Genomic DNA, 57,671 nt, shown 5'->3' with positions numbered 1-57,671 from the left:
CGACGAAACGGCGTGTGAGGCGCTGCCCATTGCCTCGCTCATTGACCGGCTCACGAGCGGCGTGGAGATGGCCTTCGAGCTCCACCGCCTGCCGGCGCTGTTTGCCTCGCAGGGGGACTATGACGCTTTCTGCGCGCGCCACGCGCGGGCGGTGGTGGAGAAGGGAGACCTGGCGAGCTATACGGGCGGCTGCTTCCTCGGCGTGGACGCCGGCTCGACCACGACAAAGCTCGCGCTCATCGGCGAACGCGGCGAGCTGCTGTGGTCGTACTACGCGAACAATCAGGGCAGCCCCATCGAGACGGCGAAGCGCGCCGTCTCCGCGCTCGCGCGCGAGTTGCCGGAGGGTGCGCACATCCTGCGCGAGTGCTCGACCGGCTACGGCGAGGCGCTGCTGAAGGCAGCCTTCTCGCTCGACGAGGGCGAGGTCGAGACCATCGCTCACTGCACCGCCGCGGCCTTCTTCGATCCGCAGGTGGACTGTGTGCTGGACATTGGCGGGCAGGACATGAAATGCATCAAGCTGCACAACGGTAGCGTGGACAATGTGCTGCTCAACGAGGCGTGCTCGTCCGGCTGCGGCTCGTTCATCGAGAACTTTGCAGCCTCGCTCGGCTATAGCGCCGAGGGCTTTGCCAAGGAAGCGCTGTTCGCGCCGCACCCGGTCGATCTCGGCACGCGCTGCACGGTGTTCATGAACTCCAACGTCAAGCAGGCGCAGAAGGAGGGCGCGGGCGTGCCGGATATTTCGGCGGGTCTTGCCTATTCCGTCATCAAAAACGCGCTCTATAAGGTCATCAAGCTCGCCGACCCGAGCGAGCTTGGCGCGCACGTTGTCGTGCAGGGCGGCACCTTCTACAACAAGGCTGTGCTGCGCGCGTTTGAGAGGATCTCCGGCGCGGAGGCAGTCTGTCCCGATATTTCGGGACTCATGGGGGCGTTCGGCGCGGCGCTGATCGCCCGCAGCCACTACCATGGGAAGGAGACCGCGATGCTTCCGCTCACGGAGATCGAAACGCTGGAGTACAAGACGCAGACGCTGCGCTGCGGCGGATGCTCCAACCGCTGTATGCTGACGGTCACGCGCTTCCCCGGCGGGCGACGCTACACCACCGGCAACCGCTGCGAGAAGGGCGCGGGCAATACGGACGCGCACGAAAAGGGCGCGGACCTTTTCGCCTACAAGCGCGAGCGGCTGTTCCGCTATCCGCCGCTTGCGGCCGAGGCTGCGCCGCGCGGTGAGCTCGGCATCCCGCGTGTGCTGAATATGTACGAGAATTACCCCTTCTGGGCGACCTTCTTTAAGGCGCTCGGCTTCCGCGTGCTCCTCTCGCCGCTGAGTGACCGCAGGCTCTACGAGCGCGGCATGGAGTCCATTCCGTCCGAGTCCGAGTGCTATCCCGCGAAGCTCGCCCACGGCCATGTGCAATGGCTCATCGACGAGGGTGTGCATACCATCTTCCATCCCTGCGTGTTCTTCGAGCATCAGGAAACGCCGGACGCGCAGAATCATTTCAACTGCCCCATCGTGGTGTCCTACCCCGAGAATCTGAAGAACAACGTGGAGGCGGCCGCCGACGGCGAGGTGGAGTATCTCAAGCCCTTCCTTGCCTTCACGAGCGAGAAGACGGTCGCCGACCGCATGGCGCGCTTCTGCCGCGAGCAGTGTGGAATACCGGAGAAGGAAACGCGGCAGGCGGTTTCCCTTGCCTGGGCCGAGCAGCAAAGGGCCAAGGAGGATATTCGCGCCGAGGGCGCGCGGGTGCTCAAAAAAATGCGGCAGGAGGGACGCTGCGGCGTCGTTCTCGCGGGGCGGCCCTACCATCTTGATCCTGAGATCAACCACGGCATCCCTGAGCTGATCGCCTCCTACGGCCTTGACGTGCTGACCGAGGACAGCCTGCCCATCGACTTCACCCCCGAGCGCCCGCTGCGTGCGAACGACCAGTGGGTATACCACTCCCGCCTCTACACGGCGGCGGAATTCGTGCGCCGGTGCGACGATCTCGAGCTGATTCAGCTCAACTCGTTCGGCTGCGGTCTTGACGCGGTGACCACCGACCAGGTCTCCGAAATTCTCGAGGGCAGCAACAAGCTCTACACTGTTCTCAAGATCGACGAGGTCAACAACCTCGGCGCGGTGCGTATCCGCATCCGCAGCCTGCTCGCCGCCATGAGCATCCGGCGCGAGAAGGGCATTTACGCGCACCCGCAGAGCGCGGCCTACCACCGCGCGGCCTTCACGAAGAAAATGCGCGACGAGAAGTGGACGCTGCTCGCGCCCCAGATGAGCCCCATTCACTTTGATGTTCTCGAGCCGGTGTTCGCCAAGCACGGCTACAACGTGGTGCTGCTCAAGAACGACGACCGAAAGGCCATCGACATGGGGCTCAAGTACGTCAACAACGACGCCTGCTTCCCGTCCATCACGGTGGTCGGCCAGCTCATGGAGGCGGTGACCTCGGGCCGCTACGACACCGATCACCTTGCCCTCATGATGACGCAGACGGGCGGCTGCTGCCGCGCGAGCAACTACGTCGGCTTCATCCGCCGCGCGCTGGAAAAGGCGGGCTACGGCCACATTCCGGTCGTCTCCGTCAATCTCAACGGCATGGAGAAGAACGAGGGCTTCACGCTCTCCAAGGGCCTCATCATGGATGCGGTCCACGCGCTGGTCTACGGCGACCTCTTCATGCGCTGCCTCTATCATGTGCGCCCCTATGAGCTGGAAAAGGGCAGCGCCGAGGCGATCCATCAGGAGTGGAAGGAGATCTGCGTCGATTCGCTCGTGAACCCCAAAACGAAGTGGCGCTATGCCGACGTCTGCCGCGGCATCGTGGCGGACTTTGACGCGCTGCCCATCGACGAGACGCTGCACAAGCCGCGCGTCGGCATCGTGGGCGAGATCCTGGTGAAGTATATGCCGCTCGCGAACAACCATCTGGTCGAGCTGCTGGAGGCCGAGGGGGCCGAGGCCGTCGTGCCTGACCTGCTGGACTTCTTCAACTACAGCATTTACGGGCGCGACTTCCGCCATAAGAACCTCGGCACCTCGTGGAAGGATTCCGTGGTCGCCAAGGCCGGCGTGGAGATGCTCCGCCGTCTCCGTGCGCCCGCGCTCGAGGCGCTGGAGAAAAGCCGCCGCTTTGAGGCCCCCATGCCCATTGAGGATGTTGCCAAGCTCGCCGAGCCGTTCCTCGCCATCGGCAATCAGTACGGCGAGGGCTGGTTCCTCACCGGCGAAATGGCGGAGCTGCTCACCTCCGGCACGCCGAACATCGTCTGCATCCAGCCGTTCGCGTGCATGCCGAACCATGTGGTCGGCAAGGGCGTCATCAAGGCGCTGCGCAAGTCGTACCCGTGGGCGAACATCGTTGCCGTGGACTACGACCCCGGCGCGAGCGAGGTCAATCAGCTCAACCGCATCAAGCTGATGCTTTCCTCCGCACGCCGCGCGATGCAGGGCGGCGCAGCGCAGGACGCGGAAGCGCTGCCGATAGCCCGCTGAGTACCGGATGCAGCAGAAAAAATGACCGCTCTCCAACGGGAGAACGGTCATTTTTCACGCGGTGTACGAACCATGCGCCGTATTTCTTGCAATTCCCGTGTATGCGTGGTAGAATCAATGCACTAATCGAAACGGAGACTATTATGAGCATTCTTTTTGAAAACTGCGATCTTCTGCTGCGCGGGGAAGACGGCGTGTACTCGACGCTGCACGGCTTCCTCGGGGTGCGCGGCGATACCATCGACTACATCGGCACGGAAAAACCGACGGGGGAGTATGAGGAGCACAAAAGCATGGAGCATAAGCTGCTCATGCCTGGCCTCATCAACTGCCACAATCACTCGCCCATGGTGCTGCTGCGCGGCGTGGGCAGCGGCCTGCCCCTGCAGGAGTGGCTGTTCGACAAGGTCTTTCCCATCGAGGACCGGTTGGTGCCCGAGGACATCGCGGCGGGCAGCCGTCTTGCCATCCTCGAGATGCTGGCGAGCGGCACGACGAGCTTTTCGGATATGTATTTTTTCCCCGCCGAGACGGTCGCCGCCGTCGCGGAAGCGGGCATGAAGGCAAACATCAGCCGCTGCGTGCAGTGCTTTGATGAAAACCAGACCGTGGAGCAGAACACGCAGATCCCACAGTCGGTGGAGCTGTTTGAAAAGTACCACAACGCCGAAAATGGGCGCATCCGCATCGACTTTTCCATTCATGCGGAGTATACCTGCAAGCCGCACATCGTCCGCGCCTACAGCGAGCTCTGCAAGGCACACGGCGGGCGGATGCACATTCATCTTTCCGAAACGCAGCGTGAGGTGAATGAGTGCATCGCGCGCTATGGCAAGTCCCCTGTCGCGTGGTTCGAGGAGCTGGGGACGCTGGACAGTCCCACCGCCGCGGCGCATTGCGTCGCCGTGAGCGACGAGGATATTGCCATTCTGAAGCGCCACGGCGTGAATGTTATCCATAATCCCACGAGCAACCTCAAGCTCGGCAGCGGCTTCGCGCCGGTGCGGAAGCTGATGGATGCGGGCGTCAACCTCGCCCTCGGCACGGACGGCGCGGCGAGCAACAACAACCTGGATATGTTCGAGGAAATGCACCTGGCCGATATCATGCCCTGCGGATATCGCCACGACCCGACGGAGGTCAGCTCCGCCGAGGTGCTGGACATGGCAACGGTCAACGGTGCAAGACTACAGGGGCGCAGCGATACCGGCGTGTTGGCGGTGGGGAAGAAGGCGGATATTATTGCGCTCGATCTGGACAAGCCCCACCTCTATCCGAACTTTGATACCCCCGCGCTGCTGACCTGCGCGGCCCACTCATCCGACGTGGTGCTGACGATGGTGGATGGAAAAATTCTGTACGAAAACGGCGAATACAAGACGCTCGACCGCGAGAAGGTATTTTACGAGGCCCGCGCGGCGGTCAAGCGGCTTTATGCGTAAGGAGGAGAACGATGCAGAGAGCGGATCACGATTTAGCCTTTATGCTGCAATATGAAAACATCGCGTGGTACGAGGATGGTAAAGTGAAAATACTTGACCGCCGCATCTATCCCGCGAGGGTCGAATTTGTCACCTGCCATACCCATCAGGAGGTTGCGCAGGCCATCACCGACATGGTGACGCAGAGCGCGGGACCGTACACCGCCGTGCCGATGGGCATGGCGCTCGCGGCGCACGAGTGCCGCGATAAGACTGCCGCGGAGCAGATGGAATATCTGCGAAAGGCGGCGCACACCATTTCCCATGCGCGGCCCACGACGGTCAAGCGCATGGCGCTTTTGTGCGACCTCTGTCTTGCCGAGGCGGAGCGTGCCCTCGCCGCGGGCGAGGACACGGCGCAGGCCATCGTGAACAAAACGGTCGAGCTGAACAACACCCGCTACGAGCGCGTGGCGAAGATCGGTAAGTACCTTGTCGATCTGTTCCCCGAGAACGGCACGGTGATGACGCATTGCTTTGCCGAGACGATCGTCGGCATGATGCTGCGCGAATGCAGCGAGAGAGGGAAGCATATCCGCCTCTTCTGCCCCGAGACGCGCCCCTATTTTCAGGGTGCGCGCCTGACCGCGACGGTCTGCCGCGACATGGGCTTTGATGTAACGGTCATCTCCGACAATATGCCGGCCTTTGTCATGCAGCGCGAGGGCGTGGACGTGTTCACCACCGCCGCTGACGCTATCTGCTGCGACGGCCATGTGGTCAACAAGGTCGGCACGTTCCAGAACGCCATCGTCGCCAAGTACATGGGCATCCCGTACTTCGTCACCGGCGCGCCCGATCAGGGGCATCCGACCGTGGACACGGTACACATCGAGATGCGCGACCCGAACTTCACCCTGCAGGCAATGGGCGTGCGCACGGCGGCGGAGGGCGTGAAGGGCTATTATCCCGCCTTCGATATCACGCCGCCGCATCTGGTCTCCGGCGTGGTGACCGATCTCGGCATCTATTCGCCCTACGATCTGCACCGCTATTTCACCGACGGGCACATCGACGAGCACAACCTTGTGGTGTGAGGAGGAGACGATGAAAACGATCACAGAGCTGCGGCAGGAGATCGTGGACCGTTCCCTGCAGGCCTTTCATGAGGGACTGTTTTCCGGCACGAGCGGGAATATGAGCTGCTATCTGCGCGAGGAAGACCTCATGCTCATCACGCCGACCTCGGTGCGCTACGACGTGATGCGCGCGGAGGATATTGTGGTCCTGCGGCTTGACGGCACGGTGGTCGAGGGACATCTGAAGCCCTCGAGCGAGTGGCGGATGCACGCGGCGGTGTATGAGGGCTGTCCCGATGTGAACGCCGTGTTCCATACCCATTCGCCCTACGCCACGGCCTTCGCCGTGAACCACCGGACCATCCCCGCCGTGCTGATTGAGGCGCTGGTGTTCCTCGGCGGCGACATCCGCTGCGCGGACTACGCGACGCCCGGCACAAAGGAGGTCGGGCTGAACGCAGTTCCGGCGCTTGAGGGACGCAGGGGCTGCACGCTCGCAAACCACGGCGTGCTCGCCGTGGGCGGCGACCTCGCGCAGGCGTATCTCAACGCCGAGTATATCGAGGATGTGGCGAAGATCTACGCCATCGCCCGCTCCGTCGGCACACCGGTGGAGTTGAAAAGTCTATAAAAAGCAGGAGAGCCGTTCCGTTTGGAACGGCTCTCCTGACAGTCTGTCGGCGGGGAGAGGGATCCCGCCCTTTTGCTTTTTTGGGGCAGCGCTGCGCAGACGCAGTTGCGCGGTGCTGCCTTAGAGCTCAGGCCCCTGATTTCTCTTTACTGCCGCGACTGTCTCCTGCGGCGCAAAATAGCGGGATAACGGGCGGTAGAGCAGCGCGGTGATGACGAGGCAGAGCACCAGGTCGATCACCATGTAGCTGCCGTTGTAGACGGCGGAATAAAGGTAGGGGTTGGTGAAGGTCGTATTAAAGACCTCGGTCGGCTCATAGATGCGGTAGATGGTCACGCCACTGATGAAGTGGACGATGAAGCGGCACACACAGCCGACGACCGTGCCGACGAAGACGCCGCCCTTCTGCTTGCGGAACAGGCAGGCTACGCCCAGCACGCCGAAGGCGAGCACATAGTCGAGCAGCATCGAGGTCGGACCCCAGGCGTAAGCGCCGTCGAAAATGAGCTGCAGAAGGCCGTAGGCGAAGGAGGCGAGGAAGCTCTCCTTGCAGCCCCAGCGGGCACAGTAGAGGAAGATCGGCAGCATACCGATGCACACGCTGCCGCCCTGCGGCAGCTCAAGGAGCTTGACATAGCTCAGCGCGGTGGCGGCGGCCACCATCAGTGCGCCCTCGGTGAGGGCGCGGGTCTTGGTTTGGGTCATGGTTTTTCTCCTGCTTTCTGAAAAGATCAACCCCAATGGTCCGATGAAAAAATGCCGCATTGCGGCGATCGCAATGCGGCATACCTCATCAATATCCTTCGCATTCCTACGCCGGCATTACCCGGATCAGGTTCGAGGGACTGGGACGGCGTTACGCCCCGATCTCAGCCGGCTTGCGCCAGCGCCCCTTGGAATTGTCGAGTTTTATTATAGGTTTTTGAACGAGTTTGTCAAGGGGCAATCTGCACAATTTTTACGGCTTGCCATCGTGCGCGGCTTACGTTACAATAAGAACCATAAACCATCCCGGGGAGGGAAAACCATGAAACGCTGCTTTATCTACGCCGCGGGCACCTTTTACGGCCTGCGGGAGCCGCCGCGCGGGGGCGATCTTCAGATCGCCGCGGACGCGGGGCTTTTGCTCTGTGAGCGCCTTGGCGTCCGACCGGACGTTGTGCTCGGAGACTTCGACTCGATGGACGTCCGTCAAGCGCCGGCGGACTGCATCCGCGTGCCGGTCGAGAAGGACGACACCGACACCATGCTTGCGCTCCGCGAGGGGCTCAAGCGCGGCTGTGACACCTTCTATCTCTACGGCGCGACGGGCGGCGCGCGGCTCGACCACACGCTCGCCAACCTCCAGTCGCTCGCCTTTCTCCTGCGCCACCGGGCGCGGGGCTATCTCTACGACCAAAATTTCGTCTACACGGTGATCGAAAACGAAACGCTCGCACTCGAGCGTGAGGTGGACTGGGGCATTGTCTCGCTCTTCAGCATGGGCGACCGCGCCGAGCACATCACACTCGAGGGGCTGCAATATCCGCTCACGGACGGGACGATCGACTGCGGCTTCCCGCTCGGCGTGAGCAACCACATCGTCGCGCCGACGGCGCGCATCACCGTGGGGCGCGGGCCGCTGCTCGTCGGCTGGGAGCTGCCGAAATTGGCCGGGAAGGAGTAAAATTCTCGCACGGCGAGAGACAGTCCCGCTCCGTTGGGTGGCATTCTCTCTGACGCGGCGGTAGAATCGAGCCATCCAAAGACCAAAAGGAGGTCGCTTTTATGGAAAAGAAAACAATGGGCAGCTTCCTCGCGGCCCTGCGCCGCGCGAGCGGCATGACGCAGAAGGAGCTGGCGGAGCGGCTGAACGTGTCGGACAAGTCCGTCTCCCGCTGGGAACGCGACGACGGTGCGCCGGATCTTGCGCTTATTCCGGTCATCGCGGAGGTGTTCGGTGTGACCTGCGACGAGCTGCTGCGCGGCGAACGTGCCGCGGCGGGGGAGGAGCAGGGCGCACAGTCCACGCCAAAGGGCGAGCAGCAGAAAAAGCACCTGCTCGCGGCGAGCCTTTCGCGCTTTCGCTCGCGCTGCTGCATCGCGCTCGCGCTTGCCGCCGCGGGCTTCCTTGTGGCGATGGCGTGCAACAGTGCCCTTGACCGCGCGCTGCTCGGCTTCTTCCTCGGCGCGGTGTTCTTTGTCGCGGCGGCCGCCGTTGAGACCGTGCAGCTCAATGCCGCGCTCCTTGCCATACACGACGAGGAGGGGGAGGATGTGGACGCCTTCCGCCGCGCGGTCGTCCGCGGCGCGGAGCGGACCTACGGGGCCGCATGGGTGCTCTTTGCCTGCACGCTGCCGCTGCTGTGGGCGTTCCACCCTGTTACAATAAACGGCTTCACCGTCAGCCGCACGGGCGTCGGGATCTCACTTGATTTTTGGCAGGCAGCGCTGGTTCTGCTTACCGCTCTTGTCACAGGCGTACTTGCTGTGCGGCTCGTCGAGCGGCGGCTGGTGAAAAAGAGTTTCCTCCCGCCGGAGGAGAAAACGGAGGCGCAGCGCAAAAACGACAGGCTCCTGCGCACCACAGCGCTCACGCTCTGCGCGGCGCTGGCGCTGAGCGCCTTTATCAACCGCGCGCTCGTCGGCTTCGGCGACACAAGGCGGCTCGCCGAGGGCGTGGAGTTCACGGACTTTGACTCGTTCAAGCGTTATATGCGAAAGCCCGTCAAGCCGACCTATGACAGCGGCGGAGGGTTTGCGCCGGATACCGCCGTTGCCGAAAGCCCGCTCTACTACGAGAATGACACGCCGATCTATCGCTCGCAGACCGAGGGCGCGACCATTGAGGACGACAACGGAAATGTGCTCTGCTACTTCATCTGGCGCAACCGCTCGGTCGTTTTGTGGCGGACAGGGCCAAAGGCAGACGGCTATCTGCCCGTCACCGTCTACACGCAGGAGGCGATGTCGCTGGCGCGGCAGAAGGCAAAGCACATCAACATGGTGTTCTATGGCGTCTATGCTGTTGAGGTCGTCGCCGCGGCGGCATACTATCTCCGCAAGCGCGAAAAGTAAAAAAGGCAAAGAGAAAGCGCAGCCGCCGGCTGCGCTTTCCTTTTGCTGTTTTCAGATGTGAACGACCTTCAGCTCGCTCGCCTCAAAGAGGCCGAGACGCTTGCCGACGTTGACGTACACCTGCGGGTCGCCGCTGGTACAGATGGTGAAGGTGCCCTTCTTCTGCGGGTTCAGGGCATTCTGCTCGGCGAGGTACGCCTTGACGGCATTCGCCTGCTCGAGCGCGGGGTTGATAAGGTGCAGCTGCGGATAGCACTCGTGGAAGTTTTCCTCCACGATGGGGTAGTGCGTGCAGCCGAGAATCAGGTCGCTGACCTTCTCGCGGGAGAGAATGTTGTCGACCTGCGTGGTGATCTCAAGATTGATGTCGTGCTGGTTGAAGTCGCCGCGGTCCACGAGCGCCGCGAGCAGGGGAGAGCCCTTGCCGACCACATGGCAGTCGGGGTTGCCCTGATGGATGAGCTCGGCATACTTGCCGGAGGCGACGGTGAATTCCGTGCCGATCAGGCCGACGCTGGAGAGCTTCTCGCGGATGACGTACTTGGCGGCCTCCTCCACGATGCTGATGATGCGGAAGTCGAAGCAGGGACGAAGACGCTCCGCCATCGTGGAGATGGTGTTGCACGCCACGGCGGTACACTTCACACCGTTGGAGCCGAGGAACTGGAGCATATGGCAGCTCAGCTCAAAGATCTGATCTGCGGTCTTGTTGCCGTAGGGGCAGTTGGCGCTGTCACCGAAGTAGATGATGTCCTCACCGGGCAGGATGCGCTGCAGCTCGCGCACGACGGTCAGTCCGCCGATGCCGCTGTCCATCACGCCGATGGGATTGGACTTGTTGAGCATGGTAAAACCTCCTCAAAATGCAGTGGCATTTTCTTCCGTTATTGTACCACAGGAAAGTCAAATTGCAAGCAGAAAGATATGGACGGAAATTATATGGGACTTTTCTGCGAAAATCCTTGCAATTCTGTAAATTTCTGCTACCATAATATTTGGTGGAGTTTGGCGCAGTATGCCATCTCTGCCACGGGAACTGTAAAATACGGATCGGGAACACACAGAAGATTGGTGACGGTATGACGATTTTTAACTTTATTTCGCTCTTCGGCGGGCTGGCGCTGTTTCTCTACGGTATGCAGCTCATGGGCGACGGATTGAAGAAGGGCTCGTCCGGTGCGCTCAAGGCGGCGATGGAGAAGGTGACGAACAATCCGCTCGTCGGCTTCCTGCTCGGCCTTGCGGTCACGGCGGTCATTCAGAGCTCGACGGCGACCATCGTGCTCACCTCGGGCCTTGTCGGCGCGGGTGTGCTGACGCTGCACCAGTCCATCGGCATCATCCTCGGTGCGAACGTCGGCACGACCATCACGGGTCAGATCATCCGACTGCTCGACCTCAACGCCGACGGCGGCGCGTGGCTCAACATCTTCAAGCCCTCCACGCTTGCGCCCCTCGCCGCCATCGCGGGCATCCTCTTCATCATGGCCATCAAGACGCCGCACAGCGACACCGTCGGCAGCATCACGATGGGCTTCGGCATCCTCTTTACCGGCCTTCTGAACATGACAGCAGCGGTCAGCCCACTGGGTGAGTCGCCCGCGTTTGCACAGATGTTCTCCGGCCTTGCCGACGCGCCGGTGCTCGGCTTTCTCGCCGGTACGGGCGTTGCCTTCCTCATTCAAAGCTCGTCGGCGACCATCGGCATCCTGCAGGCGCTCTCCATGACGGGCGCGCTGACCTTCGGCTCGGTCTATGCCATCATCATCGGCGTGAACATCGGCGACTGCGTGACCACCGCCATCGTCTGCTCCATCGGCTCGAAGGCGGACGCCAAGCGCACGGGCGTCGTCCACATCATCTTCAACCTCTGCGCCTCCGTCATCATCATCACGGCGCTGACCGTCCTGCATCATGCGGGCGCGCTCGACGGCCTGTGGGGGCAGACGATGACCTCCGGCGCCATCGCGAACGTCCACACGATCTTCCGCCTTTCCACCGCGATCCTGCTCCTGCCGGTGTGCGGGCAGTTTGAAAAGCTCTCCCGCGTCCTCGTCAAGGACGATCAGCAGATCGGCGAGAACGTCGACCACGAGCTCTCCCAGCTCGACGAAAAATTCTTTGCCTCGCCCGCGCTGGCGCTCTCCGCCGCGTCGGACGCCATCGGCGCCATGGCGCGCCTTGCGCGTACGGGCGTGATGAGCGCGCTGGACGTTCTGCATCATTTCGACCGGCATACCATCGACGTGATCGACCGCAACGAGGACCACATCGACGCATTGGCCGACAGCGTGGACAATTATCTCATCAAGCTCTCCAGCCACGTTCCGCCGGGACACGGCAACGACCTGCTGAACTACTACATCCAATGCTTCTCCGAGTTTGAGCGCATCGGCGACTATGCCGTGAACCTCACGGAGAATGCCGAGGAGCTGCGCGGCAAGGGCATTGAATTTTCCGAGACCGCGCAGCAGGAGCTGCAGGTGCTCGGCGAGGCTCTGCGCGAGATCATGGACTACGCCTACCGCAGCTTCACCGCCGTGGACGCGCAGACCGCCCGCCGCATCGAGCCGGTGGAGGAGGTCGTGGACGACATGGTGGCGACGCTCCGCACCAACCACATCCGCCGCCTGCGCGACGGGCAGTGTACGGTCTACGCGGGACTCGTGTTCCTCGATATTCTCATCAACGCCGAGCGTATCGCCGACCAGTGCTCCAACCTCGGCGTCTACACCATCTCGCAGTTCGATCCCTCGGTTATGAACAGCCATCACGAGTATATCCACCGTCTGCATCAGGGCAACGACCCGGTGTTCAACCGCGAGTATCAGGAAAAGCACGAAAAATACTTCGGAATGCTCAGCACCATCAACGACTGAGCAAAGAAAGACAGAGAAAAAAGCGCCGCGGCTGCGGCGCTTTTTTGCGTCCTTATTTCAGCGTATCGCTGTTGTTGAGCACCGGCACGCTGTAGAGGAACAGCACGTCCGCGTCGGTGAAGTCCAGCAGCTTGCCCATCTGGGAGGAGGGAAGATAGCGGATATCCGCCAGCGTGATCTTTGCGTAGCCCTCGGCGAGCAGGGGAGCAAGGGAACTGCCGAAGGAGTCGCGGAAGACGATCAGCTCGCGGTCGGTTTCGGCGTTCGGTTTTTCGATCGACAGGAGGGAGACCGAGCCGGAGAGGAACAGCTCATAGGGGTCGTTCCCCGCGCCCTTTTCCATGTCGTACACCGCGCCGGGCCTGCCGGTCTCGTAGTTGTAGACCGTGCAGTCCTCCAGCGTTTTACTCGTGAGATAGCGCAGCTCGTCGGGCTGCATGGGCAGCGCCGCGTAGCCGTAGTACACGCCGTAGTAGGGGCGGTCGAGCACCTGCTCCGTGTATTCGTCCGTGAGCGTCACGCCCATCTCACGCGCGAGGTACGCTGCCACGGCGGGCAGCCTTTCCTGCCGCCAGTGGGAGTCCGTGCGGTAGTAATCGTCCAACGTCAGCTGACCGAAGAGGTCAATATACTGCGCGAAGTCCGTCTGCTCCAGCAGGGCCTCGACGAAGGCTTCGTAGTCAATGGCGGGATAGCCGTTCGTCTCCGCGAGAAAGTAGTTCTTATCGGGGATGACGGAGAGATAGACCCTTGCGCCAACGTCCGCCATGAAATTCTCGTAGAGGTAGCGGAAGCGCTCGGCGGCGTGGTCGATGGAGCTTTCGTTCATCGGATATTCGAGCTTTGCGGCATAGCCGTCCTTGATATAAACGCCGTTGTTGTCCTTCTGCCGGTAGACGTAGAGCCGGTTGAGCGCCTTGAGCGTGCGCCACTCGTCGCGCAGAGGGAACTGGTCGAGCGCATAGCCCTCAAAGTCGGACATGAATTTGCCACTGAGCACGGCGTCCATGCGGACGGCGGGAAGCTGCTTGAGCCTGCGCCGCTCGCTGAGCGAGAGACTGTCGGCGGGCTTGAGCGCCGCCCATGCCCCGAAGCCGAAAAGAAACGCGGCAAGGAGCACGACGGTCACAATATTTTTGATGCGTTTGTTCATCCTCGCACCCCCTTAGAAGCGGAAATACAGGAACGGATTGAATGAGCCGTCCACAAGGTAGCCGGTCGAGACCGCGAGCACAGAGACGAGCACGAGCGGCTCGAGCACATCGACGACCATTGCTCCGGCTCTGGTCGAGCCAAGCCTTTCCACGGCCCGCTTTGGCAGCGGCGTCGCGCCGACGATGCCGATGAGAAACACCACGGCAAAGCTCCGGAGGTAGTACAGGCTGATCGGGTCGATCGCGCTCACGCCCGCCGCGCCGAACAGTCCGCCGATGGCCGCGGCAGCTTCGCCGACGCTGTTCGCGTCAAAGAGCACAAAGCTCACAATGACGAGCAGCAGAACGTAGATGTGCTTGAAAACGCGCGTTTTCGCAAGCGCCCTGCCGTACCAGAGCTTTTCCGCCGTCAGGAACACGGCGAAGAATAGCCCCCACAGCACAAAGTTCCACGCCGCGCCGTGCCAGAGACCGGTCAGCAGCCAGACGATCAGAATATTGCGCAGCCACATTGCTTTGCTCACGCGGTTGCCGCCGAGCGGGATATATACATAGTCGCGGAACCATGAGCCAAGGCTCATGTGCCAGCGCCGCCAGAACTCCGTGATGCTCGCGGAGATGTAGGGATAGTCGAAGTTCTCAAGATAGCGGAAGCCGAAGATGCGCCCAAGGCCGATGGCCATGTCGCTGTAGCCGGAGAAATCGAAATAGATGTTCAGCACGCAGGCGGCGGCGTAGAGCCAGTAAAAGAGCACGGAGCGGTCGCCGCTCGCCTTGAACGTCGTGATAAGCTCATAAAAGACGTTCGCCAGCAGCACCTTTTTGCCCAGCCCCAGCACGAAGCGCCGCGCGCCGGCGGCAACGTCCGCGAGGGAATGGGTGCGATGCTCCAGCTGAGAGGCAATGTCCGAGTAGCGCACGATGGGGCCGGCGATGAGCTGCGGGAACATGGCGACGTAGGCGGCAAGGTCGATAAAATTACGCTGCGCCTTCACGTCGCCGCGGTAGACGTCCGCCACATAGCTGAGGATCTGAAACGTATAAAAGCTGATGCCGATGGGCAGCGCCACGCGGAGCAGCGGAATATGCAGCCCCGTGAGCGCGTTAAAGCCGGAGAGGAAGAAGTCCGCGTACTTGCAGTAGCCCAGAAGTCCCAGACTGAACACGAGCGAGAGCGTCAGAAAGAGCCTCGCACGCCTGCGGTCCGCCTGGTATTTCTCCACCAGACGGGCAAGCACATAGCCCTGTACGATGGACGCGAGCATGAAAACAACGAATTTCGGCTCGCCCCAGGCGTAGAAGAACAGGCTTGCGAGCAGCAGCACGGTATTTTTCCAACGCATCGGAACAAGGAAATAGAGCACGAACACGCAGGGCAGGAAATAGAAAAGGAAGGGAATACTGGAAAACAGCATACGGTTGGCTCCTCATTTGAAATGGACAGCGCCCGCACCAAAGCGGTTCGGGCGCTGCTGTATTATTGCGCGCTTAGGCGACAGGCGCTTCAAGGGCGGTGTCTTCGCCGTCGGAGAACTCACCTTCGCCGATCATCTCGTCATAGGCGATGGCAGCGTCGGAATACGCCGCCTGAAGCTTATCGCGGAAGGTGTTCACCAGCTCCTCGTCACCGTAGACGGAGACGACATAATTGCCCAGCGTGGCGATGACCAGCTTGTCGGGGAAGCCGCACATCCACTGCTTGTTCTGGATGGCGTCGCGCAGGTCCTCGGCGAGCTTCGCCGCGTCGTCGCCGTTCTTCACGCGCAGCGCGCCGCAGGTGAAGGTGTTGGCGTTCATCATGTGCATGAGGGAGGCGGCGTCGTCGATGAGAGAGGCGTCCTCAGTCGGCACGGTGAGCAGGAAGTTAAGGTTGTCCGCGTTGGAGGGGTCGAACGCGCCGGGGGCATCGTCAACGCTGGTTTCATAGTCGCCGCCGGCAGCGGGGAACTTCTCGTCGTCGGTGTAGCTGTCCCAAACCTTGGTGAGCAGGGCAAGGGAGTCGGCGGGAGCGTCGGCGTTGCTCTTGCCGTCGTCCTTTTTGCCGCAGGCCATCAGCGAAACGGCCATGACAAGCGCGAGCATGAGGGAAAGTGTTCTTTTCATCGTGTTGATTCTCCTTGGAAAATGTATTTTGCCGGTCACAGAAGTGACGCCGAGACATATAGACGCAGAAAACCCAAAAAGGTTCCCATATTTTACAGGAAATTTTTTCATTTGTCAAAGGCGCTGTGAATGAGACTTGCATTGCCGGCAGATCGTTGCTATAATACCCAAAAACCATTCTTTATAAAGGATAACGCAATGAAAGAGATTTTAAACACAATGCTTTCCGCTTTGACGCGCGGCGAGGGCGTGATGCTCTGCAGCATCCTGAAGGCCGACGGCTCCTCCCCGCGCGGTGTGGGTGCACACATGGCGGTCTTTGCCGACGGCACGGCGCTCGGCACGGTCGGCGGCGGCGCGGTGGAGCGGCAGTCCATTCTCCTCGCGCGCGAGCTGCTGGAGGGGAAACGGAACGCCCTGCGGGACTTTGCGCTCCACCCCGAGGCAGCGAACAGCACGGGCATGGTCTGCGGCGGCGACGTGACGGTTTGGTTCCAGTATATTTCGCCTGAGAACGCCGCGCAGATCGGAGTGCTGCGCGTCTGGCGCGACGCGCTCGGCAGCGGCAGAAACGTATGGCTCTGCCTCGTGCTCGACGGCGAGACGCTGCGCGAATTTCGCCTCCTTACGGCGGACGAGCTGCGCCACGGCACGGAGGGCTTCTTTACCTCCCGACCCTACTGGGACGGCAGCACCTTTGTCGAGCCCATCGTCCGCGCGGGGCGCGTCTACCTCTTCGGCGCGGGCCATGTCGGCCGCGCCCTCGCCCCGGTGCTGCACTATATCGGCTTTGAGGTCACGGTGTACGATAACCGCGCGGAGCTGGCAAGCCCCACACATTTCCCCACGGCGCATGAGATCGTCGTCGGCGATTTCTGCCGTATTTTTGACAAGGTCTCGCTGACCGCCGACGACTATGCCGTGGTCATGACGCCGGGCCATCAGGCGGACTACGAGATCTTAGAGCAGGTGCTTCGCACGCCGGCGACCTACATCGGCTGCATCGGCAGCCGGAAGAAGGTCACGCTCACGCGCGAAAGGCTCGCCGCGGCGGGCTTCTCGCAGCAGGACATCGACCGCGTTCACGCGCCCATCGGTCTGCCGATCCTGGCTGAAACGCCGGAGGAAATCGCCATCAGCGTCGCGGCCGAGATGATCCGCCACCGCGCGGAGCATCTGTAAAGGAGTATTGCTATGCAGATCGCGCCATTGCTGAATATCGGTCGCGGCGTCACCGCGCTCATCGGCGGCGGCGGAAAAACGACGCTGCTCTATACGCTCACGGAGGAGCTGCGGAAAAAGGGCACGGTCCTTCTCTGCACCTCGACCCACACCATGCGCCCGACGCAGTACGAGGTGCTGGAGCGGGCGAGTGAAGCGGAGGTCTCCGCCGCGCTCAGCGCGCACGGCGCGGTCTGCGTCGGGGAGCCGTCCGCCGAGGGAAAGCTCGGAGCGCCGTCGCTCTCCTTTGACGCGCTCGCGCGGCTCGCCGACTATGTGCTCGTTGAGGCCGACGGCTCCAGGCGTCTGCCGCTCAAGGCGCACGCGCCGCATGAGCCGGTCATTCCGGCAAATGCCCAGCGCGTCGTGCTGGTCGTCGGTGCGGACGGCTTCGGCAAGCCCATCCGCGCGGTCTGCCACCGCTCGGAATTATACGCCGCGCGCTGCGGCGCTTCAGAGGAGACGGACGTCACGCCGGAGCTGGAGGCCGCGGTCCTGCTCGCCGAGGGTCTCGGCGACCGCGTTTACATCAATAAGGTCGAGACGGCGGAGGACTACGACCGCGCCGCCGCGCTCGCGAACCGGCTTACCTGTCCGGTCACGGCGGGGAGCCTGCACAAGGGGGTATATCTATGCTTGCGCTGATCCGCGGGGCTGGCGATCTCGCCACCGGCATCGCGCTGCGCCTTTGGCGCAGCGGCATCCGGGTCGTGCTGACCGATCTGGAGCGCCCGACGGCCATCCGCCGCACGGTCGCCTTCTCCGAAGCCATCGTCTACGGCGAAACGACGGTCGAGGATGTGACCGCCCGTCTGGCTGCAAACGCGGACGAGGCGCGCGCCCTGCTCGCGCAGGGCATTGTCCCTGTGCTCGCCGACCACGGCTGCGCCTGCCGTGAAGCGCTCGCGCCGGACGCGCTGGTGGACGCTATCCTTGCCAAGCGCAACCTTGGCACGAGGATCACCGACGCGCCGGTCGTCGTCGGCGTCGGCCCCGGCTTCACGGCGGGGGAGGACTGCCACGCGGTCATCGAGACCATGCGCGGCCACACGCTCGGCCGCGTCATCTACTCCGGCAGCGCTATTCCGAACACAAACGTCCCCGGGCTTATCGGCGGCTTTGCCGGCGAGCGCGTGCTCCGCGCGCCTGCGGACGGCGCGTTTCGCTCCGTGCGCAGGATCGGCGACCTTGTGAAGGCCGGCGACGTCGCGGGCTATGTGTCCGGCGAGCCGATGGTCTGCACCATCGACGGCGTGCTCCGCGGCCTGATCGCCGACGGCATCCCCGTCCGCAAGGGCATGAAGTCCGGCGACGTGGACCCGCGCGGCAATGTGGAAAATTGCTATACGGTCTCGGACAAGGCGACCGCCGTCGGCGGCGGCGTGCTCGAGGCGATCCTGCACCTGTCCGGTGCGCTTCTGGAGGACTGACATGAGAGAGCTGCTGCTCATCAACAACGAGCCGACGCCCGAAGACCGTGGTCGGATCGCCCGCGCGGGAGAGCTCGGTCTTACCGACCCGCTTTATAACATCGACGCGCTCTCTGCGAAGCTCGCTGCGTTCGGAACGGTCACCGTGCGGCACTATACACAGCTCAGGACGCTCGACTCTGCGCCGGATGCCATCTTCCTCTCCGGCTGCTTCACCGACTGGGACCGCGAGCGTCTGCACGAGACCTTTGCCGACGAGCTTGCGCTCATTCGTGAAACAACGGCCCCGCTCTTCGGCATCTGCGCGGGCCTGCAGCTCATCGGCATCGCCTTCGGCGCACCGCTCGTCTATCCGGGTGAGGGGTACGAGGAGTTTGGCTTTCTGCCGCAGACCGTCCTTGCGCAGCATCCGCTGCTCACCGGCCTGAGCGGTACGCTCCATTGCTTCGAGCACCATCGCGGCCAGCTCAGCACGGTGCCGGAGGGCTTTCGCCTGCTCGCTTCCCGGGAAAATTGCCGTGTGCAGATGCTTGCGCACGAGTCGCGGCCCATCTTCGGCGCGCAGTTCCACCCGGAGCTGCAGAATGCCGCGCACCGGGACGGACAGCGCATTTTGGAAAATTTCTTTGCCCACTATGTCAAATGACTGCAAGAGCCGCCGGCGGGCGGCTCTTTTTCTGCGTGCGGGCATAAGCGGCGATGCCGCGGCATAGACTGTCCCAAAACGAAAGCCAAGGGAGGAAGAGCCTATGACCGTAAGAATGCGTCTGCGCCGCTGGGCGCGCGCACAGGGGAAACGCCGCGCTGCCGCGCGGACAAAGCGAAGCGCCGCCGCAGGAAGCCGCCGCAGGGAACAGCAGCCCTCCGGCACATCGCAGCTCCGCCTTCTGCGTCTGACCGTCTGCGGCGTGCTATTCGTCTCGCTCGTGCTGCTCAAGCTCGTGCTGCCGGGGAATCTTTCGGCCTTCCGCGGTACGCTTGCCCAATGGCTCGTGCGCGACGCGGACTTTACCGAGGCGTTCTCCGCCATCGGCCACGCGGTCGCCGCGCCCGAACGATTCGCGGAGTCCCTCGGCAATGCCTACGTCGCCGTGTTTGGCGGCAGCGGTATGCAGGACGCCGCGGAGGTCGGCGGCGGGGCGGAGATCGCACAGCCGGCCGGAACAAACGAGGAGGATGCCGCAGCCAAGCCCCTGCCGGATTATGTGCTCGACGCGCAGCCGACGCTGCCCTTTTCCTATGTGTCACCGCTCGACGGCACGCTGACCTCGGGCTTCGGCTGGCGCGAGGACCCGAATACGGGTGAGGAGGCCTTTCATACCGGCCTTGACCTCGCCGCCGATGAGGGCACGCCCTTTGCCTGCTTTGCCGACGGTACGGTCGGCGTGGTGGGGGAGAGCACCGTGCTCGGCAAATATCTGACCGTCCGCCACGCGGACGGCTATGAGACGCTTTACGCCCATTGCAGCAAAATAACGGTCTCCTCCGGGCAGAGCGTTCTGCGCGGCGATACGCTCGGCGCGGTCGGCGCGACCGGCAACGCCACGGGCGCGCACCTGCACTTCGAGCTGCTCAGCGGCTCAAAATACCTCGATCCCATTGCCTATGCGGCAAAGACCGTTTAGCGCCGCCGTGCGCGTGAACGCGAGCTTCTGGCTGCTCGTGCTGCTCGCCGCCATCGTTTCTCCGCTCACGGTCGTTGCGGCGATCCTGACCGCCGCAGCGCTGCACGAGCTGGGCCACCTCGCTGCCATGCGCTACTACGGCGTATCCGTCAAGCGCTTCCGCCTTACAGCGTTCGGCGCGGAGCTGGACGCTCCCGCCCTCGCGCGGCTCTCCTATGGGCGCGAACTGATCGTCACGCTCGCGGGGGTGACAGTCAACCTTTTCTGCGCCGTTCTCCTCGCGCTCCTCGGCCTGCGGACGTGGCGGGAGTGGTGCTTTGTCTTTGCCGGAGCGCACCTTGTGCTCGCGGCCTTCAACCTCCTGCCGGTCGTTCCGCTCGACGGCGCGCGGGCGCTCTGCCTTGCCCTGTCCTTCTTTCTCGGGCCGGCCACGGGGGAGCGTATCACCGCGGCGGTCAGCCTTGCCTGCTCGCTCGCGCTTTGTGCGCTGGGACTCAAGCTCTCGCTGGAGCTGCACAGCGGATGGCTCTTTGCTTTTGCTGCCTTCGGCCTTCTCTGGGGAACGCTGCGCCAACTGGGGCTTGCGCGCGGCGGGAAAAGCGTGTAAAATACGGTCAATGTCTCTCAATAGAAAAGGAGCTTGCCTGTGGACAAACGATTGGAACGCATCCTGCCCCGCGTGCAGAAGCCGGCGCGCTATGTGGGCGGCGAGTACAACGCGGTGATGAAGGACCTCTCGCAGGTCGATACCCGCGTGGCCTTCTGCTTCCCGGACACCTATGAGATCGGTATGTCGAACCTCGGTATGCGGATCCTCTACGGCATTATGAACAACATGGAAGGCGTCTGGTGTGAGCGTGTTTTCGCCCCCTGGGGCGACATGGAGGAGGAGATGCGCCGTGCCGGCCTGCCGCTCTATGCGCTCGAGTCCGGTGATCCCATCCGCGATTTCGACATCATCGCCTTTTCCGTCGGCTACGAGATGGCGTTTCCCGCCATGCTGAATATGCTCGATCTGGCGGGCGTGCCGCTCCACGCGAGCGAGCGCACGGAGCTGACCCCGCTCGTCATCGCGGGCGGCACGGCGATGTTCAACTGCGAGCCGATCGCGGATTTTATTGACATTGCCGAGATCGGCGAGGGCGAGGAGATGAACGTCGAGCTGATCGAGCTGCACCGCAGGGCGCGGCGCGAGGGCTGGACGAAGCAGCAGTTTCTCCGTGCCGCCGCGCAGCTGGACGGCATTTATGTTCCCGGTCTCTACGAGGTGGACTACAACGCTGACGGCACGGTGAAGTCGATCACGCCGAAGGACGGCGCGCCGAAGGTCGTCACCAAGCGCATCATGCGCGACATGGACAAGGCATGGTATCCCGCCAAGACCATCGTGCCCTCCACCGAGATCGTGCAGGACCGCACCACACTCGAGCTTTTCCGCGGCTGCATCCGCGGCTGCCGCTTCTGCCAGGCGGGCTATGTCTACCGCCCCGTGCGCAACCGCTCGGAAAAGCTGCTGGTCGAATACGCCAAGGAGGCCATCGAGGATTCCGGCTACGAGGAGATGACGCTCTCCTCGCTCTCGACCTCGGATTTCCGCCCGCTTGTACAGCTCTGCGACGATCTGGAGGAGTTCTGCGCGCAGCGTCATGTGAATCTTTCGCTCCCGAGCCTGCGCGCCGACAACTTCTCCATGGCGCTCATGGAGCGGCTGCAAAAGGGAAGAAAGACCGGCCTGACCTTTGCGCCCGAGGCCGGCACGCAGCGCCTGCGCGACGCCATCAACAAGAATCTCACCGAGGAGGACCTGCTGGCCTCCTGCCGCCGCGCCTTTGCCGGCGGCTACAGCGCGGTCAAGCTCTACTTCATGCTGGGACTTCCGACCGAGACGGACGAGGACGTGCTCGGCATTGCCGAGGTCGCGTCCCACGTCATGCACGCATGGCGCGAGAGCGCGAGCAACAAGAACCGCGGCGTGCGCATCACGGTCTCGACCTCGTGGTTTGTGCCCAAGGCGCACACGGCGTTTCAGTGGGAGCCGCAGATCCCCAAGGAGGAGTACGAGCGCCGCGTGAAGCTGCTGCGCGAGAATATGCTGACGAAATCCGTTACCTACAACTGGCACGATTCCGACACGAGCTATATGGAGGCCGTCATTTCTCGCGGCGACCGGCGGCTTTGCAGGGTGATCGAAACGGCGTGGCGCAAGGGCGAGCACCTCTCCGCGTGGGAGGAGTATTTCTCCCTCGACCGCTGGCTCGAGGCTTTTGAGGAGTGCGGTCTTGACCCGCACTTTTACGCCAACCGCAAGCGCGAAAAGGACGAGCTGATGCCCTGGGCGATGATCTCGAGCGGCGTGACGGAGCAGTACCTCTGGCGCGAGCATGAGCGGTGCTACCAGTCCGTCACCACGCCGGACTGCCGCACACACTGCAACGGCTGCGGCGCGAATCTCTTATTGGGGAGGCCATGCGATGGCTAAGCTGAGACTTCTTTTCACCAAGGAGGCGCAGGCCTCCTACATCTCGCACCTCGACACGATGCGAACCTTCCAACGTGTGTTTCCCCGTGCGGAGCTGCACCTCAAGCACTCCAACGGCTTTCACCCGCACCCCATCATCTCCATCGTCCTGCCGCTGCCGGTGGGGCAGTCGAGCGACTGCGAGCTGCTCGACTTTGAAACGGTGGAGGAGACCGACGGCGCGGGCATCGCCGAAAAGCTCAACACGGGTCTGCCCGCGGGCTTGCGCGTGCGGGAGTGCTATCCGGTCACGCGCCCCGTGCGCGAGTTCACGTTCCTGCGCGCACGGCTGGAGCTGCTCTATGATAACGGCGTGCCCGCCGGCACGGCGGACGCGCTGCGCGCGCTGTTCGCGCGCGAAACGCTGATGATTGAAAAGCGCACCAAGCATAAGGAGCTCGCGCAGATCGACATTGCGCCGCTGATCCGCGAAATGACCCTCACCGAGCAGGACGGAAGCATCCTTGCCGACGCCGTGGTCGCCGCGCAGAACCCGGGGCTGAACCCCGCCTATCTCGCACAGGCGATCGAGCGCGAGCTTCCGTCGCTCAAGCCGGACTTCGTCCGCGTGCGCCGCACGGAAATTTACGATACAGAGGGGAACGTTTTCCGCTGAAAATTGCACGTGCTGCGGCAACTTTTGATGATTTTATCGAAAAGTACAAAATTTGTGCTTGCAATTTGGCGAAAAGCGTGATATTATCCTTTTTGGCTTTTTGACGAAAGCACTCTCGGATCGGAAAGAGGTGAACACGAGCAATGAAGGAAGGAATCCATCCCAATTATCAGCAGACTACTATTACTTGCGCCTGCGGTAATGTGATTGAGACAGGTTCCACCAAGGCGAACATCAAGGTGGAAGTGTGCTCAAAGTGTCACCCCTACTTCACGGGCAAGCAGAAGCTGGTCGATACCGGCGGCCGCGTTGCCAAGTTCAACAAGAAGTTCGGTCTGGACAAGTAAGAACTGCGAAAGAGGTCTGCGGAAGCAGACCTCTTTTTCTTTACATTTTTCGTTCCCTTGCGTATACTGAAGGAAAGAAACGCAGAAAAGGTGATTCCTATGGAAGAAAACAAACTCAAAACCGTGGAGCAGCCGCGCGACCGCGTGGTGCTTGTCGGTCTTTCCTCGCCGGTGCTCAAGGCGGACAGCGCGGACGAGGAGAGCATGGACGAGCTTGCCGCGCTCGTCGAGACCGCCGGCGCGGTGAGCGTTGCGACCGTGCTGCAAAACCTTCCGTCCCCGAATCCGCGCAGCTTCATCGGCGAGGGCAAGGTGGCGGAGATCAAGGAGCTTATCGGCTCGACCGAGGCGACGATGGCGATCTTCGACAACGACCTGTCACCCTCGCAGATGCGCGTGCTGACGGAGGATCTGGGCGTGCAGGTGCTCGACCGCAGCGGGCTGATCCTTGATATTTTTGCCCAGCGTGCCAAAACAAAGGAGGGCCGCTTGCAGGTTGAGCTGGCGCAGTACCAATATCTGCTGCCGCGCCTGATCGGCATGTGGACGCACCTGGAGCGTCAGGCGGGCACGAGCGGCAAGGGGCCCATCGGCTCCAAAGGCCCTGGCGAAACGCAGCTCGAGACCGACCGCCGCCACATCCACCGCAAGATCGACAAGCTCAAGGAGGATCTGGACGAGGTGCGCCGCGTGCGCGGCACGCAGCGCGAGCGTCGGATGAAGAATGAGATCCCGGTCGTTGCCATCGTCGGCTATACGAACGCAGGCAAATCGACGCTGCTCAACGCCCTCACCGGCGCGGACATTCCGGCGAATAACCGGCTGTTCGATACGCTCGACACCACCACCCGGCTGCTGACCGTCTCCGACACGCTCGATGTCGTCATCTCCGACACGGTCGGCTTCATCCGCAAGCTGCCGCATCAGCTCATCGACGCCTTCAAGGCGACGCTTGAGGAGCTGGAGTATGCCGACCTTCTGCTGCACGTCATCGACATTTCCAACCCTGAGTGGATCGCGCAGGCGGAGGTGGTGGATCAGCTCATCCACGACCTCGGCGCGGAGGGCATCCCCTGCATCCGCGTGTACAACAAGTCCGACCTGTTCTACGGCGATATCCGCCCGCACGGCGAGCGCACGGTGAACCTCAGCGCCAGGACCGGCGAGGGGCTCGACGAGCTGCTGCGCGCCATCGACGCCGAGCTTGACAAGGGCACGCGCCGCGTGACCATCCATTTGCCCTACGACAAGGGCGGCTGGCTCGACAGCCTCTACCGTGAGGCCAAGGTCGAGAGCGTGGAGTACGGCGAGACCATCGACATTGTGGCGGTCTGCACGCCGCGCGTGCTCGGCCGGGTCAAGGACTACGTCGAGGGCTACACCGAGCCGAAGGAGGACTGGGAGTGAGCGCACCGCAGAGCTACTATGTCCCCGTGGACGTGGGGGAAGCGGAGTTCACTGAAAAGCGCTCGCGCTTTCTCGGCCACATCCGCCGCGTGGAGACCGAGGCCGAGGCCCGCGCTTTCCTCGACGAGATGCGGAAAAAATACTACGACGCGCGCCACAACTGCTGGTGCTACGTCCTGCACGAGGGTGGCGTCGTGCGCTACGGCGACGACGGCGAGCCGCAGGGCACCGCCGGTCAGCCGATGCTCAACGTCCTTCAGCGCGAGGGCGTGGAGAATGTCGTCTGCGTTGTGACGCGCTACTTCGGCGGTGTGCTGCTCGGCGCGGGCGGGCTGACGCGCGCCTACGCAAAGTCCGCGAAGGACGCGCTTGACGCGGCGGGCAAGGCGCGGATGCGCCTGTGGTCTGCCGTGACGGTAGACTGCCCCTATCCGATGCTCGAGCGCCTGAAGCTGCTCGCCACCGCCCACGGCGGCACGGTGGAGGGCACCGACTTCGGCGCGGCGGTGAGCGTCCGCATCCTGCTGCCGCAGGAGAATGCGGCGGGCTTTGACGCCGCGCTCACCGAGCTGTCCGCCGGCACCATGATCGCGCGGCGCGAAGGAGAGCGTTTCCTGCCCGGACCGCGCGAATAGAAACAAGAAAAAGCAAGGAGGAACGACCGATGAAGGAACCCGTTGCCCGCTCCGACCTGCGCCTCGCTCTCGGCGGGGCCTACTATGGGACCCTGCGCAAGCTCCTGTGGCTCAAGGAGCGAAGCTCCTTTGCACGTGAGCGCTGTGAAGCGATCCTGCCTTACAGCGCGGCGAGTCACAAAACGCCCCTGATGCGCAGGCTGCGGGACGTGGATATGTGGATGCAGGAGAACAAGGTGACAAACCTCCGCCTTGCCTCCGTGCGGGTGAACGGCATCGTGCTCCACCCGGGGCAGACCTTCAGCTACTGGTATCTCATCGGCCGCCCGACGGCGAGGAAGGGCTATCTGCCCGGTATGCTGCTGCGCAACGGCAGGGCCGTTGCGGGCGTCGGCGGGGGACTGTGCCAGCTTTCAAACCTCATTTTCTGGATGACGCTCCACACGCCGCTGACCGTCACCGAGCGCCACCGCCACGGCTACGACGTCTTTCCGGATTCGGACCGCACGCAGCCCTTCGGCAGCGGCGCGACCTGCTTTTATCCCTACGGCGACCTGATGATCCGCAACGACACGGCAGACGATTATCAGCTCCTCGTCACGGTCGGCGAGCACGACCTCATCGGCGAGTGGCGCTGCTCCGCCGCGCCGGAGTGCCGCTACGAAATCGTTGAGCGCGGCCACGAGATGCGCGCGGAGTATTGGGGCGGCTACACGCGCCACAACGTGCTCTGGCAGCAGCGCTTCGATGCGGACGGTGTGCTGCTCGACGAGAAGCCCGTCGTGCGCAACGATGCCATCATGATGTATTCGCCCTACCTCGAAGAGGGAGGCGCGAACGAATAAACGAAAGCATCTGCCTTGCGGCAGATGCTTTTCTGCTATGCTGTGCGCTCGCCGTCCGTGCGCTCCAGCCAGCCGCTGCCCTCGGTGATGCGGGTGACGAGGAAGGAAGCGGCGTAGTCGCCCGCAGCGTTGACCATCGTGGCGGGCGGATCGACCAGATTCCCGATGGTGACGGCGATGGGGTAGGCAACCGCCATCCGGTCGGGGAAGAAGAGCGAGCAGAGAATGAACTCGGCGATGTAGCCGCCGCCCGGGATGCCGCTCATGGCGACGGAGGAAAAGACCGCCACGGCCAGCACCTCGGCAAACAGTCCCGCGCCCTCAAACGGCAGGCCAAACACGCCGAAGAGAAACGCGACCTTGAGCACGCAACTGAAGCACGAGCCGTCCATGTGCATCGTCGCGCCCAGCGGCAGCACAAGATCCGCGACCTCGTGCGGGATGCCGCTGTCCTCTGCGGCCTCCATATTCGCCGGAATGGTGGCGACGGACGAGCAGGTGCCGAGCGCGGTCACCGCGGGGCGCAGGATGTGCCGCCGCAGCCGCCGTACCCCCTCACGCCCGCCGCCGAGATACGCCAGAAGCGGGAAGGCGAGCAGTGCATAGACGAAGCAGAGCGGGTAGTAGGCCAGCATCGCGCGGGCATAGGACGCCGTGATCTGCGCGCCGTAGCTTGCGACCATCGCGGCGAAGAAGCCGAAGAAGGCGATGGGGGCGTAGCAGCTCACGAGCGAGACCATCTTCAAAAGGCACTTTGTCGCGTCGTCCAGCACCCGCGCCGTTACGGTATCCGGCCCGCCGCAGGCGGAGACCGAAAAGCCGAAGAGCAGGGAAAAGACGATCAGCGGCAGCATCGCCCGCCGCGAGAGCAGCGCGGAGAAATCGTTGACGGTGAAGAAGTTGACGAGCAGCGTCGCAAGCGGCGCGGGATCGTCCACCGTGCCCGCCGCGGCATCGGTCCACGGCGTCAGCACCGGGGGAAAGACACGCACGATGACCAGCATGATAAAGGCCGCGAGCAGCCCGGTGACAACAAAGACGCCGAGCGTCGCGCCGAGGATGCGCCCCGCCCTGCGCCGCGAGCGCGTATTGGCGATGCTGCCCGCGAGCGAGCAGAACACCAGCGGCACGACGAGGCAGAACATCATGTTGATGAACACGGTGCCGAGCGGCTCAAGGCAGACAGCCCCGGGCCAGGCCGCGCCGACGGCGCAGCCGAGCACGATACATCCGAGCATCGCGGCAAGGAAGCCGTAGCTCCGATAGAAGGAATGGGTCATAAAAAGCCCTCCGATCTCCCAGATTTTTGTGTCTATCTCTATCCATAGCGGGAGACAGGCTCGAATATGACCGAAAAATTTGGAAAAAGGGCTTGACTGTCAAGTTGCTTTATGCCTTACAATGCGGTATCATAACATTGGGAAGGATCGGCGCAGAGCGCAGAAGGAGAGCCTATGAACATCAAAGAGATCGAAGAGCGCAGCGGCCTGACGCGCGCGAACATCCGCTACTACGAGCAGGAGGGTCTGATCGCTCCCGTGCGGCGGGAGAATAAATACCGCGACTACAGCGAGGAGGATCTGGAGACGTTGCTGCGCGTCGCGCTGCTGCGGAATCTCGGCTTCTCGCTCGACGAGATCAGGCGGCTGCAATCCGGCGAGCTGGAGCTTGCCGCCGCCATGCGAGAGCGCAGCGCGGCGCTGGAGACCGAGGGACAGCGTCTGCTCGCGGCAAAAAGCGTTTGCGACGCCATCTCCCGCGAGGTGGCAAGCTATTCCGCCTTACGGCCGGAGAACTACCTCAACGGCTTTGAGCCGGACGCAGCGGCGAAGCAGCGGGACGTTGCCGAGCCGCACCCGTGGCGGCGCTATTTTGCCCGCGGCATCGACCTCGCGCTCGTGGGGCTTCCGGTCTCGTTCGTGCAGTATGTGCTGCTACACCGCAACTACACAACCGTTTCCCGGTGGGAGGACATCGTCTGCGCTCTGATCGGCTGGGGATTGCTGCTCCTCCTTGAGCCGCTGCTGCTCGCGCGCTTCGGCACGACCGCCGGCAAGTGGTGCATGGGCATCACCGTGACGCGGCCGGACGGCGAACGACTCAGCTACAGCGAAGCGCTGAACCGAACGGCGCTCGTGTGGTTTTACGGCGCCGGACTTGGCCTGCCGCTTGTGGAGCTTGTGTGTAGCTACCTCAGCTACCGACGCTATACGCGGGGCGAGGAGCTTGCGTGGGAGGAGGGCAGCGTCGAGCGCTTCGACGAGCGCGGCACGGGAAAGATGGTGCTGCTCTTCATGGCCTGCTGGGCTGTGCGCGGCACGCTGACCGTCGCTATGGCGCTCACAGCCATGATGCCGCCGAACCGCGGCGACCTGACCGTGGCGGAATTTGCGGAGAACGTCAATTTCTACCGCGACTTTTTCGACTATGGTGAGCGCTGGTCGCTCGACGAAAACGGCGAGTGGGCAGAGAACCAATACGAGAATGTGGTCTACTTCGGCGGGGGCGACGGTCCCGCGCCGTTCACCTACACGGTGGAGGAGGGAACGCTCCGCGCCGTGCATTGGGCATATACCGAGACGGCGGAAACGATCTACGGCACGGGCGATGAGAATGCCCGCATGGCGTACCTCGCGCTCGCTGCGGCGCAAAAGGGCACGAGCCTTTTCAACATCCGCAGCGTGGTAAAGCAGATCGGCTCGAACAGCTGGGCGGGCGATGCCGACTATTCCGCCGCGTGGAAGAATGTCGATATGCGCTACGACGCGCGGATCGAGGGGGAGTATTATTACAGCGAGGGCTTCTTCCTCTCCGTGCAGGACGGTCAGCCCATCACGGTCACGCTGACCTTTGACGCAAGGCTCGCGGAATAACGGGGAAAAGGGGAAGCGGCGGCACAGCCCTGTGCCGCCGCCTTCAAATTTTATCCCCGCGGGGCTTGCAGGGAGAGATTTTCTGTTGTAAACTAAAAGCATACCAAAGATAAGGGGAATCCGATCCGTGCAAAAAGCAACGCAAATGACCGCTACCAAACGCCTTGTCCTCACCGCCGTGAACATCGCGCTGTGCCTTGTCCTGCCAATGGCATTCCATTCTATCCCGAACGGCGGCAAGATCATGCTGCCGATGCACATTCCCGTGCTGCTGTGCGGCATGGTCTGTGGCGCTCCCTACGGCGCGGTCTGCGGCCTGCTTGGCCCCATGCTTTCAAGCGTTCTCACCGGAATGCCGACAGCGGCCCTGATGCCTGCTATGATGGTCGAGTGCGCGGCCTACGGCTTGACGACCGGCCTGATGCTGCGCCTTGTACGCACGGGGAAGACCTATGCCGACCTCTACCTGTCGCTCGTCGCCGCAATGCTGGTCGGCCGCCTTGTCTCCGGTGTGACAAAGGCTCTCTTTTTCATGGCGGGACAGTATATCATGCAGGCATGGATCGCCGCGAGCTTCGTGACGGCGCTGCCGGGCATCGTGCTCCAGCTCGCCGTCGTGCCGAGCATCGTTTACTATCTCATGCGCGCGGGACTGATCCCGCAGCGCTACCCGAGATGAGGAAAGAGCCGCGAGAGGACAGGCGCTTGCTGTTCTTTTTCGAGCGCCGCAGACGGAAGACCAGTGCCCGCGTGTCGGTCGGGCGGCGCCTCCGGGTGACAGGGTTCTTAACAGGAAATTAGCGGATATAGTTGTTTTTTTAATTTTTAGGCGCAAAATATTGTGTTTTTTCTGTTGCGGGACCTGCGCGGCAGACGTATAATACCCTCACTTGCTTTTTGAAATGGGGGTCACTGCTATGCTTGCGCAGGTCATTGCGATCTGTATTTTTCTCGGTATGTTTCTGCTGATTATCCTCGATCAGTTCGAGCGCCACATCATCACGCTCGTCAGCGGAGCGCTGGTACTTATTCTCGTCTTCGGCGTTTGTATGCACTCGCCCGCGGCGATCTGGGAGGCGCTCAATCTCCGCTCGTTCTTCACGGCGAGCTTCTGGTACGGAGCCGGTGAGGAGAGCACGGCGGGCATCAACTGGTCCACCATCCTCTTCATCGCGGGCATGATGATCATGGTCGAGGGGCTTGGTAAGGCGGGCTTCTTCCGCTGGCTGTGCCTGTCGCTCGCAAAGCTCGTTCACTACCATGTGGTGCCGCTGCTCATCTGCTTCATGTGCCTTTCGGCGGTGCTTTCGATGTTCATCGACAGCATCACGGTCGTGCTCTTTCTCGCCACCGTCACGCTCGAGCTGGCGCAGACGATGAAGTTTGACCCCGTGCCGATGATCCTCTCGGAGATCTTCTGCGCGAACCTCGGCGGCGCGGCGACCATGTGCGGCGACCCGCCGAACATCATCATCGGCACCTCGCTTGGCTATACGTTCTTTGACTTCATCGAAAATACCGGCGCGATCGTCGCGGTCTGCTTCGCGGCTGTCGCCGTCTATTTCTGGCTGTGCTTCCGCAAGGAGTTGCTGCGTGAGGAGCGCGCGAACGGCGGGCCGGTCGTCTGCCCGGAGCCGTCGAGCGCCATCACGGACCGCAGAGCCTTCGGCGCGAGCGCTGCCGTATTCCTGCTGGCGGTCGTGCTGCTCGTGACGCACGCGCAGACGGGTCTGACGGTTGCCTGCATCGGCGTGATCGTCGCGGCGCTGACGCTGCTTGTGATGGCGCTGTCGCACGGAAGGGCGACGGTGCTCGAGGTCATCCGCGGCGTGGACTACAAAACGCTGCTCTTCTTCATCGGCCTGTTCGTCTCGGTCTGCGGGCTGGAAAAGACGGGCGTGCTGGAGATCATCGCGCGCTTTATCACCAACATCAGCGGCGGCCATGTGGCGACGATCGTCGTCATCATTCTCTGGCTCTCCGCCGTCACCAGCGCCTTTGTGGACAATATTCCCTTTGCCGCCACGATGATTCCGGTCATCCGCTCCATCGCCGCGGTCGAGGGCATGGACGTGGGCGTGCTGGCATGGGCGCTGTCCCTCGGCACGGACCTCGGCGGCAACGCGACACCCATCGGTGCGAGCGCGAACGTGGTCGGCACCTCGGTATCCGCCAAGGGCGGCTATCCCATCGGCTGGGGGCGCTACTGCAAATACTGCGTGCCCGCCACGATCCTCGTGATGGCGGTGTCCACGGTGTGTCTGTTCCTGCGCTACCTCTGAGAGAAGAAAGGAGTATACCACGATGAAAGACCAGATCATCATTACCATGGGCCGTGAGCACGGCAGCGGCGGCCACTACATTGCCGACATGATCGCCCGCGCGCTCGGCATCAAGCTCTACGACAAGGATTCCATCGAGTCGGAGATCGTCTCCGAGGGCTACAGCGAGGAGCTGATCCGCCGGATGGACGAGAAGCCGGTCAACTTCTTTGCCTCCCGCCGTATCGGGCGCTTTTCCAATTCGCTCGAGGTCAACGTGGCGGAAAAGACCTTTGATATGATCCGCGCCAAGGCGGCGAGCGGGGAATCCTTCCTGCTCATCGGCCGTTGCGGCGAGCAGGTGCTCAAGGACGATCCGCACCGCATCAGCCTCTTCATCGGCGGCGATCCACACGCCAAGCTCTGCCGCGTGATGGAGAAAAAGGGGCTCTCCGCAGAGGAGGCCATCGAGGAGATCCGCACGGTCGACCACCAGCGCAAGGCTTACCACAACTACTACTGCGAGATGAAGTGGGGCGACGCCCGCGCCTATGATCTCACGGTCAAAAGCGACGTGCTTGGCATGGAGGGTACGGCGGAGATGCTGATCCGCTACATCCGAGCCTTTCAGGAAAAGGACTGAACAAGAGAAAGAGGAAGCCGCGGCAATGCCGCGGCTTCCTTTGTTCGATTCCGATGTACGCTTACAGCAGCAGAATGCCGGCGTCCGCGCAGGTCTTGAGGGTGTCGTCGTCCCAGAGGCTGACCTGCACCTCGCCGATGTGGGCGGTGCCGATCATCAGCATACAAAGACGGCTCTGACCGATGCCGCCGCCCATGGTCAGGGGCAGCTCGCCGGCGAGCAGCATCTTGTGGAAGGGAAGCTCCCGGCGGTCGTCGCAGCCGGAGACGGTGAGCTGGTGGTCGAGGGACTCGGGGCTGACGCGGATGCCCATGGAGGAGATCTCAAACGCGCGGCCCAGGACGTCGTTCCAGAACAGCAGATCGCCGTTGAGCGTCCAGTCGTCGTAGTCGGGCGCGCGGCCGTCGTGCTTGATGCCAGAGTGCAGGGTAAGACCGATCTGCATCAGGAAGACGGTGCCGTGCTCACGGCAGATGGCATCCTCGCGCTGCTTGGGGGTGAGGTCGGGGTACTTGTCCTCCAGCTCCTGCGTGGTGATGAAGAACACGTCGCGGGAGAGCTTGGTGTGCAGGCTCGGGAAGGCGATGCCGAGCGCGTCGTTCGTCTCGACGATGGCGCCGACAATGTCACGCACCGTGCGCTTGAGGTAGGAGACGTTGCGGTCGCCGGCGTCGATGACCTTTTCCCAGTCCCACTGATCGACGTAGATGGAGTGGAGGTTGTCCACCTCTTCGTCGCGGCGGATGGCGTTCATATCGGTGAACAGGCCCTTGCCGACATTGAACTCGTAGCGCTTGAGCGCCAGACGCTTCCACTTGGCGAGGCTCTGCACGACCTGCGCGTTGTGGCCGACGTCGGGGATATCGAAGCTGACGGGGCGCTCCACGCCGTTGAGGTTATCGTTCAGACCGGAATTTTCTTCCACGAAGAGGGGAGCGGAAACGCGGCGCAGATTGAGCGCGTTGCTCAGGTTGACCTGAAAATTACTCTTGATGAATTCAATGGCGCGCTGCATCTCGTAAACGTTCAGCGGCGTGTGATAGTGGGCGGGAATGTAGGTCTTGCTCATTGCCGGTTCACTCCTTCAAAATGTTTGTATGTTTGATATGGATAAAAAACATAAATTTGATTATAGCAAGTTACACAAAAAAATCAAGAAGAAAATGTGTAGAAAGCGTAAAGTTTCTTTGCCCCAAAATCCCTTGACGCTGCGGGCGAAAAACGGTATCATAAGCGGAGCTTACGGAAGAAACAGCGGAGGGGATCGGATTTGGAAGAGAAGAAGTGGAACGCGGGCAGCATCGGCCTGACCTTTGCGGGCTCCTTTCTCGGCGCAGGCTATGTGTCGGGGCAGGAGCTGTGGCAGTTTTTCGGCTCGTTCGGCGGCGGGGGACTGCTCGGCGTGCTTGCGGCGATGGCGCTGCTGGCGGTGTTTGGGCTGGCGCTGATGTACATCATTTCCCGCACCGGCATTGCGGAGATGGACGCTGTGCTCGTGCCGTGGGAGCGGCTGGCGTGGCTGCGGAAGCTGTCGTCTGCGCTGCAGCTGATCTTGCTCTTCGGCGTCATAGCGATCATGTACGCCGGCGGCGGCGCGCTGCTCGAGCAGCTTTTCTCGCTGCCGACGTGGCTCGGCCGGACGCTGATGGCTGTGCTCGTGACGCTTGTGGCGCTGCGGGGTCTGCGCGGCGCGGTGGGAGCCTTTTCGCTCATCGTGCCGGTGATCGTCGCGCTCACGCTGCTCTTCGGCGGCATGGCACTCGCGCGGTACGGCGTGAGCCTTCCGGCCTTCGGCGCAGCGGAGGGGAGCAATCCGCTCATGCGCAGCGCGGCCTTCGGCGCGGTGACCTTCGCTTTCTATAATTTCTTCGGCTCGGTCGGCATTTTAGCGCCGCTCGGCGAGGCGGCGTCCTCCAAAAGGGCGGCGCGCCGCGGCGTGCTCCTCGGCACGGCGCTGCTTCTGCTCATCGCTTACAGTGTGCTGCTTGCGGTGATGGCCGTGCCGGAGACTGCGGACGCGGAGCTGCCGATGCTGGCGCTGGCCTACGGCCTCAGCCGCCCGCTGGGCTATGTCTACGGCATCCTGCTCCTGCTGTGTATGTACGGCTCGGCGCTGTCCATGACCGTCGCCATCACGACCTACGCCTCGGCGCGGTCAGAGCGCGTGGAGAAGCGGCGCGGATGGTTCATTCTCGCGCTGGGAGCGCTGGGCTACGCCGCGAGCAGCGTCGGCTTCGGCGACCTCATCAGCGTTGTCTATCCGGTCTTCGGCTACTGCAGCAGCGTGTTCATCGTCTGCCTGCTTGTCCATGCCGCGCAGACGCGAAAAAAAGAATATAAATTTTTTGAAAATTCAGGAACAAAAGAGGAAGAAATTTCGTCTTAAAAACAGCACAGAGAAATGGTTACAATTTGTATCCAAATTGTAACCATTTCGCAAAGACTTCTTAAGAAACCTGTGTTATACTGTATGAAGTGTATTACACACAGCAAATCCGGGAAAGGAAGAACAGCAACATGGAACAGACGATGGAACCCGTCGCGCAGACGACGCCGGCGCAGAGCGCCGTAGAAACGCCTACCCCTGCCGGCGCACCGGGCAGCGCTCCAACGCCGCCGAAGAGCAGGAAAAAGCGCAAAAAGATCGTGCGCCGTATCATTGCCGCCGTATTGGTGCTTGCGGTCGGCTTCACCCTCTTTAAGAAATTCGGAAAGAAGGAGGGTGAGGCGGAGATCGGCACTGCCATTGTGGACTACGGCTCCATCACCTCAATGGTCTCAGGCAGCGGTATGGTCAAGGCGAAGAAGAGCGAGAGCATCACGCTTGCGACCGCGGGCACCGTGGGCGATGTCTTCGTGACCGAGGGGCAAAAGGTCGCCGCGGGCGACCCGCTCTTTACCTATGATTCTCCCGATGCGGAGAAAAAGGTGCGCGAGGCAAAGACGAACATAGAGGGCTATCAGAAGAAGCTCAATGCGGCCTACAAGGATATTGCGGCGCTGACGCTGACGGCGCCCTACGCCGGTAAGCTGCTTGAGACCGCGCAGCTAACGGTGGGCGACGAGGTCGACGCGCGGGGGGTCGCCAAGCTCGTGGACGACACGCGGATGCGCCTCACGCAGTATTACAGCTACGCCTATCAGAGCGAGCTTTACGCCGGTCAGACCGTGCAGGTCTCCGTCCCCGCGCTGATGGCAACGGTCGAGGGCACGGTGGAAAAGGTACATATGGTCAAGCGCGTGACGAGCGAGGGCTCTGAGCTCTTCAGCGCGGAGATCGTGGTCCCGAACGCGGGCGTGCTCGCCAAGGACATGGAGGCCTCCGCGACCGTGGAGGTGAACGGTGAGACCGTTTATCCCTACGAGGCGGGTAAGCTGGACTATTACCGCACGAGCGAGCTGAGCATTCCCGCCGGCACGGTCGTTGCGACGAATCTGATCGACTATCTCTCCGTTTCCGCCGGTCAGCTGCTGGTGCAGGTCAACGGCGAGAACACCGAGAACACCATTTTCGACCTTGAGCAGAGCCTGCAAAAGGCACAGAAGGAGCTGGAGGAGGCGGAAAAAAATGCCGCCTACGCAAACGCCGTTGCGCCCATTGACGGTATGGTCATCGGCTTGAGCATCACACCCGGGCAGGAGATCACCGCCAGCGCGACCGCGCTGACCATCTCCGACACGAACACCGTCACCATCAGCGCGACGGTGGACGAGCGCAATGTGAGCTACCTCAAGGTCGGCATGGGCGTCGATCTGAACCAGTGGGGCAACCCGAGCTTCGGCACGATCAGCTCCGTGAGCCTCTCGAGCAGCGTGAATAACGGTGTCGCCACCTATCCCTTTACCATCGAGGCGGATAATGCGGACGGTACGCTGCAGATCAACAGCAACATCAACTATAGCCTCACCGCCAGCCAGAGCGAAAACTGCCTTGTCCTGCCCATTCAGGCCGTGCGCACGGTGGGACTTGAGGACGGCACGAGCGCCACGGTCGTCTACCTCAAGGCGGACAGCATGCCCGACAATGCCATTGAGCTGCCGTACTCCGACGAGACGATCCCCGAGGGCTTCTATCCCGTGCAGGTCGAGATCGGCATTCAGGACAACAACAATGTCGAGATCAAGTCCGGCGTGGAGCAGGGCGACGAGGTCTTTACGCAGTACATGACCGGCTCCGCCACCAGCTGGGACAATTACGGCATGGTATATTGAGGATAGCGCCATGGCGAAATTGATCGAACTGCGAGACGTTTATAAGATCTACTCCGAGGGCCTTGAGAGCGAGGTCCGCGCGCTCGACGGCGTTTCGCTTACCATCGACCGGGGCGAGTTCGTTGCCATCGTCGGACAGTCCGGCTCTGGCAAATCGACGATGATGAACGTGCTCGGCTGCCTCGACGTGCCGACCTACGGCGAGTATCTGCTCGAGGGAACGGACGTGAGCGAGCTGAGCGATATGCAGCTCTCGCGCATCCGCAACAAGGAGATCGGCTTTATTTTTCAGCAGTATAACCTCATCCAGTCGCTCTCCGTGCAGGAGAACGTCGAGCTGCCGCTTGTCTATCAGGGCATCGGCATCGACGACCGGCACGAGCTTGCCGTCCACGCGCTCGAGCGCGTCGGCCTTGTTGACCGCCGCAGGAATAAGCCAACGCAGATGTCCGGCGGCCAGCAGCAGCGTGTCGCCATCGCCCGCGCCATCTCGACCCGCCCGCCCATCATCATGGCGGATGAGCCGACCGGCGCGCTGGACTCCAAAACGGGCCACGAGGTGCTGCAATTCCTCCAGCAGCTCAATAAGGAGGGCAGCACCGTCATTCTCATCACGCACGACAACGGCATCGCCGCCACCGCGCGGCGCTGCGTCCGCCTTGCGGACGGCAAGATCGTTGACGACCGGCAGCAGGAGGTGGATTGGCTGTGAACATTTTACAGGCCTTCAAAATGGCGTGGCGCTCCATCATCGGCAAGAAGGGCCGCAGCGCGCTGACGATCCTCTCCATCTTCATCGGCATTGCCGCCGTCATGACCATCGTTTCGGTCATGGAGGGCATGAAGGCACAGATGATGAAGCAGTTTTCCGCGATGGGCGCGAACCGCGTTCAGGTGAGCATCTATTCATGGATGTACGACGCGGACGGCAACGACGTCAGCAAGGACTATTTCCCCGACCTTTACGAATACTGCCAAGGACTGAGGGAATATGTCATCGGCATTACGCCGAACGGACAGGCGAACGCCACCGTGATCTACGGCACGAAGAACTCTTCCACGATGCAGACGGAGTATGACAAGCAGTGGAATCTCATCAGCGGTCCGCCGTCGCTCTACTACGGCTCCGACCAGTACAGCGCGTGCAACAATCTGACCGTTGCCAAGGGACGCGACCTTGCGTATCTGGACATTCAGAACTATAATCAGGTCTGCGTCATCGGCGCGGAGATGGCCAAGCAGTTTTTCGGCACGGTCGATCCGGTCGGCAAGACGCTCAAGGTCAACGGCAACAACTTCACCGTCGTCGGCGTTTACGCCGCGCGCGGCGATGAGGGCGACAACAGCGTGAAGCAGATGGACAACATGGTCGTCTTTCCTTATACGGCGAGCCGCGTGCTTGGCGGCGCGCGCTTCACGGAATACATTGTCAAGGCGCGCGACAGCGAATCGGCGAACACCGCCATCGCCTACATCGGCGGCTTCCTCAAGGGACTTGTTCCGCAGGGCAGCGGCGATTACGAGGTGCGGGCGGCGGACTACTGGCAGCAGTACCAGAATGAGTCGTTCAACATGATCGGTATGGTGCTCGGCGGCATCGCGGCGATCTCGCTGCTCGTCGGCGGCATCGGCATCATGAACATCATGCTCGTCACCGTGACCGAGCGCACCCGCGAGATCGGTATTCGCCGCGCCATCGGCGCGCAGCGCTCGAGCATTGTTACCCAATTTTTGATCGAGGCAGGTATGCTCTGCGGCATGGGCGGCATCGTCGGCATCCTCTTCGGCACGATCGGCAGCGTGGTGCTCGGACGCATCATCTACCAGCAAACGATCTATCCCGTGCCGTGGGTCACCATCGCGGCCTTCGCGCTGAGCGTCGCGCTGGGCGTGCTCTTCGGCAGCTACCCCGCCATCAAGGCATCCAAGCTCCAGCCGGTCGAAGCGCTGCGGGCGGAATGAGAGGAGAAAGAACATGAAAAAGAGAGTATTTTCCCTGCTGCTCGCGCTTGTGCTGACACTCTCGGCAGCGGCGATCCCCGCCTCGGCGGCGGAGAGCTTCTCCGATGTGACGGACAAGAAGACGGCGCAGAATGTGGAGGTCCTGCGGCTGCTCGGCGTGATCGAGGGCAACGGCGCGGGGCAGTTCAACCCGAGCGGTCTGCTCACCCGCGCGGAATTCTGCAAGATGGTGGTCGTGCTCATGGGCAAGGGCAGCGACGCCATGCGCTACAAGACCGTGACCATTTTCCCCGATGTGCGCGCGACGCACTGGGCGGCGGGCTACATCAACCTCGCCGTGCGCCAGAGCGAGCCGAAGCTGCTCGCGGGTCTGCCGGACGGCACGTTCCAGCCGGACAGCTACATCACCTACGGACAGGCGGTCACCATCCTTATGCGCGTGCTCGGCTTCGCGGATAAGGACAGCGGCGGCATCTGGCCCGACGGCTACATCAACCTCGCCAAGTCCACCGGCGTGAGCGCCGGCGTGAACCTCACCGGCAGCGCGAACATCACCCGCGCGCAGGCGGCGCAGCTGTTTGTCAACGTGCTCAGCACGGGCAAGGACGGCAAGGGCTACACGCCCGCCGGCTGCAAGATAGGGAGCGAGGCGACGCTCATCTCCCTCTCCGCCAATACCATTCGCGTGAACGTCGACGGCAAGTCTGAAAAATTCGATTTGGTGCGTCCAAGCAGCTCCTCCGCGCTCAACGGCCTCAAGGGCCATCTGCTGACCAACGACGACGGCAAGGTCATGACCTTTGTTCCCAAGACCAGCAGCACCACCGGTGCGGCGGTCAGCAACGCGGCGGTCATTCTCCCGGCGGATAAGTCCACGAGCGGCATCAGCGCCCTGACGGACGGCAGGACCGACTACACCGTTTACCGCAACGGCGTGCTCAGCTCCGTTTCCGCCCTGCGTAAGAACGACGTTGTGACCTATGACGCGGTGAGCAACACCGTTTACGCCTGCGACACCCGCGTGACGGTCTACTACGAGAGCTGCGAGCCGTCACCCAGCGCGCCCGTGAGCATCAAGGTGCTCGGCGGCACGCAGTTCGAGGTTCTGCCCACGGCGCAGCAGAGCCTGAGCAAGTTCAAGCCCGGCAAGACCATGACGATCCTCCTCACGAGCGACGGCACGGTGGCTGGCGCGGTGGAGAACGACTACTCCGCGCGCGGCAATGCCATCGGCATCGTGGATTCCGACGGTAATGTGAAGCTGCTCTGCGGCAGCACGACCATCGACCTTGTGCTCGATGGAATCAAGCCCGACATGACAAACCTCAAAGGCAAGCTCGTGAGCATCTCGTCCTCCTCCAAGACCTCGGTGGGGCTGTACGCTAAGACCGGCGGCGTGAGCGGCGATCTGAATGTCCGCGAGGGCACCCTCGGCAGCAAGAAGCTCGCCTCCAGCGTGATGATCTTCGACAAGGGTGAGCTCAAGAATCTGAGCGACCTGACCGAGACCACCGTCCCGCAGAGCCGCATCTCCTATGCCCGCACGAACGCGAGCGGCGAGATCGACCTGATCGTGCTGATTGGCACGGGTGACGAGCTCTACGGTCGAGTGACAGGTGTCGGCAAACGAACAGTGCATGATGCAACATTTGGAGACTACGAACAGCAGCAAATTGCAATTGACAGCGGCGATGGTAAACCTGTGACGAAAGACTCTTCGTATAGTGTTCGTTCTGGCGACTTTGTTTCCTACAAGATTGTCAACGACTCTTATACAAATGTAGCGGCGCTCGATAAGCTCGGCGACGTCTCCTCCTCCGCGTGGATCGGCAAGACCGCGGTCAACTACGGCGGCCGCACCTACACCGTGCCCTCCGACGTACTGTGCTGGAACCGCGACGGCGGCAGCTGGCTCGACGGCGGCGCCGAGGCGGCGCTCGCCTACGGCGGCACGATGAACCTCTACGTCAGAGACGGTGTGGTCCGCGTGATCGAGGTCCGCAGCTGAACGAAGACCCAGTAACGAAAAAAGCTCCCGCTGCCGGAAGGAGTGTGTCGATAAAGAAGTCCCTTAAAAGCATTGAGAATACTAACTTTATTGACAGACGCCAAAAGTGACAGGTCGAAAAAGGACACTATCTGAAAAAGATGGTGTCCTTTTTTCATGCTCTTTTCTGGCTGTAAGGAGGAAAAACATGGCGGAGAACATGATATATGACTATTACTATGGAGACGAGAGCAGCCAATTTTCTTTTTATCGCATCCCCCGCCAGCTTATCACGGGGCAGCATTTCAAAAAAGTATCCACTGATGCAAAGCTGCTATACGGCCTCCTGCTTGACCGAATGGGCTTATCTGCCCGGAATGGCTGGTATGATGACGCTGGCCGTGTCTATATTTTTTACACGCTGGATGAGATTCAGGAGGACTTGAGCTGCGGCCACGAAAAAGCTGTCAAGCTGCTGTCCGAACTGGACGCAGACAAAGGCTGTGGGCTGATCGAGCGCGTGAAACAAGGGCAAGGAAGGCCGGCAAAAATCTATGTCAAGCGCTTCACCACACGCCAGATAACCGCTGAATCCCTTGCGCCGCAGGAGCTTCCCAGACTTCCGAAAATCGGAAGTCAAGAAGTCGGAAAATCAGAAGTCAAGGCTTCCGAAAAGCAGAAGTCAAGACTTCCGATTTTCAGAAGTGCAGACTTCGGAAAATCGGACGGTAATTATATTGAATCTAATCAAACTGATTTCAGCTATAAAAATCAATCTATCCATCCATCACCTTCCGCTTCCTTCATCGCTAAACCGGGGTGGATGGATAGAAGCGAATATCTGAAAGAGATTAAGGAAAACATCGAGTACCATCTCCTTTGCCAGCAGTTTAACCCCGAGGATGTAGACGAGGTTGTAGGGCTGATGGCCGATACAATGTGTTCCACGCAACCGATGGTGCGGATCGGCGGTGAGAATATCCCTCTTCCGCAGGTGCAGGCGCGTTTCTACCAACTGGACTACACGCGGATGGTCTATGTTTTCGAGTGCCTGCGCCGCAATACCACCCAAGTCCGCAATATCCGCGCATACCTGCTAACCACGCTGTTCAACGCGCCGTTGACCATGAATAACCACTATCAGGCCGAAGTCCAACATGACTTCGGCCCTTAATTTTGGTTGAAAATGCGGCTCAAATTGAGACACATTTTTCGACATAAATCTTTAGGAGGTAAAACCATGTCCAATGAAAAGAAAAACCCGCTGATCGGCGCATTTCGGACACCCGCTGCCGGAGCGCCACCCACCCCCGCACCGACTGAGCCGCCAACGGAGGCGAAACCACCTGCCGCCGCGGCCTTGCCTGTCAAGGCTGCTGAGGTAAACAAGGCCGTCGGCCCCACCGAGAACGGCAAGCCTGCCGCTGCACCGCCTGCTCCCATTAAGCCTGACGAGGGCAAGAAGCCCGTCGAGCCTGCCAAGGATGATAAGGCGGCCAAGGATGGCAAGCCCGCCGCCGCGCCGCCTGCTCCCGTCAAGCAGGAGGAGGGCAAGAAGCCCGCCGAGCCTGCCAAGGATGATAATGCGGCCAAGGATGGCAAGCCCGCCGCCGCGCCGCCTGCTTCCGTCAAGCAAGAGGAGGGCAAGAAGCCCGCCGAGCCTGCCAAGGATGACAAGGAGGCCAAGGATGGCAAGTCCGCCGCGACGCCACCTGCTCCCATTAAGCCTGACGAGAGCAAGAAGCCCGCCGAGCCTGCCAAGGATGACAAGGCGGCCAAGGATGGCAAGTCCGCCGCCGCGCCGCCTGCTCCCGTCAAGCAGGAGGAGGGCAAGAAGCCCGCCGAGCCTGTCAAGGATGATAAGGCGACCAAGGACGGCAAACCCGCCGCTGCACCGCCTGCTCCCATTAAGCCTGACGAGGGCAAGAAGCCCATCGAGCCTGCCAGGGATGATAATGCGGCCAAGGACGGCAAGCCCGCCGCCGTGCCGACCACTCCTGCCAGGCAGGAGGAGAGCAAGAAGCCACCCGAATCCACTAAGGCAGCAGAGACACAGAAGCCGGTCGAACAGCCGAAGGAGCCTGCGACCGCCGCTACCCGTACTGCGGATGGACCGAAAGGCTCAGCCGTAACCAAGGTGTTTGAGGATCGGTTGGATGCTCCGACAGAGGCGGACCTCTTTAAGCTACCCATCCCCAACGAGGGGGAGATTTTCAGCATGGCTGTGCATCCGGCCTATCTGAGAGACTTCCTCGACCACCCGTTTACGGTGAATCGTGAAACGCAGGACTATAAAGACCTGTTTGAGTCCATCAAAACCTACGGCATCCGCGAGCCCATCCTCTGCCGTCCCGGCCGCAACGGCGGCCTTGAGATCATTTCCGGCCATCGCCGCCACGACATCGGCGCACAGCTGAATTATCCCATTCCTGTCCTGATCGAGCGTGTAGATGAGGATGATGCGCAGATCCAGTGCGTAGACGGAAACCTCCACCGCAAGGATATTCCCATCTCCGAACTGGCTCGCGCCGCGCAGATGAAGCTGGATGCTTTGAAGCGCAAGGCCGGCCGCCGCTCCAAGGCGGATATTCTGGCAGGCAAAGAGCCGATGAAGCGCAGCGATGAACAGGTCGGTGAGGATTTGGGCATGAGCCGTGCCAGCGTGCAGCGCTTGATGCGTGTCAATCAGTTGGAGGAGCCGCTGAAGAAGATGGTGGATAAAAAGGAACTGCCGCTGGATACTGCCGAGCAGATTTCCCACATGAAGCCTACCGAACAGAAGGCGCTTGCGGACGCCATTGAAAAAGAGGGTGGGAAAGTTCCCTCTAAGACGGAGGCGGTCAAGCTCAAGGAGGAAAGCCGAGCCGGTACGCTGACCACGCAGAAGATCGAAAAGTCCGTCGCGCCCACCAAGCGGGAGATCGACCCGCCACTAAAGGTCACTTTCCAGGACGACGAGCTGCGCCCCTACTTCCCGGACAAGGGAACCACCGTCGCTACGGTCAAGCGCACGATGTTCGAGGCGATGGATCTTCGCAAAAAGGCGCTGGAACGCCAGAAAATGAAGATGCAGACCGAGAAGGAACCTAAGAAGAAATCTGAACCGGAGAGGTGATAGAGCATGACGGTTGTAATTGTCAAGCCGGGGTATGCTCCGTATGAAGCGGAGATCAACGGCTTGCATGAGATGCAGGAGGTCGTAGGCGGAACGATCCAGGCCATCTATCCCTTTGCGGATAGGTCCGCGGTTGTCTGTAATGATGAGGGTATCCTTTTGGGGATGCCCTTTAACCGCAGTATGCCCGGCGGATATGGCGGCGTATTTGGCCCATTTTTTGTGTGCGGCTTGGGCGAAGAGGACTTTTGTTCTTTGACCCCGGAGCAGGTCAAAGCCTACAAGAAGGAATTTCACTGTGCAGAAATCCTGATTGGAGCAGCAGGCAATACTCCCATCACGATGAAGGTGCAGCCCAAAGCGGCAGGCAGCTCCGGCCAAGAAAAAAACCGGAATGACCCTCCGGGGCGGGAGTGAGCTGTCATGCAGGAATATGCTTCCCCAAGCGAACGGCTGAAGGCACTGACAGATCAATTAGAGCAGGGTGTGTCAGATATTTTTCAAAGCGGTCAATACGCAGCTTATCTGCAAACGCCAGAGGTCGAGCATACCTCCAATGAGTGGAAACAGGACAAAAACGGGATATGGGAGATCAGCAACCGCACCTATAAAATGCGATATAAAATCTCCTATGAAAAGGCCGCCGATGTTTACCTCGTCAGCTGGGGAATCATCTACAACGCACCTAAACAACCAGACAGCAACTACCGGAATTATTGGGGAGACAGTATCTATGTCGCGCGGCAGGATAAGAAAAAATACCCCAGCATGGAGGCCGCACAGCATTATATCCAAGGCCGGTTTGACCTGTATTGTCACCTGTTCCGAGAAATCTCCCCACCAGTCCCCAATGAGTGCAGACGGATGTTCAGTATCAACGGCTATTTGGCGGCAGGGTACACGCTGGCTCCACCAGATAAGGAAGAACCCAACAAGAAGGCCGTTGATGACCTGCTGGCCTGTCTGGATGACGCGGATGCCGCAGTACCTCCAGCGGAGAAGCCGAAAGTGCATATTTCTGAAAAGAAGGCTGAACGCAAAAAGTCCGTTCCAGTAAGATAGGCGGTGTGTCATGGGATACAGCCGTTTAGAACCGGGGCGGGAGTTGGAAGTCCGCGAGTACATCAGTTTTCAACGCGGCCGCGATGGCTTTTGTGAATTGATCGAGTGCAGCGTGGATGAATTGCTGGAACGCAAAGCCGAGAGTATTGTCCGTGAAAAAGAACTATGTCAGCGTATTGATGCCGCAGTGGAAGTATGGTCAAAACAGGCACAGCAGACCCAACAGTACATGAAGGCGCTGGAATATGTCAAAACGCCGCCTACACCTCATACCTCAAACCGATGGACGGTCAATGAATATGGCAACCATGAAATGAGCAATATGGTGTACCGCTTTTCATGGCGCGAGTATGAACACACCGAATGGGATAGGACGCTGGAAAAATCTGTCCCGAAATCATGGGAACTCACATGGTCAGTTACATTCAACACGCCGCATAACCCGGACTATTCCGGCGATGGCTGGAAGATAGCCGGTCAGGACAGAAAAATTTTCCGGGATAGAGCGTCTATGGAGAAATATCTGCAAGGCCGTATTGCAGCCTACGCTGACCTGTTTGTTGAGATATGCCCACCAATCCCGACAGAGCATAAAGACCGCTTTTCCATCAACGGACAGTTGATGCAGGGCTACATGGTAGCAACTAAAGAGCCGGAACGCCCGGATCAAGGCCAAGTGGATGCCCTGTTGGACTGCTTGGACGACGCGGATATGCTGGAGGTGCCTACTCTCGCTCCTAAGAAACAGCATCCCCAAAAGGAAAACCACACGATCAAAAAGAAATATTCCCCGACACGGTAGGACAGCGGCGCTCTGCGTCGCTGTCCCAGCCAGCATGGAATTTTGACATCAAAATTCCGCTGGTTAGGGGCGTACCCCTAAAACCCCGTGCCGCCCGTCGAAATGTGTCTCGATTTGAGACACATTATTTTTTTGTAAGGAGAGTGATGTGCCCGTGCAAATCGACTATTCGCCATGGGGCGAAATACAGGCTCTTGAAACGCTGTATCCCGGTATCCACCTCATCACAACACCCGGCCACGGCGGCATCATGGCGGAATGGCCCGCCTATCTTGAACTGTCCGGCGCCGCACGCAAATGCGGCTTTCGTGAAAACGGCTGTCTTTGGTTTGAAGAGGATTGCTGTGAACAGGTGGTACTTCGTGAGCTGCTGGATCGTGGGATGTGGACGCTGCCGGATCGGATCAGCGACCCGGTGAAGTTTGAAGAAGGAATCAACCGAATCATTCAGCAGTATCACCCGGACTATTGGGCGGAGCGGGAAGCGGGCCGCACCGTTCCGCAAACCCGCAAAGTGCGAGAGAAAAACAATCTGTCTATCCGAAAGGGGGAACAAGCCGATAAAGCCATATAAAACTATGACACTTCGCCTGAACGCTGCGGAGTACGCACACCTGTGCCGACAGGCAGAAGTGACCGGGCTGAAAAAGGAGCCGCTGGTGCGGCAGCTCATTATGGGCGTAAATCTCCGCCCTCGTCCCCCCGATGCCTATGCCGACCTGCTCCGCGCGTTGTCCGCCATCGGGAACAACATCAACCAACTGGCCCATCAAGCCAACGCCAGAGGTGCCGCCACCGGTGACGAGATCACGGAAGCGCTGCATCTGGTGCGGCAGGCCACACGGCTTGTAAGGGAACGGCTTTGAATGGCATACACAAAGATCATTGTCATTCATAGCCGATTGGACAGGTGCCTGGGCTATACGCAGAACGCGGAAAAGACCTCTTTGGAAACGGTACTGAACTACGCTATGAACCGGGATAAGACCGAGCAGGACTGCTTTGAAACCGCACTGAACTGTGACCGGGAGAGAGCCTATGCGGACATGACGGATACCAAGCGCCGTTGGGGGAAGCTCGACCGCAAGCGCAAGGGCTATCATGTGATCCAGTCCTTCGCCCCCGGCGAGGTCACGCCGGAGCAGGCCCATGCGATAGGTGTAGAGCTGGCCCTGCGCCTTTTGGCAGAGAGATACGAGGTCGTGGTATCCACACATCTGGACAAAGCACATCTGCACTCTCATATCGTGTTCAACAGCGTTTCCTTCGTGGACGGAGCCATGTATCGTGACCGCATCACGGATCTGCTGGGCAGTGCCGGGGTAGGCATCCGCGGCACATCGGATGCGATTTGTCTGGAGCACGGCCTGTCGATTATTGAGCCCGGCAATCCGTCCACCGACCGCGCCGAATGGGAAGCGCATCGGGCTGGGAAGCCAAGTTTCCGAGGGCTTGCCCGCGCGGACATAGACGCCGCTATCAGCAGTGCCTACACCATGCGCTCCTTTTGGAGCGAGCTGATGCGGATGGGCTATCAAGTCAAGCGATCTCCCCAAGTGTCTCATGCGGCAATCAAGCCGCCAGGCGGCCAGCGATTCCTGCGGCTGGACAAGCTGGGAGCGGGATACAGTGAAGCGGAGATATTATCGCGTCTGACCGCCGGACGCACCGCCGCAGCGCCGCAGATCAGCAGCCGCACACCCATCCTGCCGCAGAGGTATTTCCCCTACGGGCGGCGTTACCGCGTGTGCGGTCAATGGTCAAAAAAGCCAGTTCGAGCGAGAGGGCTTAGGCTTTTGTATCTGAAATACCTCTACCTGCTGAGAACGCCGCGGGCTCGGCGCAACGCCGCTGTCTCGCGGGAGGAGATCATCCGCTTTGACCGCTATCAGGAGCAATTCTACTATCTGCGGAAAAATCGGATCGACAGCACGGAACAGTTGGCCATGCAGATGGACGCACTGCAAGCAGAGATAGACAATCTGACTGACCGCCGTGCCGATCTTTATCGTTTGCACCGACGGTTGCCGGAGGATGCGGCCTGCTCCGAGGAAATTGGCACGATCACCGCACGGCTGCGGATACTGCGCCGGGAGCTGAAGCTGTGCGCTCGCATCGAAGGCGATATTCCAGCCGTGCAGGCCCAAATCAAAATACAGGAAGAAAGGAGCTGCCATGAAAAAGCTGATAAAAGCAGACCTGAGCAAAGTGTTGGAGCTGACCGCAGCGTACCAACCCATCAACTGTGACAGTCTGAAAGCAGAACTGGAGATTTTAGCGCAAAACGGATATAGCGATGATCTCTTTCTGGCCCAAAAAGACCGTTTTCGCTTGATGGCACTGTCTGAGGTCTATACCGCCGGCAGTGATGCCAATGGGTTTCTCGCTATGTTTGAAGTACAGACCTGCTGGCCGGTTTTAACTCTGATGCTTCACACAGAGTACATGGAGGGCGATGTCCACCGTGGGAGTGTGATTTTAATGGACTACCCTGAACTCGTCCGAGATGTAGCGCTTTTTGACCGGCTCCCCAATACCCAGCGAGAGAGGCACATCAAGCAGATGATGAGCCGCTGTCTGCATTATGCCCCACAATGTACCATAGTGGAACTGATCGAATATATTCAAAACGCATTTAAGCACTTTGAAGTTCAGAAGATACGCCGGAAATATATCGACAAACCAGGAAAAGCCGAGAAACGTCCGCTGGGCATACCTACTATTCGAGACCGCATCGTACAGGAGTGTATAAAAATTGTGCTGGAACCGATTTTGGAAGCACAATTCTTTGAGCATTCTTACGGGTTTCGGCCCATGCGTGATACCGCGATGGCGCTGGCGCGCATCAATCAGGTAGCGCACACATCTGCTAAATACTGGATTGTTGAGGGAGACATAAGCAAATGCTTTGATAACATTGACCACGGAATTCTTCTAAACCGCCTGTACCACATCGGTATCAGAGATAGGCGTGTGTTGCAAATCATCAAGGCTATGCTGAGAGCCGGGATCATGGATGAATGCACCGTAAACGAGTACGGAACCCCACAGGGCGGAATTATCAGTCCGCTGCTGGCCAATGCCTATCTGGACATAATGGATGAGTGGGTCACAAAGCAGTGGGAACATAAGAAAACTCGACGAACTTACCGGACTGCGGGAACCAAGCGAAGGTCACTTTATCAAACCTCTCTGAATCCGGGATGGCTCATACGGTACGCAGACGATTTTGTCATCATCACAGACACCCGCGCCCATGCCGAACAATGGAAATCCAGATTGCAAACATTTCTGCAAGACAAACTCAAGCTGACATTATCCACAGAAAAAACGCTGATAACAGATGTGCGGAGAAAACACATCCACTTTCTCGGCTATGAACTCAAAATGATACCGGGAAACAGCAGAACAGGCTATATTACAAAGACAATACCAGACAAAGAACGGTTACAGCGGAAAGTTGACAGTATCGCAGAGGATATCAAGAAAATTCCCAGAAATTTTAGCAAGGAACAATTCATCGGGGAAATCAATCGCATCAACAGCCAAGTTCGAGGGATTATCCAATACTACCAGTGCTGTACATGGGTCAGCGTCGCCTTGCGGCGACACTCCCACCGATTGCAAATAATTTCCAAGGCGCGCATAAAGCAATACGGTGGCAGATGGATACCAGCAAATCAAACGCAAAACCTATCCCATATTCATCAAAAGCACCAGCAGAAAATCCCCTCGATAAAATATCGCGATATCTATGTTGGCTTTACCGCCCTCTCCTTTTGCCAGTGGGAAATGACGCCCGTGAAAACACAGGCAGAAACGCCATATTCGGAAGATGGCAGACAGCGTTATTTCAAACGCACAAAAAAGAAACGCATGAATACGCGGCTGGATGAGATGTACTCAGAGAGTACATCCCGCGCTGTCTGTTACAGCAAATGGGGGCAACTCAACAATTTCGAGTTCATTATGAACAGGGCCTATGCGCTTAACCGTGACAGGCTTAAATGCCGGGTCTGCGGTGGTTGGTTAATATCAACTGCGCCTTGCGCTCACAGAGTCAACCCCTATCTCCCGCTGAATCAAGTGAACCGTGTCAACAATCTGGTCTCTATGCACAGAAAATGCCTTGAAGCTGTGAACGACCCTAATCAGGATATCGGTGAGTTCGACAGCGAAGCGCAAAAGAAAATCAAAGGTTTTAGGAATAAACTGGTTACTTCACATACACGCAACAAATAATCTGCACTGATGGTGCGCCGTGTGCGGTGAAAGTCGCAAGCACGGTGTGAAGCGGGGGAAAATCCACCCTGACTGTCCCGGTAACACCGGGATAAAAGCGGTGGATTACCTATCGCTATAAAGAGCCTCGTAATCGGCTGGGATTCCCGCTGGGGCGAGCTGCGGCAGGTCACAGCCGCAGGCAGCTCCACCACCGGCACCTATCGGCCTTACGGGCTTGACTGCTCAGGATTCGTCGATTGGGCCTTTTACAATGCCACAGGCGGCAGCTACATCATCGGCCATGGCGGCGGCGCCACGATGCAGCACAGCTATTGCACTGATATTTCGTGGTCGGACGCACAGCCCGGTGATCTGGTATTTTACCCGGACAATTCCCATGCAGGTATCGTCTGCGGCAGAGCCGAGGACGGCAGCCTGCTGGTGATCCACTGCGCCAGCGGATACAACAATGTGGTCATCACGGGAACGGACGGCTTTGCGGTTGCTGCAAGACCGGGCTGCTTTTCGGGTCATTGACTTTTTTCGACGGAGAAATATATTGCAAATCAAAGAGCCATCCTATATACTATGGGTGTAGAAGATGGTATTTTTCAGGCGACAGGAGGCGATACCATGCTGAAGCTGGAAATCAAATTCAATGATGCACAGATGCAGGCGGATCATAAGTATGCCCCGGAGTCCATTTATGCCGCACTGGATAAATCCTTTGCCAAGTATCATTTCCGCAGAGAGACACTTTCTGACGGGACGATCTGCTACTATGGAAACGGGATGGCGCGTGATTACGGCACCTTTGGCCGACTTATCACCACCTTGAAGGACAAGGAGTGGTTTATGGCCTATCTCATCAAGTGGCTTTGGTACAACAGTGATGACGGAGAAAACGAAGCAGACTTCACCGTGGAGGATGTTCTCTATCATTATGCCCACCGCGAGAGTGCTGCGTAATGGCGAGAAAAGAGGCCAAGCGCTTTAAGGCTCTTTATTTTGATTTACGGATCAAGGATTTGGAAGAACACTATTCCAAATCCCGCCCCAAAGGCGCTTATGAGAAGATACAGAAATTCCTGATCAGGCGCAGCTTCTCACATGAGCAGTATTCCGGCTATCATTCTCTATATAAAACCACAGACTTGGAGATTTTCGATCTGATCCGGGATATGAGCGATACCTTCCCGTGGCTTCAGCACTGCGTCAACCATTTTGAAGTAACCAATGTTGGAGCCAACCATGACCTGATGGATCTGTTCATGGAGGATGTGGAAGATCCCATCGCTCTGTAAGCACTGTCGAAATTCGTCTCAAATCGAGACACATTGTTTCAGGCCCACACTGCCGTATCGGTAGCGTGGGCCTGCTTTTTCTTTTCCTAAAGCGACAGCAACCGCCGGTGCAGATGCCAACAACTGATGCGATATGTAAAGCAGATACAGCTGTTGGCGCGTAAAGCGTCGAAAAATGCGTCTCATTTTGAGACGCATTTTGGCTCATTTCGATTTCAATATCCTGTCGGGGAATACAGATGCGTTGAGGAGATCGGCAGGATCGACCTCCAGGGCATCGGCAATATCATAGAACACATCCAGTGAAAAGCTGTGCGCCAGATTAGGCGCCTCAATCGTGCTGATGAGAGAACGGCTGACACCGGCCTTTTCCGCCAGCTTCTCCTGTGACAGGCCGCGCATTTTGCGAAGCGCGGCAATAGCGATCCCAAGCTGTATGAATCGGTCACGATTCTTGAAGGATACTTCTTTGCTCATACAGTGTCCTGCCTTTCTGATGATAAGAAAATTATACGGGTTCTCGCTGTTCTTTTCTGTATATATCAGAAAGCTATTGCTTTAATTAGCGAGCAATAGTATAGTATAAGAGAGCAGATGACGGAAACCGAGAGAGAAAGCAGGTGGGCGTGATGATTCATCGCTGTGCGGTCATTGGCCAGTATCCTCTGCGCTTTCCGTGGGGCTTTGACGAGGAGGACACTCAATGCCGCTGCATGAAGCTGGAGCTGGCACAGCGCATCATGGAGCTGCACCAATGCGGGATAACAGAGTTTCAGGTGGCTTGCGATCATGGTGTGGGGCTATACGCCGCAGAGATCGTCAACACGCTGCGGGAGAATGACCAGGCCCTTCGTTTGATCTGTGTCCTGCCCCACGAAGGGCAGGCGACCAAATGGACACCGCAGCTCCGTGACCGCTATTTTGCGATGCTGGCAAGCTGCACGGATATAGACTGTATCTCACCCTATGAGCAGCCGGATGCTCAGTTTTCAGCTTATCAGCAGATCGTTGAGCGGTCGGATATGGTGCTGGCAGTTCACGATCTGAGCGCAAATGCTGACCGGGCGGAGGATCGGGCGCTGCGCTATGCGCTGGAAGAGCTGAAAAAACCTGTTCTTGTTCTGCATCCCCAAAAGCTGACCGTGCAGGTCTTTCCGCAAGGCTCTGAAAAAACAAACGGATAAACCAATGTTGAAATGCGTCCCGCCGTGGGGCGCGTTTTTTATCGCGCGGGCGTTTCTGCCCCGTATCGTACAATACCTCTGTGAGCAAGCTAAGAAAAACGATACGGAGGACGACACCATGAACGAGCTGCAAGCCTTTGAAAAGCACCTGCGCGAAAACGAGAAAAGTCCCGCCACGATAGAAAAGTATCTGCGCGACGCCCGCGCCTTCCTGTGCTGGCTGGACGGGCGCAAGCCCACCAAGGAGCTGACCGTCTGCTACAAGGAAGGACTGACAGAGCGATACGAGGCCGCCAGCGTCAACTCCATGCTGGCGGGGATCAACAGCTACCTGTCCTTTTCCGGCCGCGCCGACTGCCGGGTGAAGCCCCTGCGCGTCCAGCGGACGCTGTTCGGGAGTGAGGAACGGGAGCTCTCCCGCGAGGAATACGCCCGCCTTGTCCGCGCCGCGGGCGGGGCGCAGATCGGCGTTGTCATGCAGACCATCTGCGGCACGGGCATCCGCGTCTCCGAGCTGCGGCACATCACCGCCGAGGCGGTGCGGGAGGGCCGCGCTGCCGTCCGCAACAAGGGGAAAACCCGCGTGATCCTCATTCCCGCCGCGCTGCGAAGGCTCCTGCTGGGCTATATGAAAAAGGCCGGCGTCACCACCGGCAGCGTGTTCCTCTCGAAAAACAAAACGCCGCTGGACCGCAGCACGGTCTGGCGGCGCATGAAAGCCCTGTGTGAGCGGGCGGGGGTGGACCCGCGCAAGGTCTTTCCCCATTCTTTGCGGCATCTGTTCGCCCGCGTCTTTTACAGCGTGGAAAAGGACCTTCTGCGGCTCGCGGACATCCTCGGCCACGCCAGCGTGAACACCACGCGCATCTACACCATGGAAACCGGGCGGCAGCACATGAAGCTGCTGGAGCGCGTCAGCCGCGTGCTGCTCACATAATGACAATTCTGTTGCGGCACGGGCGCACATAATGACAATTCTGTTGCAAAGGGTACAGTAACCCTACGATACGCTTACATTATATCAGAGAACATACCGTGTTAGCAAGCTAAACTTGCAGCAAAAGTATAGGATTCGCAACGGCGGCAAAGCCGGAAGAAAGAAATTTTCTCTCCCGGCTTGCTTTTCTGCGCCTTTTCGCCCTTTTATTCTTCTTCTCAGTAGTTGAGGATCAGACAATAGGCGCGGCAGCGCAACAGAATTGTCATTATGTGGAGGAAAGCGCATGGGTTTTCGACGATCCCGCGGAAGCGCGAAGGAGCGTGACGCGCCGCAGACGATCTATTGCACCGCCGTCTGCCTGACCAGCACCCGCGCCAGTGAGTGTGTGGCGGGCGACCTCGATCTGCGCAGCCTGAAGAGGCCCTATATTGCCCTCCCTGCCGAGTCCACGCCGGAGGAGATCGCCGCTATCTGCGGACGGAACAAGGTGGATCGTGTCATTTTGGAGATCACGGAGGAGCACGGTCCCGCCACGCTGGGCAAACGGCTGAAGGCCGCCATGCTGCTGCGGCGGCAAAACCGGGAGATCTGTGTCGAGCTGCTGCTGGACAACAAACGCTGGCCGGGGCTGTATGCCGAGGCAAAGGACTGCGTGGACAGAGGCGTGGTTTCCGAGCTGTACCTCACCGACCTCACGACGACGCTCGTAGAGACGGTCGGCGTGGAGCGGCACGGAAGATGGCTGAGCTGGCTGCTCTTTTTTGCGAAGCGGGCGGAAAAGAGTGACGATACGACTGATGCAAAGCGAAGGAGGGCGGCGATGGAGAAAAAATGAAGAACAGAATAAGAGCGCCGTCCTTCCTGCATTATGGAATGACGGGCGTGCTCTCCACCGTGCGGGAGGGCGCGGGAGGCAAAGCGCACGGAAACAAGACCAACAAATTCTTTCTATGAAGGAGGCAACGATCTATGCAACGAACAAAAAGTAAAATCCTGAGCATCCTACTCAGCCTGGTGATGCTGCTCTCACTGCTCCCCACCACGGCGCTGGCGGCGTCTCCGGATGCTGATGTCGCGCTGTACAACAATGCCGGCAAACTTATCAGCCTCAGCGACAAGCAATACCTTAAAACAAATAGCGATACTATCGCAAGCGAGAACTATACCGACAGCGAAACCTATGTCGCCCGCTACGAGGCGTCCAGCGGTACGCTGTTCCTCAAGGACTACGAAGGCGTTGGGAAAGACGGCGGAATTGTGGTGGTCGGCGACCTGAACATTGTGGTTGAGAGCGACAGCAGCTTTACCACAAGCAGAACATCATCTACCGATTCTTTGATGGGCATCCAGTCCAGCAATGGCAAGCTGAAGATCTCCGGCAACAGCAAGCTGGCTGTATCTGCGAATGGTAATGGTGTTGTCTATGGCATTTTCGCAGGAGAGGGCGTCACAATTTCTGCGCCGCTGGATGTGACGGTCAAGCTAAATGATTCATCGAAAACTTTGGTGTACGGCATTTATACGAAGAGCGGTGCGATCTCTCTGTCCGGTGGAGATAAGGCCATTACCGTAACAGGCGGAGGATCCTCTATCTACGGTGTTTACAATGCTACGAAAACATCTACAATTACAGACAACGGCAACATCGACATCCGTGGGAAGCTGACCGTGAACCTGAACAAAGGTAATAATAATGTCGGTATTCGCACGGTTAGCGGCGGCACAATCACGCTGGATGGCGCAACGGTGAATATTCCGAGTAATTTTCTTTTCGGCATCTACAATAAAGACAATAACAACGGAAATGTTGCCATCAGGAACGGCTCTAATGTGACACTCGCCTCTGACATAACAGACGGTTGCGGAATTTGTGCAAACTATGGCGGCGATCTGAGTATTGAGAACAGCACCGTCAAGGTAAGCACGAAGGGCTATGCGGCAGATCTTAAAAAGGGCTCGCTGTCCATCAAGGATTCTACTGTTGATCTGACACTGGATGATAACTTTAATCGCGTTGTCAATACAGATAACAACGCGGCGAATAAGATTGACCTTTCCACCAGCGGCTCGGTGACGCTCACCGCATCGGGCAATCAAACAAACGCCATGATCAATGGCAATGTGACTCTCGGCGCCAACACGAAATGCGAAACGGGCAAGCCTGACGGCAACAGCTATGACGGCAAATACGACGCAGCCAGCAACAAAACCGTCCTCAAGTTCGTGCATAAGTCCACCACGCCCACGGCGACCGTGGACGCTGTGACTATCGACGGCACGACCGGCACGGCTATCGCCGCCACCGATGTGACGATCACGCTGACGAATGACAAGTTCAATGAAATCGCGGCGGCTACCGATGTCAAGGGCTGGTTTACCAACCTGCCTACTGGTCTTGAAGCTAAGATCAAAACGGATGTAAGTGCAAATGCGACCACCGCGACCGTCGAGATCAGCGGCACTCCCTCGGCAGCCAGCTCCGAAGTGCTTGTCATCAAGATCCCCGCGGCAAACCTTGCAAGCGGCAGCAACCTTGATGTGACGAGCAACGCCAACGCGAAGTACAATATCACAGACCCGGCCTATAGCGTGGACATCACGGCAGGAACGGGCATGGCTCTCACCTCCGGCGCCTCCAACCAAACCGGCTTGACCGGCGCCATGGCCGAAGTGGTCTACACAGCGAATACCGATTACTATTTCCCGACCACCTATTCTGTTGCATCTGTCAACGGCGTGGATGTAACTCGCATTGACTTTACGAAGATCAAGGTCTCCGGTACGCCCACGGCAAATACTACTATCACGCTGGCTGATGCAACGGCAAAGACCAAGGAGGCCACGCCCACCGCGACCTTCACCGCCGAGAGCGAGAACGGCGGTAAACTGAGCAGCGTGGATAACACCATGAGGTACAGCGTGGACGGCGGCGGAACCTGGAATGCCATCACCGGCGACAATATGCCGATCACCAATGTCACCACGACTAATGGCGTTCAGGTCAAGAAGCCTGCTACCGACAGCAATACGATGTTGGATTCTGATGTGAAATCCATCACGGTCACCAAGGCGACCGCGCCGACCGGCGTGACGGCTGTTGACTGCACGACCAACAGTAACGACAACGGCAAGCTCAAAAATGTGACGGCCGATATGGAGTATCAGAAGTCCGGTGATCCCACATGGACGGCTTGCAGCGGCACCGAAGTCAGCGGCTTGACCAACGGCACCTACCTTGTGCGCGTCAAGGCCACCGGCACGGTGCTGGCATCCGACAATCAGAGCGTAACCATCAACGCTTTCGGTACGACGCCTGCGGCGGAGCCTAACGCGAGCTTTACCGCCACCGGCAGAGATGCGGGTGCGCTGGTGATCAGCGGCACTTACACCTCTACCATGAAGTATAGCGTGGACGGTGGCAGCGTGTGGAACGATGTTACCAGCGCCAGTATGGATATTACCGGTGTGACCGCAGCCAACGGGATTCAGGTAAAGGATGTTGGCAACGGCAGCACGACCAGCGAATCCACTGTAAAGAGCATTACTGTGACGGAGGGCGCAAAGCCCACCGGGCTGACTGTAACACAGCCGAGCACCATCGGTGGCAAGGGCAAGATCGAAACTACCGCCTCGCACGAGTACAACACGGATGGCGGTACGACCTTTACATCCTGCGCCGGTGCGTTGGATAACCTAACTGCGGGCGCTTACCATGTCCGTGTTAAGGCTAACGGCACTATGCTGGCTTCCGAAACGGAGACCTATACCATCACCGCATTTACCGCAACGCAGGAAACTAAGCCCAACGCGACCTTTGCCGCCACCGGTCCCGATAGCGGTACGCTGAGCAACCTTGTAAACGGCGGTGAATATGCCGTGACCGGCGCGGCTGTTGTGAACTTCACCGCCAGCGGCACGACGCATGATCTGAATGGCGTGTCTGCCGGAGCGCTCTCCATCGTGAAGAAGGGCAACGGCACCACCACGACGGATTCCACCGCACAGACCATCACGGTCACTAAGGCTGCAACGCCGAGTACCGTGACGGCTGTTGGCTGCACGACCGGCAGCAACAATGACGGCAAGCTCAAAAATGTGACAACCGCGATGGAGTATCAGAAGTCCGGCGCTACCGCATGGACGCCGGGCACTGGCAGCGACATCAGCGGCTTGACCAACGGCACCTACTATGTGCGCGTCAAGGCCAACGGCACGGAGCTGGCGTCTGACAATCAGACCGTGGTGATCGCGGCCTATGTTGCGCCGACCGAGTACACCATTACCTTTGATGGCAACGGCGGGACACCCTCTGCTTCCAACATGACGACGGTGGGTAAAAAGCTCTCCAGCCTGCCCACCGCTACCCACAGCGGCAGCTATAGCTTCGCCGGCTGGTACACCGCAGCAAGCGGCGGCACCCAAATCACGACCGTTTATACATTCTCTGCCAACACCACCGTCTATGCGCACTGGACCTACACCGGCGGCGGTGGCTCCTCCTCCGGCGGCGGTGGCGGCAGCTACTCGCCGAGCTACTCCATTACACCGGGCAAGAGCGAGAACGGCAGCATTACCGTTTCTCCCAAGTCCGCGCGCAAGGGCGATACCGTGACCATCACCGTGACG

The 57,671-nt window shown here is 59.9% G+C and carries 53 protein-coding genes and 1 riboswitch (2 of these 54 cut by a window edge); of the genes, 45 read left to right on the top strand and 8 right to left on the bottom strand.

Annotated features, from left to right (window positions below; translation table 11 throughout):
* From KQI17_RS01260 to KQI17_RS01245, 4 genes are all read left to right on the top strand, one after another.
* Positions 1 to 3,508: the 3' portion of a 2-hydroxyacyl-CoA dehydratase gene (locus KQI17_RS01260; RefSeq protein WP_216494396.1), read on the top strand. Its footprint begins 761 nt before the window's first position; the window shows 3,508 of its 4,269 coding nt (coding positions 762-4,269); the start codon falls outside the window, past its left edge; its stop codon occupies positions 3,506 to 3,508.
* Between the two features lie 143 nt (positions 3,509 to 3,651).
* Positions 3,652 to 4,950 carry an amidohydrolase gene (locus KQI17_RS01255; RefSeq protein WP_253285616.1) on the top strand — a complete coding sequence of 433 codons (1,299 nt, stop codon included), beginning with the start codon at positions 3,652 to 3,654 and terminating at the stop codon, positions 4,948 to 4,950.
* Between the two features lie 11 nt (positions 4,951 to 4,961).
* Positions 4,962 to 6,026: an S-methyl-5-thioribose-1-phosphate isomerase gene (locus tag KQI17_RS01250; RefSeq protein WP_216494394.1), complete on the top strand. Its 1,065-nt coding sequence runs from the start codon at positions 4,962 to 4,964 to the stop codon at positions 6,024 to 6,026.
* A gap of 10 nt (positions 6,027 to 6,036) precedes the next feature.
* Complete coding sequence (locus tag KQI17_RS01245; RefSeq protein ID WP_216494393.1) at positions 6,037 to 6,639, top strand: class II aldolase/adducin family protein; 603 nt, start codon at positions 6,037 to 6,039, stop codon at positions 6,637 to 6,639.
* A 120-nt stretch (positions 6,640 to 6,759) separates the two neighbouring features.
* Here the strand turns inward: KQI17_RS01245 and thiT are convergent, their stop codons facing one another.
* A complete protein-coding gene (gene thiT, locus KQI17_RS01240; RefSeq protein WP_216494391.1) occupies positions 6,760 to 7,344 on the bottom strand; it encodes an energy-coupled thiamine transporter ThiT in 585 nt (194 codons plus the stop codon).
* Positions 7,345 to 7,430: 86 nt separating this feature from the next.
* A riboswitch (TPP riboswitch) is annotated at positions 7,431 to 7,543 on the bottom strand.
* 123 nt (positions 7,544 to 7,666) lie between these two features.
* Between thiT and KQI17_RS01235 the strand changes: the two genes are divergently transcribed.
* Positions 7,667 to 8,305 carry a thiamine diphosphokinase gene (locus tag KQI17_RS01235; RefSeq protein WP_216494389.1) on the top strand — a complete coding sequence of 213 codons (639 nt, stop codon included), beginning with the start codon at positions 7,667 to 7,669 and terminating at the stop codon, positions 8,303 to 8,305.
* A gap of 101 nt (positions 8,306 to 8,406) precedes the next feature.
* Complete coding sequence (locus KQI17_RS01230) at positions 8,407 to 9,696, top strand: helix-turn-helix domain-containing protein (RefSeq protein ID WP_216494387.1); 1,290 nt, start codon at positions 8,407 to 8,409, stop codon at positions 9,694 to 9,696.
* Positions 9,697 to 9,747: 51 nt separating this feature from the next.
* Here the strand turns inward: KQI17_RS01230 and murI are convergent, their stop codons facing one another.
* A complete protein-coding gene (gene murI / locus KQI17_RS01225; protein ID WP_216494386.1) occupies positions 9,748 to 10,542 on the bottom strand; it encodes a glutamate racemase in 795 nt (264 codons plus the stop codon).
* Positions 10,543 to 10,775: 233 nt separating this feature from the next.
* On the opposite strand from murI, the gene KQI17_RS01220 reads away from it, so the two are divergent.
* Entirely contained in the window at positions 10,776 to 12,575 is a 1,800-nt protein-coding gene (locus KQI17_RS01220) for a Na/Pi cotransporter family protein (RefSeq protein WP_216494384.1), read from the top strand.
* A 52-nt stretch (positions 12,576 to 12,627) separates the two neighbouring features.
* Here the strand turns inward: KQI17_RS01220 and KQI17_RS01215 are convergent, their stop codons facing one another.
* From KQI17_RS01215 to KQI17_RS01205, 3 genes are all read right to left on the bottom strand, one after another.
* Positions 12,628 to 13,728 (bottom strand): DHHW family protein, encoded by a 1,101-nt coding sequence (locus KQI17_RS01215; RefSeq protein WP_216494383.1) that lies wholly within the window; start codon positions 13,726 to 13,728, stop codon positions 12,628 to 12,630.
* 12 nt (positions 13,729 to 13,740) lie between these two features.
* The gene (locus KQI17_RS01210; protein WP_216494381.1) at positions 13,741 to 15,144 is read right to left on the bottom strand and encodes an MBOAT family protein; all 1,404 of its coding nucleotides are present in this window, start codon (positions 15,142 to 15,144) and stop codon (positions 13,741 to 13,743) included.
* A gap of 73 nt (positions 15,145 to 15,217) precedes the next feature.
* Positions 15,218 to 15,832 (bottom strand): lipoprotein, encoded by a 615-nt coding sequence (locus KQI17_RS01205; protein ID WP_216494379.1) that lies wholly within the window; start codon positions 15,830 to 15,832, stop codon positions 15,218 to 15,220.
* Between the two features lie 198 nt (positions 15,833 to 16,030).
* Here KQI17_RS01205 and KQI17_RS01200 point away from each other — a divergent pair, with 198 nt between their 5' ends.
* From KQI17_RS01200 to KQI17_RS01145, 12 genes are all read left to right on the top strand, one after another.
* Positions 16,031 to 17,014, top strand: a complete 984-nt coding sequence (locus KQI17_RS01200; protein ID WP_216494378.1) for an XdhC family protein — start codon at positions 16,031 to 16,033, stop codon at positions 17,012 to 17,014.
* A gap of 12 nt (positions 17,015 to 17,026) precedes the next feature.
* Positions 17,027 to 17,698 carry a selenium cofactor biosynthesis protein YqeC gene (gene yqeC / locus KQI17_RS01195; RefSeq protein WP_216494376.1) on the top strand — a complete coding sequence of 224 codons (672 nt, stop codon included), beginning with the start codon at positions 17,027 to 17,029 and terminating at the stop codon, positions 17,696 to 17,698.
* Positions 17,686 to 18,483, top strand: coding sequence for a selenium-dependent molybdenum cofactor biosynthesis protein YqeB (gene yqeB / locus KQI17_RS01190; RefSeq protein ID WP_216494375.1), 798 nt, complete (start codon positions 17,686 to 17,688; stop codon positions 18,481 to 18,483). The genes yqeC and yqeB overlap by 13 nt, the downstream gene beginning before the upstream one ends.
* A gap of 1 nt (position 18,484) precedes the next feature.
* A complete protein-coding gene (locus KQI17_RS01185; protein WP_216494374.1) occupies positions 18,485 to 19,129 on the top strand; it encodes a gamma-glutamyl-gamma-aminobutyrate hydrolase family protein in 645 nt (214 codons plus the stop codon).
* Between the two features lie 103 nt (positions 19,130 to 19,232).
* The gene (locus tag KQI17_RS01180) at positions 19,233 to 20,108 is read left to right on the top strand and encodes a M23 family metallopeptidase (protein WP_216494373.1); all 876 of its coding nucleotides are present in this window, start codon (positions 19,233 to 19,235) and stop codon (positions 20,106 to 20,108) included.
* A gap of 13 nt (positions 20,109 to 20,121) precedes the next feature.
* Positions 20,122 to 20,715: a peptidase M50 gene (locus tag KQI17_RS01175; RefSeq protein WP_216494372.1), complete on the top strand. Its 594-nt coding sequence runs from the start codon at positions 20,122 to 20,124 to the stop codon at positions 20,713 to 20,715.
* 39 nt (positions 20,716 to 20,754) lie between these two features.
* On the top strand, positions 20,755 to 22,587 hold the full coding sequence (locus KQI17_RS01170; RefSeq protein WP_216494371.1) for a TIGR03960 family B12-binding radical SAM protein: 1,833 nt from the start codon (positions 20,755 to 20,757) through the stop codon (positions 22,585 to 22,587).
* The gene (locus tag KQI17_RS01165; RefSeq protein ID WP_022019345.1) at positions 22,580 to 23,242 is read left to right on the top strand and encodes a TIGR03936 family radical SAM-associated protein; all 663 of its coding nucleotides are present in this window, start codon (positions 22,580 to 22,582) and stop codon (positions 23,240 to 23,242) included. Before KQI17_RS01170 ends, KQI17_RS01165 begins: the two co-directional genes overlap by 8 nt.
* 143 nt (positions 23,243 to 23,385) lie before the next feature.
* A complete protein-coding gene (gene rpmE, locus KQI17_RS01160; protein WP_022019344.1) occupies positions 23,386 to 23,589 on the top strand; it encodes a 50S ribosomal protein L31 in 204 nt (67 codons plus the stop codon).
* Positions 23,590 to 23,688: 99 nt separating this feature from the next.
* Entirely contained in the window at positions 23,689 to 24,996 is a 1,308-nt protein-coding gene (gene hflX / locus KQI17_RS01155; protein WP_216494370.1) for a GTPase HflX, read from the top strand.
* Positions 24,993 to 25,631, top strand: a complete 639-nt coding sequence (locus KQI17_RS01150) for a YigZ family protein (RefSeq protein ID WP_216494369.1) — start codon at positions 24,993 to 24,995, stop codon at positions 25,629 to 25,631. The genes hflX and KQI17_RS01150 overlap by 4 nt, the downstream gene beginning before the upstream one ends.
* A gap of 29 nt (positions 25,632 to 25,660) precedes the next feature.
* Entirely contained in the window at positions 25,661 to 26,476 is an 816-nt protein-coding gene (locus KQI17_RS01145) for a VanW family protein (protein ID WP_216494368.1), read from the top strand.
* A 35-nt stretch (positions 26,477 to 26,511) separates the two neighbouring features.
* Here the strand turns inward: KQI17_RS01145 and KQI17_RS01140 are convergent, their stop codons facing one another.
* Positions 26,512 to 27,756 (bottom strand): dicarboxylate/amino acid:cation symporter, encoded by a 1,245-nt coding sequence (locus tag KQI17_RS01140; RefSeq protein WP_216494367.1) that lies wholly within the window; start codon positions 27,754 to 27,756, stop codon positions 26,512 to 26,514.
* Positions 27,757 to 27,930: 174 nt separating this feature from the next.
* Here KQI17_RS01140 and KQI17_RS01135 point away from each other — a divergent pair, with 174 nt between their 5' ends.
* From KQI17_RS01135 to KQI17_RS01120, 4 genes are all read left to right on the top strand, one after another.
* Positions 27,931 to 29,349, top strand: coding sequence for a MerR family transcriptional regulator (locus KQI17_RS01135; RefSeq protein WP_216494366.1), 1,419 nt, complete (start codon positions 27,931 to 27,933; stop codon positions 29,347 to 29,349).
* Between the two features lie 145 nt (positions 29,350 to 29,494).
* Entirely contained in the window at positions 29,495 to 30,028 is a 534-nt protein-coding gene (locus tag KQI17_RS01130) for an ECF transporter S component (RefSeq protein ID WP_216494365.1), read from the top strand.
* Positions 30,029 to 30,251: 223 nt separating this feature from the next.
* Positions 30,252 to 31,631, top strand: coding sequence for an SLC13 family permease (locus tag KQI17_RS01125; RefSeq protein ID WP_253285614.1), 1,380 nt, complete (start codon positions 30,252 to 30,254; stop codon positions 31,629 to 31,631).
* A 22-nt stretch (positions 31,632 to 31,653) separates the two neighbouring features.
* Positions 31,654 to 32,253, top strand: a complete 600-nt coding sequence (locus tag KQI17_RS01120) for an AAA family ATPase (RefSeq protein ID WP_216494364.1) — start codon at positions 31,654 to 31,656, stop codon at positions 32,251 to 32,253.
* A 61-nt stretch (positions 32,254 to 32,314) separates the two neighbouring features.
* On the opposite strand, the gene asnA is transcribed toward KQI17_RS01120, so the two are convergent.
* On the bottom strand, positions 32,315 to 33,322 hold the full coding sequence (gene asnA / locus KQI17_RS01115; protein WP_022019335.1) for an aspartate--ammonia ligase: 1,008 nt from the start codon (positions 33,320 to 33,322) through the stop codon (positions 32,315 to 32,317).
* Positions 33,323 to 33,523: 201 nt separating this feature from the next.
* Here asnA and KQI17_RS01110 point away from each other — a divergent pair, with 201 nt between their 5' ends.
* The 17 genes from KQI17_RS01110 (at position 33,524) to KQI17_RS01030 (ending at position 50,921) form a co-directional block, all read left to right on the top strand.
* Positions 33,524 to 34,639, top strand: coding sequence for a hypothetical protein (locus tag KQI17_RS01110; RefSeq protein WP_216494363.1), 1,116 nt, complete (start codon positions 33,524 to 33,526; stop codon positions 34,637 to 34,639).
* Positions 34,640 to 34,770: 131 nt separating this feature from the next.
* On the top strand, positions 34,771 to 36,465 hold the full coding sequence (locus tag KQI17_RS01105) for an HlyD family efflux transporter periplasmic adaptor subunit (RefSeq protein ID WP_216494362.1): 1,695 nt from the start codon (positions 34,771 to 34,773) through the stop codon (positions 36,463 to 36,465).
* A gap of 10 nt (positions 36,466 to 36,475) precedes the next feature.
* A complete protein-coding gene (locus KQI17_RS01100) occupies positions 36,476 to 37,177 on the top strand; it encodes an ABC transporter ATP-binding protein (protein WP_216494361.1) in 702 nt (233 codons plus the stop codon).
* Positions 37,174 to 38,427, top strand: a complete 1,254-nt coding sequence (locus KQI17_RS01095) for an ABC transporter permease (RefSeq protein WP_216494360.1) — start codon at positions 37,174 to 37,176, stop codon at positions 38,425 to 38,427. The genes KQI17_RS01100 and KQI17_RS01095 overlap by 4 nt, the downstream gene beginning before the upstream one ends.
* Before the next feature lie 13 nt (positions 38,428 to 38,440).
* Positions 38,441 to 40,435, top strand: coding sequence for an S-layer homology domain-containing protein (locus tag KQI17_RS01090; protein ID WP_216494359.1), 1,995 nt, complete (start codon positions 38,441 to 38,443; stop codon positions 40,433 to 40,435).
* 187 nt (positions 40,436 to 40,622) lie between these two features.
* Positions 40,623 to 41,588, top strand: coding sequence for a DUF6017 domain-containing protein (locus KQI17_RS01085; RefSeq protein ID WP_216494358.1), 966 nt, complete (start codon positions 40,623 to 40,625; stop codon positions 41,586 to 41,588).
* Positions 41,589 to 41,654: 66 nt separating this feature from the next.
* A complete protein-coding gene (locus KQI17_RS01080) occupies positions 41,655 to 43,529 on the top strand; it encodes a ParB N-terminal domain-containing protein (RefSeq protein ID WP_216494357.1) in 1,875 nt (624 codons plus the stop codon).
* A gap of 6 nt (positions 43,530 to 43,535) precedes the next feature.
* The gene (locus KQI17_RS01075; protein ID WP_216494356.1) at positions 43,536 to 43,946 is read left to right on the top strand and encodes a DUF3846 domain-containing protein; all 411 of its coding nucleotides are present in this window, start codon (positions 43,536 to 43,538) and stop codon (positions 43,944 to 43,946) included.
* Between the two features lie 6 nt (positions 43,947 to 43,952).
* Positions 43,953 to 44,591: a hypothetical protein gene (locus KQI17_RS01070; protein ID WP_216494355.1), complete on the top strand. Its 639-nt coding sequence runs from the start codon at positions 43,953 to 43,955 to the stop codon at positions 44,589 to 44,591.
* Positions 44,592 to 44,601: 10 nt separating this feature from the next.
* Positions 44,602 to 45,393, top strand: coding sequence for a hypothetical protein (locus tag KQI17_RS01065; RefSeq protein WP_216494354.1), 792 nt, complete (start codon positions 44,602 to 44,604; stop codon positions 45,391 to 45,393).
* A 154-nt stretch (positions 45,394 to 45,547) separates the two neighbouring features.
* Positions 45,548 to 45,967 carry a hypothetical protein gene (locus tag KQI17_RS01060; protein WP_371821936.1) on the top strand — a complete coding sequence of 140 codons (420 nt, stop codon included), beginning with the start codon at positions 45,548 to 45,550 and terminating at the stop codon, positions 45,965 to 45,967.
* Between the two features lie 4 nt (positions 45,968 to 45,971).
* A complete protein-coding gene (mobC, locus tag KQI17_RS01055; protein ID WP_253285613.1) occupies positions 45,972 to 46,259 on the top strand; it encodes a plasmid mobilization relaxosome protein MobC in 288 nt (95 codons plus the stop codon).
* On the top strand, positions 46,260 to 47,642 hold the full coding sequence (locus KQI17_RS01050) for a relaxase/mobilization nuclease domain-containing protein (protein WP_216494353.1): 1,383 nt from the start codon (positions 46,260 to 46,262) through the stop codon (positions 47,640 to 47,642).
* Positions 47,569 to 49,635: a reverse transcriptase domain-containing protein gene (locus KQI17_RS01045; RefSeq protein WP_253285612.1), complete on the top strand. Its 2,067-nt coding sequence runs from the start codon at positions 47,569 to 47,571 to the stop codon at positions 49,633 to 49,635. The genes KQI17_RS01050 and KQI17_RS01045 overlap by 74 nt, the downstream gene beginning before the upstream one ends.
* 111 nt (positions 49,636 to 49,746) lie before the next feature.
* Positions 49,747 to 50,154, top strand: a complete 408-nt coding sequence (locus KQI17_RS01040) for an NlpC/P60 family protein (RefSeq protein ID WP_216494538.1) — start codon at positions 49,747 to 49,749, stop codon at positions 50,152 to 50,154.
* Between the two features lie 96 nt (positions 50,155 to 50,250).
* Positions 50,251 to 50,586 carry a hypothetical protein gene (locus KQI17_RS01035; RefSeq protein ID WP_216494352.1) on the top strand — a complete coding sequence of 112 codons (336 nt, stop codon included), beginning with the start codon at positions 50,251 to 50,253 and terminating at the stop codon, positions 50,584 to 50,586.
* Positions 50,586 to 50,921: a hypothetical protein gene (locus KQI17_RS01030; RefSeq protein WP_216494351.1), complete on the top strand. Its 336-nt coding sequence runs from the start codon at positions 50,586 to 50,588 to the stop codon at positions 50,919 to 50,921. The genes KQI17_RS01035 and KQI17_RS01030 overlap by 1 nt, the downstream gene beginning before the upstream one ends.
* A gap of 204 nt (positions 50,922 to 51,125) precedes the next feature.
* On the opposite strand, the gene KQI17_RS01025 is transcribed toward KQI17_RS01030, so the two are convergent.
* Positions 51,126 to 51,398: a helix-turn-helix domain-containing protein gene (locus tag KQI17_RS01025; protein ID WP_216494350.1), complete on the bottom strand. Its 273-nt coding sequence runs from the start codon at positions 51,396 to 51,398 to the stop codon at positions 51,126 to 51,128.
* Positions 51,399 to 51,550: 152 nt separating this feature from the next.
* On the opposite strand from KQI17_RS01025, the gene KQI17_RS01020 reads away from it, so the two are divergent.
* The 5 genes from KQI17_RS01020 to KQI17_RS01005 form a co-directional block, all read left to right on the top strand.
* Complete coding sequence (locus tag KQI17_RS01020) at positions 51,551 to 52,105, top strand: SLOG family protein (RefSeq protein WP_216494349.1); 555 nt, start codon at positions 51,551 to 51,553, stop codon at positions 52,103 to 52,105.
* Positions 52,106 to 52,223: 118 nt separating this feature from the next.
* On the top strand, positions 52,224 to 53,042 hold the full coding sequence (locus KQI17_RS01015) for a tyrosine-type recombinase/integrase (protein ID WP_216494348.1): 819 nt from the start codon (positions 52,224 to 52,226) through the stop codon (positions 53,040 to 53,042).
* Positions 53,043 to 53,328: 286 nt separating this feature from the next.
* Positions 53,329 to 53,880, top strand: coding sequence for a hypothetical protein (locus tag KQI17_RS01010; protein ID WP_216494347.1), 552 nt, complete (start codon positions 53,329 to 53,331; stop codon positions 53,878 to 53,880).
* A complete protein-coding gene (locus tag KQI17_RS13755) occupies positions 53,877 to 53,999 on the top strand; it encodes a hypothetical protein (RefSeq protein ID WP_256445938.1) in 123 nt (40 codons plus the stop codon). The genes KQI17_RS01010 and KQI17_RS13755 overlap by 4 nt, the downstream gene beginning before the upstream one ends.
* Positions 54,000 to 54,014: 15 nt before the next feature.
* On the top strand, positions 54,015 to 57,671 hold the 5' portion of the coding sequence (locus KQI17_RS01005; RefSeq protein ID WP_216494346.1) for an S-layer homology domain-containing protein. 678 nt of this gene lie beyond the right edge of the window; the window shows 3,657 of its 4,335 coding nt (coding positions 1-3,657); it begins with the start codon at positions 54,015 to 54,017; its stop codon lies off the right edge, out of view.

Origin of the sequence: Oscillibacter sp. MSJ-31 (genome assembly GCF_018918025.1) — a bacterium.
Classification (GTDB): domain Bacteria; phylum Bacillota; class Clostridia; order Oscillospirales; family Oscillospiraceae; genus Hominicoprocola.
This window is presented reverse-complemented; position numbering and strand designations above follow the sequence as displayed.

Excerpts from the sequence above, each read along its gene's own strand:
- KQI17_RS01255 (WP_253285616.1), top strand. The coding sequence starts at position 3,652 with ATGAGCATTCTTTTTGAAAACTGCGATCTTCTGCTGCGCGGGGAAGAC.
- KQI17_RS01250 (WP_216494394.1), top strand. The coding sequence starts at position 4,962 with ATGCAGAGAGCGGATCACGATTTAGCCTTTATGCTGCAATATGAAAAC.
- KQI17_RS01245 (WP_216494393.1), top strand. The coding sequence starts at position 6,037 with ATGAAAACGATCACAGAGCTGCGGCAGGAGATCGTGGACCGTTCCCTG.
- thiT (WP_216494391.1), bottom strand. The coding sequence starts at position 7,344 with ATGACCCAAACCAAGACCCGCGCCCTCACCGAGGGCGCACTGATGGTG.
- KQI17_RS01235 (WP_216494389.1), top strand. The coding sequence starts at position 7,667 with ATGAAACGCTGCTTTATCTACGCCGCGGGCACCTTTTACGGCCTGCGG.
- KQI17_RS01230 (WP_216494387.1), top strand. The coding sequence starts at position 8,407 with ATGGAAAAGAAAACAATGGGCAGCTTCCTCGCGGCCCTGCGCCGCGCG.
- murI (WP_216494386.1), bottom strand. The coding sequence starts at position 10,542 with ATGCTCAACAAGTCCAATCCCATCGGCGTGATGGACAGCGGCATCGGC.
- KQI17_RS01220 (WP_216494384.1), top strand. The coding sequence starts at position 10,776 with ATGACGATTTTTAACTTTATTTCGCTCTTCGGCGGGCTGGCGCTGTTT.
- KQI17_RS01215 (WP_216494383.1), bottom strand. The coding sequence starts at position 13,728 with ATGAACAAACGCATCAAAAATATTGTGACCGTCGTGCTCCTTGCCGCG.
- KQI17_RS01210 (WP_216494381.1), bottom strand. The coding sequence starts at position 15,144 with ATGCTGTTTTCCAGTATTCCCTTCCTTTTCTATTTCCTGCCCTGCGTG.
- KQI17_RS01205 (WP_216494379.1), bottom strand. The coding sequence starts at position 15,832 with ATGAAAAGAACACTTTCCCTCATGCTCGCGCTTGTCATGGCCGTTTCG.
- KQI17_RS01200 (WP_216494378.1), top strand. The coding sequence starts at position 16,031 with ATGAAAGAGATTTTAAACACAATGCTTTCCGCTTTGACGCGCGGCGAG.
- yqeC (WP_216494376.1), top strand. The coding sequence starts at position 17,027 with ATGCAGATCGCGCCATTGCTGAATATCGGTCGCGGCGTCACCGCGCTC.
- yqeB (WP_216494375.1), top strand. The coding sequence starts at position 17,686 with ATGCTTGCGCTGATCCGCGGGGCTGGCGATCTCGCCACCGGCATCGCG.
- KQI17_RS01185 (WP_216494374.1), top strand. The coding sequence starts at position 18,485 with ATGAGAGAGCTGCTGCTCATCAACAACGAGCCGACGCCCGAAGACCGT.
- KQI17_RS01180 (WP_216494373.1), top strand. The coding sequence starts at position 19,233 with ATGACCGTAAGAATGCGTCTGCGCCGCTGGGCGCGCGCACAGGGGAAA.
- KQI17_RS01165 (WP_022019345.1), top strand. The coding sequence starts at position 22,580 with ATGGCTAAGCTGAGACTTCTTTTCACCAAGGAGGCGCAGGCCTCCTAC.
- rpmE (WP_022019344.1), top strand. The coding sequence starts at position 23,386 with ATGAAGGAAGGAATCCATCCCAATTATCAGCAGACTACTATTACTTGC.
- hflX (WP_216494370.1), top strand. The coding sequence starts at position 23,689 with ATGGAAGAAAACAAACTCAAAACCGTGGAGCAGCCGCGCGACCGCGTG.
- KQI17_RS01145 (WP_216494368.1), top strand. The coding sequence starts at position 25,661 with ATGAAGGAACCCGTTGCCCGCTCCGACCTGCGCCTCGCTCTCGGCGGG.
- KQI17_RS01140 (WP_216494367.1), bottom strand. The coding sequence starts at position 27,756 with ATGACCCATTCCTTCTATCGGAGCTACGGCTTCCTTGCCGCGATGCTC.
- KQI17_RS01135 (WP_216494366.1), top strand. The coding sequence starts at position 27,931 with ATGAACATCAAAGAGATCGAAGAGCGCAGCGGCCTGACGCGCGCGAAC.
- KQI17_RS01130 (WP_216494365.1), top strand. The coding sequence starts at position 29,495 with ATGACCGCTACCAAACGCCTTGTCCTCACCGCCGTGAACATCGCGCTG.
- KQI17_RS01125 (WP_253285614.1), top strand. The coding sequence starts at position 30,252 with ATGGGGGTCACTGCTATGCTTGCGCAGGTCATTGCGATCTGTATTTTT.
- KQI17_RS01120 (WP_216494364.1), top strand. The coding sequence starts at position 31,654 with ATGAAAGACCAGATCATCATTACCATGGGCCGTGAGCACGGCAGCGGC.
- asnA (WP_022019335.1), bottom strand. The coding sequence starts at position 33,322 with ATGAGCAAGACCTACATTCCCGCCCACTATCACACGCCGCTGAACGTT.
- KQI17_RS01105 (WP_216494362.1), top strand. The coding sequence starts at position 34,771 with ATGGAACAGACGATGGAACCCGTCGCGCAGACGACGCCGGCGCAGAGC.
- KQI17_RS01100 (WP_216494361.1), top strand. The coding sequence starts at position 36,476 with ATGGCGAAATTGATCGAACTGCGAGACGTTTATAAGATCTACTCCGAG.
- KQI17_RS01090 (WP_216494359.1), top strand. The coding sequence starts at position 38,441 with ATGAAAAAGAGAGTATTTTCCCTGCTGCTCGCGCTTGTGCTGACACTC.
- KQI17_RS01085 (WP_216494358.1), top strand. The coding sequence starts at position 40,623 with ATGGCGGAGAACATGATATATGACTATTACTATGGAGACGAGAGCAGC.
- KQI17_RS01080 (WP_216494357.1), top strand. The coding sequence starts at position 41,655 with ATGTCCAATGAAAAGAAAAACCCGCTGATCGGCGCATTTCGGACACCC.
- KQI17_RS01075 (WP_216494356.1), top strand. The coding sequence starts at position 43,536 with ATGACGGTTGTAATTGTCAAGCCGGGGTATGCTCCGTATGAAGCGGAG.
- KQI17_RS01070 (WP_216494355.1), top strand. The coding sequence starts at position 43,953 with ATGCAGGAATATGCTTCCCCAAGCGAACGGCTGAAGGCACTGACAGAT.
- KQI17_RS01065 (WP_216494354.1), top strand. The coding sequence starts at position 44,602 with ATGGGATACAGCCGTTTAGAACCGGGGCGGGAGTTGGAAGTCCGCGAG.
- mobC (WP_253285613.1), top strand. The coding sequence starts at position 45,972 with ATGACACTTCGCCTGAACGCTGCGGAGTACGCACACCTGTGCCGACAG.
- KQI17_RS01050 (WP_216494353.1), top strand. The coding sequence starts at position 46,260 with ATGGCATACACAAAGATCATTGTCATTCATAGCCGATTGGACAGGTGC.
- KQI17_RS01045 (WP_253285612.1), top strand. The coding sequence starts at position 47,569 with ATGAAAAAGCTGATAAAAGCAGACCTGAGCAAAGTGTTGGAGCTGACC.
- KQI17_RS01035 (WP_216494352.1), top strand. The coding sequence starts at position 50,251 with ATGCTGAAGCTGGAAATCAAATTCAATGATGCACAGATGCAGGCGGAT.
- KQI17_RS01030 (WP_216494351.1), top strand. The coding sequence starts at position 50,586 with ATGGCGAGAAAAGAGGCCAAGCGCTTTAAGGCTCTTTATTTTGATTTA.
- KQI17_RS01025 (WP_216494350.1), bottom strand. The coding sequence starts at position 51,398 with ATGAGCAAAGAAGTATCCTTCAAGAATCGTGACCGATTCATACAGCTT.
- KQI17_RS01020 (WP_216494349.1), top strand. The coding sequence starts at position 51,551 with ATGATTCATCGCTGTGCGGTCATTGGCCAGTATCCTCTGCGCTTTCCG.
- KQI17_RS01015 (WP_216494348.1), top strand. The coding sequence starts at position 52,224 with ATGAACGAGCTGCAAGCCTTTGAAAAGCACCTGCGCGAAAACGAGAAA.
- KQI17_RS01010 (WP_216494347.1), top strand. The coding sequence starts at position 53,329 with ATGGGTTTTCGACGATCCCGCGGAAGCGCGAAGGAGCGTGACGCGCCG.
- KQI17_RS13755 (WP_256445938.1), top strand. The coding sequence starts at position 53,877 with ATGAAGAACAGAATAAGAGCGCCGTCCTTCCTGCATTATGGAATGACG.